This window comes from Capnocytophaga sp. G1920, assembly GCF_051417515.1.
In genome coordinates this window covers 57,672-99,159 of the sequence record NZ_JBPRKH010000012.1, presented here as the reverse complement: position 1 = coordinate 99,159, position 41,488 = coordinate 57,672, and the positions used below count along the sequence as shown (strand labels likewise).

The window sequence follows — 41,488 nt, the reverse complement described above, 5'->3', positions numbered from 1 at the left end:
TGAAGGGTGTTTAGAGGCTTTGAAGAAGGCTTTAAAAGGGAAGAAAAGGTCAGAGTCTTTAATACATCATTCGGATAGAGGAGTTCAATATTGTTGCAAAGAGTATATATTGTTATTGCAAAAAGAGCACATTCAAATTAGTATGACTCAGGAGAATCACTGTTACGAAAATGCTCACGCGGAGCGTATCAATGGGATTCTCAAGCAAGAGTTTAATTTAGGAGTTACTTTTAATACTGAACAACAAGTTCTTAGTGCGGTATGCTCGGCTATAAAGACATATAATCAAAAACGTCCTCACTATGCATTGAACTTAAAAACTCCTGATCAGGTGTACTTTCAAAAGGTAGCTTAATAAGAAAATTTGACTAATAAAACAATAATTAATTATGACAACCTTTTTTAGGACGTGACAAAACTAAGAATACCTCCGCTAGTTTACAAGGCGTAGCCTTGATTTTGTTTAAATTTTGTTTGATTTCTGAGGCACAGCCTCATTCCTCTAATACAACCTCACACCCCATTTTCTCATTTTCTAATTTCCTAATTCTCTAATTTTTAACCCTTATCGTGCTACGACTTGCTAATTTGCTAATTACGTCGTATCTTTGCACCCAATAATAAAAGAAAACATCAAGAATGAATACACCGCAAGAATTGTGGCGCAACAAGTAATTAGTAATAAACACCGTAAACTTTGCCAAAGTTGAAACCCACTAAAAAATGACAGTAAAGATAAAAAACCTATCAAATAACGAGCTCCCTTCATATCAAACTGAAGGAGCCGCAGGCGTAGACCTAAGAGCTAATTTGCCTAACAGTAACATCACCTTACAACCCTTAGAGCGCACCCTCGTGCCTACCGGCTTATTCTTAGAAATACCCGAAGGTTATGAAGCACAAGTGCGTCCGCGTAGCGGTATGGCAATCAAGCACGGCATTACAGTAATCAATAGCCCAGGTACTATCGATTGTGATTATCGTGGCGAGGTAAAAGTTCCTATCGTAAACCTATCCAATGAACCCTTTACTATTACCCACAGCGACCGTATTGCCCAAATGGTGTTTACCAAGTATGAGAAAGCCACTTTTGAAACTGTAACCGAGCTTTCACAAACTGAAAGAGGTACCGGAGGCTTCGGAAGCACCGGAGGTAATTAGCAGATTATAAATGACAAATTACGAATTGAAATATGAGTTACAAACTATCATTTGCGGAACGGGCAAAGTTAGCTATGGAGATACTATCCAAGCAGCCTCCCGTTACCTTAGAGGAAGCAAGAGAACAAGCTCGCAAAGTGAGGGAGCGAAGTACTTCAAAAACGAAGAAACAGCGCGCCTTAGCCTTAGTAAATGAATAGAAGCTAAACACCATCTCAAACTTTGCCAAAGTTCTTGCCTGTGCGGCTCGCACCTTTGGCAAAGTTGAAAATCTTATTAAAACATTATGAAAAAAATCATCTTAATCCTTACAGTCTTGCTATTGGTGAGCTGTAAAACCAAACAAGCAGTGGTAACCCCCGCTGGTAGAACAAGCGTTGATAAACAAGCCAAAGAAATTATCAACCGTCACCTAAAATCGTTTCCTACTTTTAAAACACTTAGCGCTAACCTGCAAGTAACTTATAAAGACGGTAAGAATGAGCAGAGTTTGCCTCTATCTTTCCGTATGGAGAAAGACAAAACAATATGGGTATCCGCTCCTTTGGGAGTAGCCAAAGCACTCATCACCCCTGAAAAAGCCGAATATTATAACCGTTTAGACAGTTCTTTTTTCAGCGGTGATTTTAGCTATATCAGCAAACTGTTAGGCATTGATGTAGGTTTTAACGAATTACAGAACCTATTATTAGGCAATGCGCTTTACAGTCTCAACTTTAAAAGCGAAGGTTTTATCAAGCTCCTCCCTGAGGACAACAACCGCTATAATATTGAGGTCACCGGCGAGTCGCCCGTAGAAGTGATTTACCGTTTCCTACCTGATAATTACCGTGTGGAGGTTACCGAAGTAAATCATTTGGGAGCAAACCAAAAGGCAATAGCAACTTACAGCTATCAGCAAGTGGGGGAACTCTTATTACCTCTCTCCATTAAGATAGTTGCCAGCGAGGGAGAGAATAGCACCCAAATCACTTTAGAGTTCAAAGGATTGGATTTAGATAAAAAACTGTCCTTTCCTTTTAAAATCCCATCGGGAATGAAAGAAATAACAATAAACAAGTAACAAATGTGTCGCAAACTTTGCCAAAGTTCTTGCCTGTGTGGCTCACACCTTTGGCAAAGTTAAAAATACGTTAAACTGTCCGTCGTGCTACGACCTATGAATATACTAAAAATCACACTGCTTTTGCTTTGCTTTCCGCTACTCCTTACAGCGCAAACTAAGCAAAAAGAATTAGAACAACGCAAGAAGGCTCTGCTCGAACAAATCAAGCAGATGTCCGCTTTACGCCAACAACAAAGTCAGCAACACAAAACTACCATTCAGCAGATAGAAGTTGCTAATGAGAAGATATTAGCGCGCACACGCCTAATACAAATCAATCAGCAACAGGCAAATTTACTTTCTAAAGAAATAGCTGACAATGAGGAACAACTGCGTACCCTTAAAAAAGAATTGGAATACCACAAAGGAGAATACGCTAAGATTATCAAACAGTCGTTCAAAAGTAAATCGGCACAAAACCGATTGTTATTCTTGCTTTCTTCCGAAAGTTTTTCGCAAGCCTACAAGCGATTGGCTTATATGAAACAGTATGCCAACTATCGCAAAGAACAGGTGAGCCTCATACGAGAAAAGACTGATAAAATAAAGACTATCAACAATACTTTGGTAGCCCAACGCAATACTAAAAACCAAGTATTGGAAGAGCAACGCCAAGAGCAAGCTACTTTGGAGACTGAGAAAAAGGAACTGGAAGTGTTGGCTACCAATATCCGTGCCGCAGAGCGCAACTACGAAGCACAGATACGCGAAAAACAAAAACAAGCTAACGCTATCGACCGCGAAATACAGCGCCTGATTCGTTTAGCTATTATAGAGGCAAATAAACGTGAGAAAGAGCGTTTAGCTGCTTTAAACAGAGGAAAAAATGCTCCTAAAACTACTTCTTCCCCTTCCTCAGGTTCTAATACTGAAATTATTTTTGTACTTACTCCCGAATCGCGTAAAGTAGCCGATAGCTTCGAAGCCAACAAGGGTAATCTTATTTGGCCAGTGGCAAAGGGCTACAAATCGCAAGGTTTTGGGGTGTATTACGACCCTGTATATCCTGAGTTGCAACATTACAATAATGGGGTAACCATTGCTACTGAAAAAGGTTCAGAAGCCCGTTGTGTGTTTGAAGGCGAAGTATCAGCCATACAATCGATACCAGGAAGTAACAAAGTAGTGCAAGTGCGACACGGTAACTACATCACTATTTATTACAATCTCACTGATGTGTATGTAAAGAAAGGAGATAAGGTAAAAGCCAAAGAGCCTCTTGGCAAAATCTTCACTGATAGCAATGGCAAGACTGAAATGAAGTTCTTTATATATAAAAACACTACCCGCCTCAACCCCGAATTCTGGATACATAAAATGTAATAACATAAGAAAATCCCTACAAAAGAAAGTAAACTTTTGTGGGGATTTTTATTTGAGTGCTATTGTTAGTTCCAGTAGTAAGTTAAATATTCAGTATTATGTTTTTTTTCTTCTTATCATAATTGTCTTCCTAAAAATTATTCCTTTTTATAACTCGCAATTATTTTGTATATTTGCATTGGAATTAGCTTTTATAAAAATGCTAAATCTAATGATGTTTAACAAGTAAAATTAAATTAAATGAATAAAGAAGAGAAAGAAAAAGTCCATTCTCCTAAAATAGATATGAGGGAAATGGTAAGACAAATCTATGCATTAGTGAAAAGAAGTCAAGAAAACTTTGATAGTTCTAACTATGGGGAAAATGATATTCGAAAAGATATTTTTACATATATGAAGTCTGAACTTCAGTTCCTAATGTTAGGGATTATGTTATCTAAAGAACTAACAAGCTATGAATGTTTTTGGTCTAAATGGAGAAATAGTCCCTCACAAGAGGAGAATGTGAAGAACCATCAAGGAGATTTCTTAAATTCTTTATTTAATAGTTTCTATTTTTTGTTTTTTGTTCAGGTAGAAAATTATCTTCGTTTAATAGCTAATGATATTAATAAAGAAAAATTTTCTATAATGAAAACGTTTAAGAATTTAGCAAAAGAATACTATTTAAGCAAAGAAGATGAAAATTTGTTTTCTATATTTTCTGAGTTAAGAAATCTTTCTCACAATGGAGGTTTTTATAATAAAGAAAATAAGTCTATTGAATTTAAAGGAAGAATTTTTAATTTTAAAAAGGGGAAAGGTACAATATTACCATTTTCTGTGATAGAAAACAATATATTCATAGCTGAACACATCATTGATTTAATAGAAAAGATAAACCAAAAAACAGAAAAAATTGATTATATAGAGAATAATTACGCTAAAATAGAATTTACTTATGAATAATGCTTACAAACTTGCACTAAAAAATGATTTCAAAAACTTTTAAACACCTTTCAATTGGGATTATAATCTCGTACTATAATGACCCCTCAAACATTCATTCACTTCCCCCTCCCCTAAAACAACCTCAACTGTTCCACGGGCAGTAACTGAAATGTTTTGCGGTGGTGCTCAGTAGCACCGTGCTCGGCGATAGCCTTGCGGTGTTCAGGGGTAGGATAGCCTTTGTTTTGTTCCCAATGATACTCAGGGAACTGCTGGGCAAGGTCTTCCATATAGGCATCGCGGTAGGTTTTCGCAAGTATCGAAGCCGCTGCGATGGTTTGTATTTTGCCGTCGCCTTTTACTACACAAGCGTAAGGAATTTTCTGGTAAGGCACAAACTTATTACCGTCTACCGCTATAAAATCAGGGGTTATTTTGAGCTGAGCAATAGCGCGGTGCATTGCTGTGATAGAAGCACGGAGGATATTCAGCTCGTCTATTTCGGCAGGGAGTACGTGACAAACAGCATAAGCTACTGCCTCACGCTCGATGATAGGTCGCAAGAGGTTGCGCTGCTTTTCGGTGAGTTGTTTAGAGTCGGTGAGGAGCTCATTTTTGAAGTCGGGAGGCAATATCACAGCTGCCGCTGTTACAGGACCCGCCAAACAGCCGCGCCCTGCCTCATCAGTGCCCGCTTCTAATGAAGAATGATAGAATAATTGTAGCATAGGTAAGAGATAAGACGTAAGAGATATAGGCAGTTGTAAAAAAGTGAAGAATATCTACTCCCTCCCCTTAAAAAGCAATAGAAAAACCCGATTTTATTACCTAAAATCGGGTTTTTTCTTAATTTTATTTTTGTGTAATGAATCTCGAATAGTAGCTTACATCAAATGTTTCATTTGTTCCTGAAATTCCGTTGTACGTAATTACACTAATAACAGATAGGGCTATAATCCCTGCAAAAAACAGCACTTTTCTTTCTGAAAATATAGCACAATACACCAAATATACAACAGCAGGTACGAAAAGCAAATAAGGAAGTACTACCCTTATATTGTTGAGAAATAAAGCAGCTACCATTAAAATTAATAGAAAAGGAGCGTACATAAGTAATAACCCCTTGCGTGTTTCTTCTTTACTTTTTGTTCTGAACAAAAAGTAAGAAACCGTTGCCGATAGTATCAGGAATACAATTAGCATATAAGGAAGATATCCATTAAAGATAAATCCCGCTAAAATGTAAAGCGATACGACTATCAAGTTGTTTTTAAGAGCCTGTTTCATACAATTATTTTTAGTCAAAATCCTATATAATTAGCCTCTTTTATTACATGATTGTAAAAAGAGAAAACCACAACCCCAACTTGATTCGGTACAATTTTCTGTGGGTTCCATATAAAGTTCTGAAAGACACCATCTACAATTACAACCTAGTCTAGCTGTTGCCATATTAGAATCAGAATATCCTCCTATATAATAAGAGGTCTTCAATTTAGCAATATCATCAATAAAGTTTTCTGAAACTTTATTTTTTCCAATGAAGTTACCTGAATAATTATAGTCATTTAGAGACTCAAACATTAAATAAAAGTCTTCATAGGGTATTGACTCTGCTAGCTTAATAGTTGCTTCATTGAAACGTTGATACTTGTCTTTATCACCAAAGTCTTCAATAAAATCTTTTATGATTTTGATATTTTTTTTAATATCACTATTGAAATCTTGTTTCAAAAGGTGATCCATTTTTTCTATCCAAAGTTTTTGTTTAACTTCGAAAGATGCTTCATTGAAATCATTTAGAATTTCTTCTGAACTTTTATTTTCTATAAACTCAGTTCTGAAATCCTTGACTTCATTTTTGTTGTTTTCATTGTCATTATTTTGTGTTTTACTACACGAAATAAATAGACAGAAAAATGTTACAGTTAAAAATAAAAATTTTTCTTTCATACTAAAAACGTTTAAAATTATGGAGCAAATCTATGCGATAAAAATTAAACAACCAAACAATTAACAAAGTTTAACTTTTTAACAATTGTTTTTTCTTAGTTCAGTCATATTTTTACTGTTTTCAGTGTAAAACTATTTCAGGACGTGACAATTCTTACCTCTTACCTAAAATAAGTGTCGAGCAGTTGCCTCCAAAGCCAAAAGAGTTAGAAAGCACGTGCTGTATAGGTTTGTATTTTAGTTCGGTTTGTGGGCGGATAGGCACTTCTTCCATTGGAGTGCTGAAGTTGAGGTTAGGGAATACTACCCCGTGTTGTAAGGCTAATACACTAAATACCGCTTCTACTGCCGAAGCTACTGCCAAAGTATGCCCCGTAAAGGCTTTGGTAGAACTAAAATCGGGGACGTGCTCGCCAAAAATACGCATTAAGGCACGACTTTCGGAGAGATCGTTGTTTACGGTAGCAGTGCCGTGTGCATTGATATAATCGATATCTGTAGGGGTTAATCCTGCTGTTTGTAGGGCTTTTTGCATTGCTAAAAATGCGCCTTCACCATCAGCGGAGGAGGCTGTTTGGTGATAAGCATCATTCGCATTGCTCCATCCTTTGATTTCTGCTAATATAGTAGCCCCGCGTTGTAGGGCATTTTCTTCAGTTTCTAATACCAAAAAAGCACCTGCTTCCCCTAAGTTTAATCCCTTGCGATGTTGGTCGAAAGGAGTGCAGTCGGTATCCGAGAGAATCATCAAAGTGTTAAAGCCGTTGATAGTGAATTTAGAGAGGGCATCAGCGCCACCGGCAATGAGGCAATTAGCTCTGCCAGTGCGTAGTAGGTTGATAGCCGTTATTATAGCATTTGCGGAAGAAGAGCAGGCAGTACTCACGCTGGTTACAACGCCTTTTATGCCTACATAATCGGCGATTTGGTGAGTTACCTCGCCTATGTTGTGAGTAGTGATATAGCGTCGCAGGGGTTCATCATCGCCATAGCGGAAAAAATAGTTTTCGGTCATATCCATACCCCCCACCGTGGAAGCCATAATGAGTCCGCAGTGAGTGAGGGCTGAAGAGGTAAGACCGGCATTGGCAATGGCTTCCTGCAAGGCGATAATCCCCAAGAGAGAGGTGCGTGAATAGGCGTTCACTTCGGGTAATCGCAAAGCAGTAACAAACTCAGTGTTCGTGCGTTTGATTTCGCCTACCTTGATGTGGTCGGCGTGAATGGTTGCTACATTTTCAATCCTGCTGATGCCAGCTTGGCGATGAGTAAGGGCATAAAAATGCTCTCCGACAGTGTTACCTATCGAAGAGTTGATACCCATTCCCGTAATGACTACTTTTTTCGGCATCGCTATTTGGTGCGGTGAGCGGTGATGTAATCAGCCATTGTTTTCACCGATTGGAAGATTTCTTTTCCTTTTTTAGGGTCGTCTAAGCGGATACCGTAATTCTTGTCGAGTAGTACGATAAGTTCGAGAGCATCGATAGAGTCGAGGGCTAAGCCAGTACCAAAGAGAGGTTCATTTTCATCGATATCCTCGGGGGTTACTTCTTCTAAGTTGAGTACTTCAATAATTTTGTTCTTGAGTTCTAAAATAAGTGCGTCCATTATAAATATATTAATATCAGGGGGCAAAGATAGTGAAGAATTAGCAAATTAGCAAATTTAGGAAATTAGGGAATTAGCAAATTCAAAAATTAGGGAATGAGGAAATTTGAGAAATCTCATTTATATAAGAGCTGAAATATTCAGTTTAAAGATTACAAGGGTTTTTGAGAGCTACTGCGGAAGTGCAGAATATAGATTGTATCGTTTTCCTCATCTACTTGGTAATACAAAATAAATCTACTTTTAAAGAAAACTCTTTTATAAGCATCTATAGGTTCTACATAATTAGCTAAAAAATAAGGAGATGTAGTAATTTCTTTTACTAATTTAAGCGTCTCTACATCAATCTTTTTAGAATAAGAATCCGACATATTATGAATTGTCCAATACATCAGAGTCTGTTTAAATTCAATTTTAGCTTCTTCTGTCCAAAAAACTTTCATAATATGCTCTTGCTTCATTAAAAACCTCCTCATTACTGTACACTCTCCCGTGTTTGATATCTTCGCGTGCACGCTCTATACTGCGGATATCTTCTTCCGTAATTTCAAAGGAATCTTCAGGTTCAGCAACCTCTATTCCCATATCAGCCAAAGCTTTTACTGCTAATTGGTACTGCTGAAAATCTAATTGATTTTTTAATATTATGGTATTCATTATTTTTTACTTTTAAAGTTATACAACGGCAAAGATAGTGAAGAATTAGCAAATGAGCAAATTTGAAAATTAGCAAATTGTGCAATGAAGGTTATAAAGCATTTGTAATTCTGTTCTCTATACTTTTAGCTAAAGAAACTATGGTTTCATCATAGTTTTGAGGTGTTTTTAAAATCTCGTTTAAATGATGTTTTATCTTCATTAATATTTCTGTTCCTATAGCACTATATCTTATACTATCGGATAATTGTGTTGCTATTTCAGTATGTCCTTTCTGCTTTAAAATGTTGATAAGATGGTCAGTCTCTTTGTATAAATCCATAAATTCTTTATAAACGTGATGAAAAATAACTGATTTTTGTTGTAAATAACTTAACCAAAGTTAAAATTTAGGCTAAGTTTGTGATGCTACACATTTTCTAATCTGCTAATTGGCAAATTTTACTAATCTATTAAAGTTGCTATGGCTCTATAATCGCCCTCTAAGAACTCTACCCACGCCATTAGTACACTTTGGGCTTTGCCTTGGGCTAATAGAGCTTGGCTATACTGTTGTAGGAAAGGTTCAGCTTGCTCGTAGCTATCGAATACAAAAAAACTGTTCTCGGTTTTCAGCTGGTGGCGTATGCTTATCTCACCTAAACAGATGTTGGGTAGGGTGTAAACAAACACAGCGGGACTGGGGTAATATTCGTGTGGGTTCGAGATAGTAGCTTGATGTTTAAGGTCGGTATCGAGACTGGCAGAACGATTGGCGAATACAAGGGCAACGCTATTTTTCTCCGACTGCGAAAACGGACGCAAGAGGACTTCGGCTGCTAAAAAAGCGAGCTTGCTGAGGTTATCCATTTTGAAGAACTTGGGATAATCCATTTGCAGGGCTTTGAGGGCTTTTTTGGAGAAATCGACGAAAGAAGTACTTTTATCGGAGAAAAGCACAGAGTCGTTGAGAGTTATGGTATTATTTTTTATCGTACAAGTTTTCATATTTTAAGTGATACTATACAAGGGAGCTCCTATGAGTTCAAAATCTTTCTTATTCAAGGTATAGATACTCATATCGAAGCTGTTTAAACTTTTTCCTATAATAAAATAAAAGTTCCCGAAAATTAGTAATTTTGTGTTTGAAAAAAAAGAACACCAAAATTCAGGAACTTTGGGCAAAGATACAATAAATAATTGGATTATTTCCTTTTTAAGTGTAGGAAAAAGAGGATTTAAAAGTAATTTTGATTTAACTTCAGTATTTTTATTGACAATTAGGAGATTGAAAATAAGATAGTAATGAATAAAACTTCCAATTGAAACCATTTTGAAAAAAAGAAAAATCTCTTGGCAAAATGTCTATTACTACTTTAATAAATGGAGTAAAGACGGTAGCTTTCAGCGAATATGGTTAAATCTATTAAGCAAGAAGAAAAGAAAATTAGACATATCTTGCGTTCAATTGGATGGTAGTCATACACGTTGTCGTCAAAAAGGAGAGTCTGCAGGTTATCAAGCAAGAAAAAAAGCCGTAACTACAAATAGCATTTTTGTGTGATAATAAAGGGCAAATGATAGCAATGGGAAGCCCTAAAGCAGGAAATCACAATGACTTATATGAAATAGAAGAAGCAGGAATAGAACACAAAGAACTGTTTCTCAATGCTGATGCAGGATTTGATAGCAAATCTCTTAGAGAGTTTTTAGAAAGCAAAGAAATTATAGCAAATATTAAACCTAATCCCCGAAATGGAGAGCAACCAGATGTTTATTTTGATGAAGAATTGTACAAAAATAGGTTTAAGATTGAACAAGCAAATGGTTGGCTTGACGGATATAAAGGTTTGATAATGAGATATAAATGTCTTGATGTAACTTGGATTGGAATGCTTCTATTAGGGTTTATCTCCAAGTTCCTCAAAAAAGTTTAAACACGTTTTTTGTAAAAAAAGAAAACCACCTCTTCCGAGATGGTTTAATTTACCAAATGAAATATTTTTAAAATTCTATATCGTAATAATCAATACTGTTGTAAGGATGTGGTCCATTTTCTTGTGTGATATGTATTCTATCAATTTTTCTATACAGAATTTCAGGAGCAGAACCGTTTTTCCATTCAGAAGCAAAGAATTGGATATCTTTCCCTTGGTCAAATTCACCTGATAAATTTTGCCCGTTGAAATGTAAGAAATATTCTTGCTTATGCCATTTAGAAGAACTTAGGAAATTCATATTAGGAGCACCTCCGTCCTCAAATCTAAAATAAAAAACATTTCTAAATCTATTACCTTGTTGTTCTACTTTCGTCCAAGCCTTTACTTTTGCTACGTCGAAACGGAATTCGTAAGGAAGCACAGTGATGTCTTTCTCCTTATCCTTATTACCATCAACTCTCTTATAAAAGCTAAAAGGAATTTCATAAGAACCAGCTTTCTTAGGAATGATATAGACCTTATAAGTATCTGCCTTGTAATAGGTGATTGCATAAGTAAGGATGTCTACTTTTGGAGCTTTTTGTCCTTCTCCTACATAAGCTAACATTTCATAATCTTTAACCGGGTTGTTATAATATGCAGAAGATTCTATTGTCTGAGGTTTTATATACTCAACTTCCTTACCTGTATTATCTTCTAAATCAGTAATGGTAAATTCAAGTTCAATATGTTCTCCAAGCTTTACGTTCTTTAGGTTCTTTGTCTCTGTAACTAATGGTTTAAATGTTACACTTACTTTTGGAGAATTACTGTCATCATTATCTTTTTTACAAGAAACTAATACGACCGCTACTATTAAAAATAAAAATGCCCTCTTCATATTTATAGTTTTTTATATGTAAATCGATTTTCTGTATATATCGTACGTATCGTAATAGGTCTGTTATCCTTTATAGCTGAAATTCTATAGCTTATTGGCACACACGATTTTACTAAGGTTTCAGCAGAAGGCGATTTTAAGAAATTCATAAAACTATCAAAATCAGTAACTACTTTTGAACTTTCTACATCTCCTCCCCAAAGAAGTACTTTCATCTTTGTGCTATTGAATAGTTTTTTCATCTCATTTTTACTTTCAGCACTTATTTCTACTCCAAACTTACCAAGATTAGCACCAATAGATCCTGAAATAGTCTTTCTTATTGTTTCTGAATTCTCATCTGTTTCAAGTAGCAAGTACGCTACACGTCCATAGTCTACACTACTTACATACACAGGTTCATAGCTTCCTACATTATGAATATTTCCCCAGTCATTGGCTAATTTAGGATCTACCGAAGCAGTATAAAATATTTGGCTTACCTTTACCATTACGTGATTTTTCGTGTGTTCTTTTAAGTGCTCTTCTGTATAACCAAAACTACCGCTTACAATCTTTACGAAATTAGCTTTTACGTGAACTGAAAAAGTTTTGTTAAAACTCTCTTTTGTAGTTACACTTTCTGAAGTAAAATCAGTAAGTGCAGCAGTGTTTTTATAATCAATATTTCTATACGTAAGATCATTGACTTTTTGTCGTACATCGCTTAGTATGGGAAGTGCTTTTATGGGGATAACATTATCTTTTCCCCTTAAGGTTGTTGAGATTGTAATTTCCTTAGGATTGGTAATCACTAAATTTGTATACACCCCATTCATAAATGACTCTCCATCTAATACACTACCAGGGTAGATAACGTCAATAAGACTGTTATCTATCAGTTGAGGGGGGTCTAAGGTTAATTGTTTTTGAACGGTTTCGATATATTCCCTCCCTTCTGGTTTTATGTGCCCTGTAACGGCAGTACCTTTAACAACTTCTGCTTGCTCAGGGAATTCAACCCTTCTTTGTCCTGATGAATCTTCATCTTTGCTACAAGAAGTAGCTACTATAGCCAATACACTAAGGGCTATTACATTTCTAATAACTATTTTTTTCATACGGTTTAAATTTTTAATTATTTATTTTAGTGAATAGGTATATTTTTATATCTAAATGAATGTTCTTTTCCTTTTGAATCTTTAAATTTAATTGTTATGTGTAATTCAGACTCGGGCATACCTGGACTATGTCCTTCTCTTTCTATACTATAACGGAATTCTTGTTCTTCCCCAATTTTAAAATCTTGTTCTAATCTTTTTCCATCGTATTCAGAAATAAGACGCCCTCCAGTGCCTTTGAGGAAGACATCATTCTGATCATATCCATCAATTATTTTGATCTTAAAATAACGGCGTCTTACATTTACTGTACAAGCCCATACACATCCAACTACCTCAGTATAAGACCACGCATATATTTCAATTGCATTAAAATACACAGGAGGCAAATCTATAAGTTCTACTCTTTTGCCATTTACTAGTTTCTCAAGGGTAAAAAACAGGTTGAAAGTACCAGGTTTTATAGGTTTTATAAAAAACTTATAAGTTCCTTTCTTATTAAAACTAAGTTCACTGACATTGAGGTGTCCATCACCAAAAAGTCCGAAGAAATGAGAATGCTTTTTCTTCTCCTCCTTGTTTGGCTCCACATAGAGATTGTAATCATCTCCTCTTGTTTGATGTCTACCTAAATTAACTTCTCTCTTAGGAATAATTTTATATTCTACCCCCTCTTGTTCAGGGCTACTATCTGTGATGGTTACTACAAAAGGAACCATTTGATGAACTTGAATGTTTGTTATATTATGAGGAGGATCTAATTCTTTTCCATTATCTCCAATAAACCCATCTTTGATAATGGCATTAAAGGGTTGTGCCTCTTCTTCTTCAGCTTTACTGCAAGCGGTTAACACAAGAACCATACTTGCTAAAGCTAAAATCATCTTTTTCATTGCATATTATTTTAATTACTACACTGCAAAAGTATAATAAATATTATTTACCCCTCCCCATTTAACAAACTTTAACATCTTCCTTAATACAAATTTAACATTTTAAAAGTATTAAGTTGTTGAAAAACTTATTGAAGCTGTTTAAACTTTTTTTTAGAGAAGTAAAAGTTCCCGAAAATTAGTAATTTTGTGTTTGCAAAAAAAAGAACACCAAAATTCAGGAACTTTGGGCAAAGATACAATAAATAAATGGATTATTCCCTTTTTAAGTGTAGGGAAAAGAGATTTTAAAAGTAATTTTGATTTAACTTCAGTATTTTTATTGACAGTTAGGAGATTGAAAATAAGATAGTAATGAATAAAACTTCCAATTGAAACCATTTTGAAAAAAGGAAAAATCTCTTGGCAAGATATCTATTACTACTTCAACAAATGGAGTAAAGACGGTAGCTTTCAGCGAATATGGTTAAATCTATTAAGCAAGAAGAAAAGAAAACAGGAGTAATGCATATATTTTGTATGCCTATAATTTCATCAATGGTTATCGTTATTTCTGCACTACTATTAAGAATATAACGGCTTATTACATTCGTATCGCAAATTACCTTTTTCATTTTATCGGATAGGGTCACAAAAAGCAATTAACCCTTTTTTATAAAGGTCGGCTCCCACTTTTTGGGCTTCTTTTATAAGAGTAGTTAGGTTTTCTTCTTGATGTGAGTCTTCTTTTTCTTCTTTTATAAGAGCAAAACCTATTTTTTTATTACCTACATCTAAGGTAGTTTGCTTTTTTTTCTTTTCTAAAACATCTGTTCCCATAATATTCATTATTTTCTGCAAAGATACAAATATTTTGCCAATATACTACTAACGTGATTTGTAAACATTTCTTATGATATTTTAGAAATATCTAATCATTATTCACTTTTATAACTAATGCTGTGTTGCTTCCGCCGAAACCTGAGGCGGTTTTTAGGAGGTGTTTTACTTCTGTATGTTGGGTTTGTTTTAGTACATTGATGGGCTGTGAAACGCCTATGGTTTCACAATTTAGGCTCTTTAAGAGGATTTTATGGCGAGCAAATTCGATGGTGAGTACGGTTTCGAGCAAACCTGAGGTACCTAAAGTATGACCGAAGTAACCTTTGTAGCTGTTTAAGGGAGGAGATAAGAGTCCGGCGCGCATAAAGGCGTTGCTCTCCATCTCGTCGTTATAAAGGGTGCCGGTGCCGTGAGCGTTGATGAGGTCTATCTGTTCAGGGCGTAACTTTGCCTCGTCGAGGGCGTTTAGGACGCTTAAATAGAGCCCCTCGCCTGTGCGTGAAGGTCCTGAAATATGGTTGGCATCGTTGATAGAACTGCTACCCAAAAGTTGTGCTTTAGCACCTGTTGCCTCACGGGTTACATAAGCCACCGCGGTAGCCTCGCCTAAGGTAATACCATCGCGTTGAGCATCATAAGGTCTGCAAGGTTGTGCACTCATCGCTTGAAAGGATTGAAAGCCCGAAAGCACAAATTCGCTTATTTCATCGCCTGCTAATACTATGGCATTATCGTAAGCATCGGCTTTTAGGAGTCTATCGGCTACCGAGAGAGCCATTGCTCCTGAGACACAAGCGTTGGAAACGACTATGGGAGTAGTGGTTACCCCTATGGCATTAGCCATTTTTTGAGCCAAAGTTGAAAGCAGAGGAGCGCTATCGCCATTGGCAAGCGCTGAAATATTGCCTTTGGTAGAGGAAAGGATAAGAGCGGTTCGAGGGGTGATTTTGATTTTATGGAAAATAGGTGCTATTGCCAAGAGCAGAAGCTTTTCTAAGCGTGAAAAGTCATTGCGTTCTACCACCTGCTGAAATCGGCTTTCGATAGCTCCGTCGCCAATCTTAGAAAGGCAAACATCGGTGAGCTGTCCGTACATAGGATAACGGGCAATAGCTGAGCGTTCGCGCAGTAACAAACGGGCGGTGGTAGGGAGGTCGAAGCCTAAAGGGGTTACTATATTATAATGCTGGATATACATTTTTGGTGGCAGGAGCCTTAGAAACTTTTAATATAAAGTGCAAAGATACGACGTAATTAGCAAATTAGCAAGTCGTAGCACGACAGGCATAGAAAATTAGCAAATTAGCAGATTAGAAAATTAGAAAATGGGGTGTAAGGTTGAGTTAGAGGAATGAGGCTGTGCCTCAGAAATCAAACAAAATTTAAACAAAATCAAGGCTACGCCTTGTAAACCACCGGAAGAGATTAACTTTGTCAAAGGTACGAGCTACAAGCTCGCACCAGCGGAGGCAAAGTTTGAGATGAAAAAGCGATGTGTTGAGACTGTTAGGAATATTCGGAAGGAAACGGAAAAGTTCGGAAGAGGAGAAGTAGGATTTTTGATGAAAAAAGGGTATAAGAAGGGTGGGGTTAGCTTATAGGAAGCTTATACGAATCTTGGACGATTGGTATAGGAAGGGTATATAAGTGATTGACTCATAGTATAATACAGTGATATAAAAAATGGTAAAAAGAGGGTTTCGAGGCGAAAGAAAAAGGAATCCTCACCCCGTTCACATACTCTCCTATTCGGAGACTTCTCCCAAGGAGAGGGGGTGTAGTGACGAGGAGCGAATGACGAATGACGGAGGTAATAGGGGGGAAGTATGACGGAAAAGGGGGAGAGAAATTAGAGAATTAGCAAATTTGGAAATGAGAAAATGGGGTGGTGTGGGGGGCTTAGGGAATAGGCAATAGGGAATAACATCCCCCTTTACACATACCCAGCTGTCGCTGGCTACCTTCAAAGGGGGAATTGTAGCGACGAAAGGGGGGAATGTGGTGACAGGAAAAGTGTCGAGGACTTTCTAAAATAATGGGGGTGTAGTGATGTTTTCTTCTGTTTGTCAATTATCGAAAATGAACTTTTTGCCATCTTCAGCTAAAAAGACGTTCTTAAAGACTTCTTGTGCTTCCTGCTTAAAAAGATTGACATCGGGATAGCGAGAGGAGTAGTGCCCCAGAATGAGGGCATCGGCGTGGGCATTCTTAGCTGTGAGTCCTGCTTGGTAGGCGGTGGAGTGCATTGTTTTAACGGCAAGTTCTTCGTTTATCTTTAAAAAGGTAGATTCGTGATACACGACTCTTGCACCTTGTATTTCGGCAGCCAAAGCTTCGAAATAAAGAGTATCGCTACAATAGGCATAGCTTTGCGGACGGTGAGGGTCGAAGGTGAGCTCGGTATTGGCAATAGTTTTGCCGTTTTCTAATGTTATATCTTTGCCGTTTTTGATGTTCTGATAGTCGCACGTTTGTATCTCGGGATACTCAGCTATTGCGTCGATATTTAGGCGACGTTCACCTTCTTTTTCTTGGAATAGGAAGCCATTGGTATAGACGCGGTGTTGCAACGGAATGGTACGCACGAGTACTTTGTCGTCTTCGTATAAGAGTTCGGAGGTTTTGGAAGATAGTTCGTGAAAATACAAGGGGAAAGGAGTATAAGCACCGCCGAGTTTGAGAATGAGCAAAACGGCTTCTTTGATGCCCTTAGGACCGTAGATGTGCATTTCGGCTTCGCGACCGAGGAGTTGGAAAGTAGAGATGAGTCCGAAGAGTCCGTAGAAATGGTCGCCGTGGAGGTGAGAGATGAAGATGTGCTTGATGCGGGAGAACTTAGCATTGGCATTGCGGAGGGCGATTTGGGTAGCCTCTCCACAATCGATGAGGAACAGATGACCGCGCATTTCGAGCAGTTGTGCCGAAGGGCGGGCATTGGAGCGAGGGGTCGCACTGTGACAACCTAAGATAGTTACTTCCATAAGTCGCGTTCTATTTCGTCGAGTTCAATAAGGTCGTACGCCTCTTGGAGGGTAGGAGCGATATGCAGGGTGAGTTCAAAATCTTCGAGCGCTAAGGCACGTTGTACCACCACCACTGATTTGTGATGTTGCTGATTGTGCTGTTGGGCAAAGACGACGAGTGGTTTAAGGTCTTTCTTTAACCAGTGTTCCTCTTCGGGGAGGGTAATGATGATGTGCTGTTTTTTAAGGGTTTCGTTGGTATTAAAATCGGCTACCCAAGAGGGAAGTTGCGTTTTAGTGAGGGTAATTACAGTAGTTTCTTTCATTGAGTAAAATTATTTGCGCAAAGTTATGAATAATATTTAAAATACAAAATAATCTTTTCAAATAAATACTCTAGAAGGTCGTAGCACGAGCCATAACACGACAGGTAATAAAAAACTTTGCCAAAATTTGAAACTTTGGCAAAGTTGTATAATATGTAGTTCGTACTAATTAATAATATCGAAGCCTGTGTATTTTCTGAGAACTTCGGGTACTACGATACCGTTGGGGGTTTGGTAGTTTTCTAAAATACCGGCTAATACGCGCGGGAGGGCAAGTGAACTACCGTTGAGAGTATGTGCTAAGCGGTTTTTACCGTCGGCGTCCTTGAAACGCAATTTAAGACGGTTTGCTTGGAAGGTTTCGAAGTTAGACACTGAGCTTATCTCTAACCACTTTTCTTGAGCGGTGGAATATACCTCGAAATCGTAAGTAATTGCTGAGGTAAAGCCTAAATCGCCACCACAAAGGCGCAAGATATGGTAAGGGAGTTTCAACTCATTGAGAATGCCTTTTACGTGTTCTATCATTCCTTCGAGTGCTTTATAAGAGCGGTCGGGGTGTTCAATGCGTACAATCTCTACCTTGTCGAACTGATGCAAGCGGTTGAGTCCGCGTACGTGAGCACCATAGCTACCAGCTTCACGACGGAAGCAAGGTGTATAGGCGGTACAGCAGATAGGTAAATCGCTTTCGTTTAAGAGGGTGTCACGGAAAATATTGGTCACAGGCACCTCAGCGGTAGGGATTAGGTAGAGGTTATCTACCCCTACGTGGTACATCTGTCCTTCTTTATCGGGTAACTGACCGGTGCCATAGCCTGAGGCTTCGTTTACTACGTGAGGCACTTGGTATTCGTTATAGCCTGCTTCGGTGTTTTTGTCGAGGAAGTAGGTAATGAGAGCGCGTTGCAGTTTTGCTCCTTTACCTTTGTACACAGGAAAGCCTGCACCAGTGAGCTTTACACCTAACTCGAAATCGATGAGGTCGTACTTCTTGGCGAGTTCCCAGTGAGGAAGAGCGTCTTTACCTAAATCAGGAATAGTGCCTGCCTCGAATACCACTACATTGTCGGCTTCGGAAGTACCTTCGGGCACCAACTCATTAGGGATATTAGGCACGCGGTAGAGCAAATCGTTAAGCTCCTCTACGGTAGTGTTGAGGGTATCGGTAAGGGTTTTGATATCTTCTTTAAGGGTAGCAGTTTGCTCTTTAAGGGTATTAGCTTTATCGGTTTCACCTGCTTTGAAGAGGTTGCCTATTTCCTTAGAAAGGTTATTGGATTTCGCCAGTGTTTCATCTAATGAAAGCTGAGTGCTACGGCGTTTTTCGTCTAAGGCGATAATATCGTCTATGAGAGACAACTCTTTAAAGTTGCGCTTTTTAAGACCGGTGAGCACGCGGTCTTTTTCTTCTCTAATAGTGTTTAGTTGTAACATATCTTTTCAATTAACAATTGACAATTGACAATTAACAAGGGAGTAGGAGGTTAATCTTTATCTTTATAATGTCCATAAGCTGACAAAATTTCTATGCGCTTTTTCTCTTCAAAAATCTCGTACATTAGTCTATGTTTTGCATCTATTCTACGAGACCAAACATCACTTTCTCCATAATGCCTAAGAGCTTCAGGATTTCCTACTCCACGAGTAGGATCTTGTGCTATCTCTTCTAAAAGTTCAGCAATTCTTTTAAGAATTTTTACCTGCTTTGCTTTTTTGTGTTTCTTAATATGCTTAAAATAAGTATCAGAGTAAGAAAGCTCATATAAAACTGCATCTTCTTCCATTATTCTAAAAGCATTTTACGCATTTGTTCTTTACTAACTTTTGTCTTTTTCTCAGCACGAGCCTTATCAACCATACTAAAGAACTCTTGCTCTGTCATTTCAGTATCATCTGTTACTTTTAGTATCTTAAATTTTAAACTTTTAAGTGCTAATTTAGCTTCTTCTAAGGATATTCCTTTAGGAGGTTCAATGGTTAAAGTTCCTGTTCTCATTTGTTATTATTTTTTAAGTGTTAGGATTTGACGTAAAATGTAATAAGTATTTTTCAACTTTGCCAAAGTTTCGAGCCACACGAGCAAGAAACTTTGGTAAAGTGTGTGATAACCTAATTACAAAGCAGTTGCAAAGGCAATGAGACCGAAAATGATACCTGGGGCATTGGCAAGAGCTACGGGTATATCGCGTTTGGGCTTCTTGAGCAGTCCGTAAGTGACCCACAAGGCACAGTTAATAGCAGCTACCAAGGGCTGAATAGGATTGCCTGGTTTACCGTTGAGATTATCGTGAATCTGTGGTATGTAGGATACATACATACCAATGGCAGTAGCAGTAGCGACCCAACTGAGAATAGTAAAGAATTTCCCGTTCTCCATATATAATTATTTTTTAAGTTTATATACTATAATAAATTTGTAAATAGATAATTGCTCGTGCAACTAGCATCTAATTACTCCGTAGGTGATAAGAAAGCAGTCTTATCAGCAATTTTTTGAGCAAAGGAGGCTATGGAGTTCTCGGTAAGTTCTCGCATAAAATTATCTCTGAAAGGCTGTACGGAAGCGTGTAACGGACAGGGTTTCTCTGATGAACACTCTTTGAAGCCCATCGCACAGGCAATAAACTTATCGGCTTCACCTATTTGCTCTACAACAGTCATTAAAGGAGCTTGTTTTTCCTCATCGGAGAGCCAAAAGCCTCCCCCAGGACCTTTGTTGGAGCTAATTACCTTTTTGCGGGCTAAAGTTTGCAATATTTTTGCCAAAAAGGGCGTAGGAATATGTAGCGCTTCTGCCACGTCTTTGGGCGCTATTCTATGACTTGCCGACGAGTGTATGACAAGGTATATTACTGCATTGATGGCATACTTGCTGGAATTGGATAACATATTCGTTCGTTTTTAATTATGAGTTCTTATCTATTTGTCGACTGATGACTAATTTCTGTATTTCGGTTGTTCCCTCGCCTATGGTACATAATTTGGAGTCACGGAAGAATTTTTCGACCGGAAAATCTTTCGTATAACCATAACCGCCGTGAATTTGAATGGCTTCGGTAGCTACGCGCACACATACTTCGGAGGCGTACATCTTTGCCATTGCCCCCGATAGGGTTACGCGCTGACCGTTGTTCTTTTGGAAAGCCGATTTGTGCAAGAGCAGTTCGGAAGCTTCTATTTCGGTAGCCATATCGGCGAGTTTGAAACCAACGGCTTGTAAATCGATGAGGCGTTTACCAAACTGCATACGTTCTTTGGCGTATTTGAGGGAGGCTTCGTAAGCGCCTTTGGCAATACCCAAAGAAAGAGCACCGATAGAAATACGTCCGCCGTCCAATATCTTCATTGCTTGAATAAAGCCGTCGCCTACTTCACCCAAACGATTGGCATCGGGAATACGACAATCTTGAAATATCATTTCGGCGGTTTCGCTGGCGCGCATACCGAGTTTGTTTTCTTTTTTACCACTGCTAAAACCCTTCGTACCACGTTCTACTACAAAGGCTGTAATGGCGTGTTTGTTACCTTTTTCGCCGGTACGAGCAATGACTACGGCTATCTGTCCTGTTTTACCGTGAGTAATAAAGTTTTTAGTACCGTTCAGTATCCACTCGTCGCCATCTTTAACAGCAGTAGTAGCCATACCTCCGGAATCAGAACCGGTATTGTGTTCGGTAATGCCCCAAGCACCTATCCATTCACCTGAAGCCAATTTGGGCAACCAGCGTTGTTTTTGCTGTTCGCTTCCAAAGCTAAGGATATGATTGGTACAAAGAGAGTTGTGAGCTGCTATTGAGAGCCCTATAGAAGGGTCGACTTTTGAGATTTCTTCCACAATCGCGATATAATCGTGGTAGTCGAGACCTGAGCCACCGTAGGCTTCGGGTACTAAAACGCCCATAAAGCCAAGTTCGCCTGCTTTGCGGAATACCTCCACAGGAAATTCCTGACTTTCGTCCCATTCCATCACGTGCGGACGGATATATTTTTCGGCAAACTCTTTAGCCGCATCGGCTACCATTCGTTGTGTTTCAGAATAGTTAAAATTCATTCGTTATATGCTTATTCTAATACTAAGGGGCAAAGGTACAAAATAATTACGAATTACGAATTACGAATTACGATTTTTTTAATGAGGGGGTGAAAAGAAGAATGTTAATTGTTAGGAAAGTGTTATTGAATAAAAATGGTGTATAGTGGCAATAAGATTGAAGAAAAAATGTTAAAGTTTGTTATATGGCTGCATTTTTTTCAGTATTAAACAAGGAAAATACTTTTAGGTATTTTATCCTATAAAACATATTAATCAGCTGTAAAACAAATAAATAAGTGTTTTACGTTTTCTGAAGAAGAAGCGAACCTCAACCGAAGGTAAAGCGAAGCTAAGACGAACCTAAGACGAAGGAAAGACGAAGGAAGGGCGTTAGTTAGTTGAATTTCAGTTGGTAAAAAGAGGGAGTTTACTTATTGAAAAAAAAGTGTTAAAGGAGAACGATATTCTTTTTAATCTTCTTGAAGGCTACTGTTCGATATAGAGATACAACTGCAATCGGGCGATGCGTTGTTTATCAAAACCCTCTATTTGCAAAAGGTCGTCAAAGGATTTGAGCGTACCGAGCTCGGAACGCAAGCCTACAATCTTCTTGCCTTCTCCGTATTTCACATAAGGAATTTTGCTGAGTTCGTACATATTGAGAGTATTGATGTCCTTCTTCTCTATCACGGGTGTTGTTTGTACTTCAAAGCGCTCGGCTACTCGTTCGTACACTTCCTTTTCGAGTCCGTAGACTTCTGCCACTTGGCTGATATAGGTAAAGCCGTGCAACTTGTTGCGGTATTTCAAGATGCGATTGGAAAAGCCTTCGCCTATACCGTAGATTTTCATCAGTTCTTCGGCAGTTGCGGTATTGATGTCTTGTTTTGGGTAGTGTTTTTGGGTGTATTTTTCATAGACATAAGAAGAAGTTCTGCGGTTTTTCACCCATTCGGGGAATTTGAAAGAAGGGGCTATTTTGTGCAGAAGACTGTCAGGCACACCGGTTACTTGTTGGAACTCTTCGGCAGAATTGACATACTTATTCTGTGCGCGAAAAGCTTGCAAGCGGTCGATTTGCTCTGGAGAGAGTCCGAGTTTGAAGCCTTTGTAGTCTGTAATAAAATTGGGATTGAAGGGGTAAATGGTATCTTTTTTAGGCAAGGAAACAAGAGTTCTTAACGAGTCCATCTCCCGTTGAAGTAGAGTAGTTTCAGTAGGGGCGAAAGTGCGGTTAAAGCTGAGATTACGAAAGGCGAATTGTAGTGCTATGATGAGCAATAGCAAAAAAAGGACACCTCGGGTTTGTTGGCGGTTCATCGGTTTTAGGAGATAGGGGTTGGAGAATTAGAGTCGTTGTTTGAGAGCTTCGTACAAGAAAACAGCACAAGCTACCGAAACGTTTAGCGAGCTAATATCGCCTACCATTGGCAATTTGGCTTTGCTATCTACTACTTTGAGTACTGCTGGTGATACCCCGACGTCTTCCGCCCCCATAACAATAGCGGTAGGTACCGTAAAGTCTTCGGCGTATAGCAATTGGCTAGTCTTTTCGGTCGCTGCCACTACCCTAATGCCACTGCCTTGCAGGTAATACACGGCATCTACGAGGTTTTCGACCTTGCAGATAGGTACGCGAAACACAGCTCCTGCCGAGGTTTTGACAGTATCGGCGGTGATACTCACACTGCCACGCTTAGGAATGATAATCCCCGAAACGCCTGTACACTCTGCTGTGCGGATAATCGCACCAAAGTTGCGCACATCAGAAAGGTGGTCTAACACGAGGAAAAGTGGTGTCGCTCCGCTTTCGGTAACTGAGATTACCAAATCCTCGAAGTTGTGATAATCTACGGGAGAGAGGTTCGCCACTACTCCTTGGTGGTTTTTCTTGGTAAGGCGGTTCAGCTTCTCAACGGGCACATACTGCACGGGCACTTGGGCTTCTTGTAGTAGAGGCATTAGCTCTCTAAACAAACCACCTTGTAAGCCTTTTTGCAAAAAGACTTTATCGATGGTTTTGCCTGCTTTGAGAGCTTCTATCAGGGCACGAATGCCGTATATTTGGGATTCTTGTTGTTGCATTTAAGATATTCTATTTTATTTGTTTAGCCTCAAAGCGCTCTCGTAAAATTTTTAAGAAAGTTAAATTTCTTGAATCTGCATCCTCAACCATTGCTTTAAAATCAAGTATATAAGCATTTTGTATTACACTTTGCTCTCTATTTGGATCTAAATAAATAAGTTTAGAACAAAAGTATATTTCTCCTTTTGAAAAAAGAGGGCTGAAACCACTATTTATAAGATGGGTTCTATATTCATCATCAAAGTCTACAATCCCATAGAACCACATTCTTTGAATGCGATTTTGAAAATATTTTGCTAAACGTCGTGTTCTTGTATCCAATTGGTATTGTACAATTGAGTTCTGTTCAGCACCAATTCCTAATCGTTTTAATTCAACCACTACTACATCAATTTTTCTTTTTTCATCTTCTGGATCATCTGAAAAAAATAAGGTTATATCAGGTCTACCATCATCATTATTTTTCACTTCACCCTGCGTAATTTCCTCTATTACCTTAGACATTTTAGCTTCACTTAGTACCTTGTAGTAACTCATAAACTTATCATCAAGAACCCACACATTATTTTTAAATAAATCAGTAATAAAGTTACTTTGCTCAAATTCAGATGATTTTTGAGCAATGAGATTGTGGATGTCAGCTTCTTTATTTTCTGAATTAAGCATTTTCATCTTCTTAATGACATTTTGTCTAAAAAGAATATATTCAGCTAAAGCACGAGCAGATAAATCTATAGATTTTTCAAATTGTTCTCCATCTAATTCTTTAGCTGATAATATCTCTTTTTGATCTCTAAAGAATTTATCTTGAGCCCTTTTTAACACATCGGATTGAGAAGCATAACCAATATCATTTTTTTCAAAGTAGCCTGCCAAATGAGGATAAGTATCGTTTAGATATTGTTCTTTTTTCTGATTACTTTTCTCTATTTGAGGAAACTGTTTTTTTATAACTTCAGCAATTGCATTGCGAAATATCATTTTAATGGTAGTTAATTCCTGGTCTGAAATCGATAAATTCAATCGAGCTTCATCTACTTTCCCTTGAAAAGATTCAGACATAAGCAGAAATATCATTTCATAATTAAAAGGTAAATTTTCTTCAGCTATAATGTCTATTTTATAACTGCGATCATCTACTGCTAAGGCTGTAATTACATTACTTTCTTCTTTTTTAGTTACTTCTTTAATGTTGTAGTATAGTTCTATTTTATCAAAAAGATTCATTTGATCTTCTATAGTTTTCACTTCAAAATTTGGCAATTCATCTGTATTGATAATCTCCTCACTTGCAACACCTCCTATAGTGGTTTTGATATTAACAACTATTCTTTTCCTATTAAGTTTAGCCTTATAAAATTTTGCATAGAAATTTTCCAACAAAGTTTTCTTTATATAGGATGGTTTTATGTAGTCATTTTTACCTAATTTACTACCTGTAAAAGCTGTCATTTTGAAGATAGTACCGTTTGCGCTCTTTTGAATATTTTTTACTTCACATTCTTTATTGAATGTTTCATTAAATTCAAAAATTCGTTGTTTTGAATGAGTGAAAACACTTTGAACGTACACTTTATCAAAATAACACAAGTATACGAGTCGCCCTAAACCTTTATGACTCTGTTCTTCAACATCTAATAATTTTGAGAACTTTCTAAACCTAACATCATCAAATCCTACTCCGTTATCAGAAAGTGTAACTACCAAATTAGATAATTGTTTATAATCACCTAATGATATATCAATGTTAAATTCTGTAGCATCAGCGTCTAAGGCATTTGCCAATGCTTCAAAATAAATCATTTCAAATGAAGATTTAGAGAAAAATATTTTTAATGCTTGTTTTATATTAACTTCCATATTCTTCCTATTATTATTAGGGCACAAAGATAGTAAAAAATAAAAGTATAAATAACAAAAAGAAGGAAAAAATCTTCATTGTCAACTTATGCTAACTACTAGAAATATTTAGAATATTAATCTAAAATCTAAGGAAGTGAAGAAAACCCTATTATCAATGTTATTCTCTGTTTCTTGCTAGCTTTCGTAATTGTCGTATAACAAAATCGCTCAAATTATTTAAACTTTGCCAAAGGTTGTAGCGCGACGGGCGAGTAGAAACTTTGGCAAAGTTGATACTGCAAAAGAAACTTTATTTGCGATTTTTAATTACTTCTTTGATATCTTTTCTCTTGGAATAAGCTACGGGCTTCGCATAGCCGATGCGCAAGAGGATTTGTGGATAGGCTTTTGCAATGGGTAAATCGGCTTGTAGTTGCGCACGGAGTTCGGGCACTTCACACGGCTGATTGAGGTAAGCATTGGCAATGCCTGCTTCGGTGAGGACGAGCAAAAAACGTTCTAATAAACGACCTGTATTTATCCAGGTGCGGATATCGTCTTTCTCAGAAGTGATAAGCACTATATCGGAGGAAGATTGTATCTTTTTCAAGTCGGTTTTGTTTTGCTTATCGGCTTTTAATGATGCCTTTACAATGGGCTCGGTTACCCAACGAGGGAGATTAGGAGCGCCGAGCACTGCGTAACTGAGTCCGTCGTGAGTGCTTTCAGAATGCTTTTTGTTGAAGCGTATCCACGAGAGGAGTTCGTTTTTGAAAGCGGGATCAGCCATTTGCACGGCATTGCCTTGCATTACTGCTTCGGTGAGTGTTGCAAAAAGCGGAGAACCATTGGCGAAAGTGTAGAGCTTCGCCCCTGTATCGTCCATAGCTTTGCTTACTAAACTTTCGAGCAAAGGAGCGTCGATGCGCTTGCCGTCGTATACCGAGCGGTTGGTTTGGCGTTTAGGAATGACAGCTGCTAAGGAACTGGGTGTTACATCTTCTCGTTTTTGCAAAAGCACGGTGATGACGCCTTCGCTGGTGAGTTGCACCTGAGTGTGATAGTGCAATTCGGTGGCTTTTAGGCAGAGGTTTTCCAGAGCACAGCCCAAGCTCATAAACAATTCGCGGTGTTTGCCGTCTACGGCAGGGAGCGCTTTGGTAAAATCGGGCGTAATGATGATGCGGTTGTTCTCAACAGTGAAGAACCAAGGTTGAGAATTGTGACCTGAAGGGGCTTGTGTAGCCGCAGTGACCAATGTGAGGAGGTCAGGATTTTGACCGTTGGACTTTAAGGCAGTCAACGTCATAAGAAGTGTGATACTAAACATTTTTAAGTTCATTTTTAAGTTGTTTTTGTTTTACAGTGCAAAGTAACGGTGAAAAAGCGATGAAAAAATGAACTTGGGTTAAGAAATGAGTGAATGTCAATTAGAGAATTTGGAAATTAGCAAATGAGTAGTGATAAAAATAGTTTTTTGACAGGTCTGGCTTGTCGAACAAATTGGACTGGTTAGGGATTTCGGAAGGAAACGGAAAAGAACGGAAGAGAGCTGAGAGAAGTTTTGGTGAAAAAAGGGTGTAAGATGGGTGGGGTTAGCTTATAGAGAGCTTATAGGAAGCTTATACGAATCTTGGACGATTGGTATAGAAAGGGTATATAAGTTGTTGATAGTGAATAGTTAAAAGTGAGTGGTTAGAGGGTGAAAAGTGAGAAGAAAATCGAAAGAAATCGGTATTTATATATAAAGATTATTCATAAGAAGTAAAAGGATTAAAAAAAGCTGCCTCATTTTAAGAAGCAGCTTTTTTGTTGATTGTTCATTATCAATTGTTCATAAAATTAAACCACGCCTTGGTCGAGCATTGCGTGAGCTACTTTCATAAAGCCTGCGATGTTAGCTCCTTTTACGTAGTTAATATAACCATCTTCCTGACCATATTTGAGGCAAGCGTTGTGGATAGACTCCATAATTTGGTGTAACTTAGCATCAACTTCTTCAGCTCTCCACGCGAGGTGCGCTGCATTTTGGGTCATTTCAAGACCTGAAGTAGCCACCCCTCCTGCATTCACTGCTTTACCTGGGGCAAAAGGCAGTTTAGCATCTTGGAACACTTTGATAGCCTCAGGAGTACAACCCATATTCGATACTTCGGCTACGAGTTTTACACCATTTTTGATAAGCATTTGAGCATCATTGCCGTCTAATTCGTTTTGGAATGCACAAGGCAAGGCAATATCGCAAGGGATAGTCCACGCTTTTTTACCTGCGGTAAACTTACTTTCTTTAGCAAATTTTTCGGCAAAAGGAGCTACAATATTGCGGTTAGAAGCACGAAGCTCCAATAAGTAGTTAATCATTTCGTGAGTCATACCATTAGGTACTTCTACACAACCATCAGGGCCTGAAAGTCCGATAACTTTGGCACCCAACTGGGTTGCTTTTTGTGAGGCACCCCACGCTACGTTACCAAATCCTGATACTACTACGCGTTGTCCTTTGATGTCTCTGCCGAGTTTTTTAAGCATATGGTCTACAAAGTAGAGTGCGCCATAACCTGTAGCTTCAGGACGAATGAGCGAACCTCCCCAGTTGATACCTTTACCGGTGAGTACCCCAGTATTGTACTCGTGAGCTAATTTTTTGTACATACCGTACATATAGCCTATTTCGCGTCCGCCTACACCCACGTCGCCAGCAGGCACGTCGGTATCAGGACCTATATATTTCCAAAGTTCGAGCATAAAGGCTTGGCAGAAACGCATAATTTCAGCATCGGATTTACCGGTAGGGTCGAAGTCAGAACCCCCTTTAGCACCTCCCATAGGCAGGGTAGTGAGTGCGTTTTTGAAAGTTTGTTCGAAGCCAAGGAATTTAAGCATTGAAGGGTTTACAGCTTTGTGGAAGCGGATACCACCTTTATAAGGGCCTATGGCAGCGTTGAACTGCACGCGGTAACCGAGGTTGCTTTGCACTTCGCCTTTATCGTCAACCCAATCCACGCGGAAGGTGTGAATGCGGTCGGGCTCTACGATGCGTTCTATAATTTTAGCTTTGGCAAATTCGGGGTGCTGGTTGTACACCTCTTGTACTGATTCAAGCACTTCGTGTACTGCTTGCAAGTACTCTTTTTCTCCTGGGTGTTTTGCCTCTAAGGAGGTCATTATTTTTTTTACGTCCATAATATATTTAATTAGTTATGAATTATGTGTTAATGAATTATTTAGTTACGCAAATATATTAATGAGCGACAAAAGTAGTTAATATTATTGAAACATACAAAGAAAACGAAAGAAATTTTTATTAAAAAGATTTATTTTCAAAAGAAAATGAAGTTTTACCTCACATATAAAAAGCCTTTTTGTTGTTCTTCTTTTCCGCGCTTGCTGTAACGAACAATATAGAAATAAGTGCCGTGAAGGGCTTTGTTATTGCCTATAAAACCTTTGGCATTGGCATAACCTCTAAAATAATCGCCATTTTTGCCATAATGCTCGTTTTCATATACTTTTAACCCCATTTCATCAAATATGAGAAGATGAATAGAACTATTAGTATCTGCTCCTTCTAGTGATTAGTGTTAAAGAAAAACTCCCCCTACTTGATAGTAAGAGGAGTTTTTAACATATATCATTTAAATATATAAATTACAAGGCTACACGTTTGAAAGCTGTAATCTCTACATTTTTAGATTTTACAAAATCGGATACTTTTTTGCTTTCGTCGTAGATGTACACTTGGTCGAGGAGCGCTTTCTCTTGGTCGAGGGTAGTGTTATCGGAGATGAAGCGTTGTATCTTACCAGGAAGGATTTTATCCCAAATTTGTTCTGGTTTACCTTCAGCTTTCAATTCAGCTTTAGCATCGGCTTCAGCTTTAGCTAATACTTCAGGAGTGAGTTGTGCTTGTGAAACGTATTGAGGTACGTGTTTGAGCGGTTTGCCCAAGCGGTGTAACTCTTCATTTTCTTTTTCGATGATAGCGATGCGTGCTTCAGTTTCTTTAGCGATGTACTCAGGAGAGAAATCTTTGTAAGAAAGGGTTTCAGCACCCATAGCAGCGATTTGCATCGCTAAGTTTTTACCTACTTCGGCAGCATCGGCGATAGCAGCTGATAAGCCTACGATAGCAGCGATTTTGTTGCCGTGGTGGATGTAAGAACCTACGAAAGGCGCTTCTACTTTTTCGAAAGCACCGAGTTCTATTTTCTCACCGATCACACCTGTTTGTTCGAGGAGTTTTTCGGCTACGGTAATACCTTTATAGTTCAAGGCAAGAAGTTCGTCTTTGCTATTTACAGTAAGGGCGAGATCAGCTAAATCTTTAGCGAGGGCTACGAAATCGGCGTTTTTGGCTACGAAGTCGGTCTCACAGTTGAGAGAGATGATAGCACCTACTGTGTGGTTTGCATTTACTTGAGCGATAGCAGCCCCTTCTTTAGAATCGCGGTCAGCGCGTTTAGCAGCTACTTTCTGACCTTTTTTGCGCAATACTTCTATTGCTTTATCGAAATCGCCTTCGGCTTCGATGAGGGCAGCTTTACAGTCCATCATACCTGCGCCGGTAGCTTGGCGGAGTTTATTTACGTCTGCGGCGGTAATATTTGCCATTTTTATTAATGTTTATCCTCTCCCCAGCCCTCCCCCGAGGGGAGGGAGAAGCCGGTGAAAGTGAGTTAAAAAATAATTTTAAGGCTTTGACAAAGTCCCAAACTTTGTCAAAGCTTATTTGATTTATTCAGCTGCTTCAGCTTCTTTGTTAGCTTCGGCTGTTCTACCTGAAAGACCTTCGTTTACAGCTTCGGTGATGTAAGAAAGAACTTTTTCGATAGCTTTAGAAGCGTCGTCGTTGGCAGGGATAGCAAAATCCACCTCACGAGGGTCGGAGTTTGTATCTACCATTGCGAAAATAGGAATGTTTAATTTTTGCGCTTCTCTTACAGCGATGTGTTCACGGAGTGTATCGACTACAAATAAAGCACCAGGGAGGCGAGACATATCGGCGATAGACCCTAAGTTCTTTTCGAGTTTTTCGCGCATACGTTCTACGTGTAGTTTTTCACGTTTTGAAAGGGTATCGAAAGTACCGTCTTTTTTCATTTTATCGATAGACGACATTTTCTTTACGGCCTTACGGATAGTTACAAAGTTAGTAAGCATACCACCAGGCCAACGCTCGGTGATGTAAGGCATTTTTACTGAAGTTGCTTTTTCGGCAACAACGTCTTTTGCTTGTTTTTTAGTAGCCACAAAAAGCACTTTTTTGCCAGAGGCTACGATTTTTTTGAGGGCTTCAGCAGCCTCTTCAATTTTAGCAGCGGTTTTGTACAAGTTGATTACGTGGATACCGTTGCGTTCCATATAGATGTAGGGAGCCATATTAGGATTCCATTTGCGGGTAAGGTGACCGAAATGTACGCCTGCATCTAATAAATCTTTAATTTCTATGTTATTTGCCATTTCTTTTTAAATAGTTTACGTTCCTACTATTAGCAATAGCTTGGAGAGGTTTTGTAAATTTTAAATAACCGCCTGAGCCATTTGGATGCTAAACTAAGGAGCAAATTGATATTAACGTTTAGAGAATTGGAATCTCTTACGAGCTTTTTTCTGACCGAATTTCTTGCGCTCAACCATACGAGGGTCGCGTGTTAAAAGCCCTTCGGGTTTCAATACGGCGCGGTTTTCAGCGTCGAGTTCGCAAAGTGCGCGAGCGATAGCCAAACGAACGGCTTCGGCTTGACCGGTGATACCACCACCATACACGTTTACTTTTACATCGTAAGCATCTTCAGCACCTACAAGGCTGAGGGCTTGTTTTACTTTGTATTGTAGTGTAGGGGTAGTGAAATAATTGTTGAGTTCGCGTTTGTTTACGGTGATAGTACCGTTACCTGCTTTAAGGTAGATACGCGCTACGGCGGTTTTTCGTCTACCAATGGTGTGAATTACTTCCATTATTTCAAATCGTTTAAGTTAATGGTAACAGGTTGTTGAGCTTCTTGTTTGTGCTCGGTACCTGCATACACTTTTAAATTACGTAAAACTGCTGCACCCAATCTTGTTTTTGGCAACATACCTTTTACAGCTTTTTCGATGATACGTTCTGGGTGTTTGTCGAGGAGTTGTTTTACTCCTGTGAAGCGTTGTCCTCCTGGGTAACCAGTGTGGCGAAGATAGCTTTTATCTTCCCATTTGTTCCCTGTAAGGTTGATTTTCTCGGCGTTGATAACAATTACGTTATCGCCACAATCAACGTGAGGGGTAAATTCGGGTTTGTACTTACCGCGAAGTAGTTTGGCTACTTTAGAGGCAAGGCGACCCAAAGTCTGTCCATCAGCATCTACCAAGACCCACTTTTTGTTTGCAGTGGCTTTGTTGGCAGAGATGGTTTTGTAGCTTAATGTGTCCACTCTTTGTGATTTTTATTAAAAATTAAACATTCCTTGATAGTGTCATCAAACGACACTTTTATTTTTAGGGCGCAAAAGTACGACAATTTTTTGAATTGACCAAAAAAGTTAAGGTAAAAGGTAAAAGGTAAAAGGTAAAAGTGTGAAAATTAGCAAATTATGGAATTAATAGGATTTTCTCGGAGTATTTAAAAGCAGGGGCGACTGAAAAGGTTTGTTTTCAAAGAGTTTTTTCAAACTACCCCTACAATGTAACGTAAAAGCGATTCTAATATTGTAATATACAATAAACAATATGTTATTTTTTTTCTACTCTTGATTCACTTTATTCGTGTAGAGCATATTTACTTATTGAGCTATAATAACTTTTCAATGATTTTGGGAAAATGTTCATATTCCAATAAGTGAATCTTTTCGGCTAAGGTGTCGGGAGTATCGGTGGGGAGTACGGTTGTTTTGGCTTGGAAGATGATATTACCTTCGTCGTAATGTTCGTTTACATAGTGAATGGTGATGCCACTTTCTTTTTCAGCATTGGCAATGACGGCTTCGTGCACGTGTGAGCCATACATTCCTTTGCCACCGTATTTGGGCAAAAGCGAAGGGTGTATGTTGATGATTTTATGAGGATAAGCCTCAGTGAGATAAGCAGGTACTTTCCACAAGAAACCTGCCAGCACAATAAGGTCGGGGTGCTGGGATTTAAGGATATTGAGGACGATATCCGACTCATAGAACGCTTGTCGGTTGAAGACTAAAGAGGGAATGGCTAAGCGTTTGGCACGCGTGAGCACGCCTGCCTGAGGGTTATTGCAGAGTATAAGGCTTACCTGAGCAGTGCCTTTTTGATGAAAATAGGTAACGATACGTTCGGCATTGGAGCCTGAACCTGAGGCAAAAATGATAATTTTTTTCATAGGGGGTAATTTAAACATCTGCCTAACCCCTCTTCAAAAAGGGGAGGTGGAGCGCAAAAACGATGAGTTATTCTTGTGTGAGTTGATGAGAAAAATCTTCTATGAGTTGGGTTACGGATTTGTAAATGGTGGCGTAATCGGTGAGTTCTTTCCCTATATAGAGAAAGGCAAGGGCATACTTTTCGGTTTTTAGGGGCAATAGGTGTTTTTGGAGTCGGTAGCTTTCGCGCAGGCGTCGTTTTAGCAAATTGCGATGTACTGCGCGCTTGAAAGTGCGTTTGGGCACACTGATAAGCAGTTGGTAAGGTGCTTCTAAACTGCTAACAGGGGCGTACAACAACCTAAGCGGATAGCAGGTAAGTGCCTCGGCTTGGGCAAAGAGTTGCTGAATGGCTTCACGCTTGCAGAGTTTTTCGGTTTTGGGAAAAGTAGGCAAAATAAAACACATTAAATTCGACGGCAAAGGTAAGAAAGAATTAACAAATGGACAAATGAAAAGAGTGGTCTTAGCTTATAGAAAGCTTATAGGAAGCTTATACGAATCTTGGACGATTGGTATAGAAAAGGCGTTAATTCACTGAATATCACGTGTTAAATAAATGTTAATAAGAAAAAGGAATGATTAAGGAAAGAGCTAAGAAACGAAAGGGTGGCAGATAGCTGAGAAATCTTTTTATTGCTATTTGCTATTTAATTTGTACATTTGCACCTTAATTACAGAATTGAGATATTTAAGCATATGAATTTAACACCAGCAATCAGAAAACAATACACTGCTGAACAAAAAACGGCTTTGGAAGCTCAGCGCTTGGCTCAAGAGATTGCTTTTGCGCCTGTGGTGTTCCAAATATCACATCTAATGGTAAAACTCGGCGTGTTCGAGGCTTTGTGCAATGCCCCTGAAGGATTGACAATGCAGGAGGTGGCTACTAAAACACAGCTGAGTGACTATGCTGTGAAAATACTTTTGGAGTCGTCGCTTTCCATAGGTACGGTACTCTTGAAAGAGGGCGACCGCTTTGCAATATCGAAAGCAGGTTGGTTTTTGCTTCGCGACAAGAGCACCCGTGTGAATATGGAATTCATTCAAGAGGTGTGCTACGAAGGGTTATTTCACCTTGAAGAAGCGCTTAAAGAAGGGAAACCTGCGGGACTTAAAGTGTTTGGGTCTTGGCCTACGATTTATGAGGGGCTCTCACAATTGCCTCCAAAGGCGCAAGAAAAGTGGTTTGCTTTTGACCATTACTATTCTGATTATTCTTTTGAAGATGCTTTAAATATCATTTTTAAACGCCCTGTAAAGACGCTCTTAGACGTGGGAGGGAATACAGGACGCTTTGCGTTAAAGACCGTGAGCTTTAACCCCGATGTGCAGGTAACCATTATGGACTTGCCTCAGCAACTGGGTTTGATGAAAAACAATATCGCAGGCAAACAAGGAGCTGAGCGTATTGGAGGCTATCCGGCTAATCTGTTGGACGCCTCTGTGCCTTTCCCGAAAGGTTTTGACGTGATATGGATGAGTCAGTTTTTGGATTGCTTCTCAGAGGAGGAAGTAACGAGTATTCTCAGTAGGGCAGCTACTGCAATGGACCCTCATACCGAGTTGTATATTCTGGAAGCCTACTGGGACAGACAACAACACGAAACGGGTGCGTATTGCCTTACTCAAATCAGTGTGTATTTTACGGCAATGGCAAACGGCAATAGCAAGATGTACTATTCGGGTGATATGATAAAATGCGTGGAACGCGCTGGACTAAAGGTAGTAGATATCTATGACAACTTAGGCAGTGGCAATAGCCATACGCTGTTTAAGGTAGTGATTAATAGTTAATGGTTAGTGGTTAATGGTTAATAAGTGTTGTGCGACAGGCAGGTGGAAGCCACACGGGTAACTTTTGGGAGAAAATAGATGTATAGAAATATTATAAAACCGGTATTAGACTTTCTTACAGCACTGATTGCCTTTATTGTGCTGAGTCCTATCTTTGTGGTGGTGATGGTAGGGTTGTGGTTTGCTAATAACGGGAAGCCGTTTTTCTATCAGTTACGACCTGGGAAAGGAGAACGCATTTTTAAGATTATCAAGTTCAAAACAATGAACGACCGTTGTGATGCTAACGGACAGCTTTTGCCTGATGCTGAGCGACTCACGAAAATAGGGACTTTTGTACGGAAGACATCGCTGGATGAGATTCCGCAACTACTGAATGTACTCAAAGGAGATATGTCACTTATAGGACCGAGACCATTATTAGTAAAATATTTGCCTTATTATAGCAAACGTGAACAACTTCGGCATACTGTTAGACCAGGTATTACGGGGCTTGCCCAAGTAAATGGTAGAAATAAACTAAATTGGGATGACAGATTGGAGTTAGACGCTCAATATGTAGAGAATTTATCTTTTTTGTTAGACATTAAGATATTATTTAGGACTATAATTAATGTTCTGCTTCGAAAAGATATTGCTGTAGGTTATATAGATTTAGATGATTATAGAAAAAATAGAAATGAATAATATAAATATGCTTTTTACCTGCGCAGGACGCAGGAACTATCTTATTAACTATTTTAAAGAAGCTCTTAACGGACAAGGGAAAGTTTTTGCAGCAGATATGCAAATTTCAGCTCCAGCGATGGCAGATGCCGACATTGCTTTTGTAGTGCCTAATATATTTGATAAAAATTATATTTCTGTTTTGGAAAAAATAGTAAAAGAGAATGATATTAAAGCTATTATTTCTTTAAATGATTTGGAACTGCCAATTTTATCTGCACACAAACAGGTATTAGAACAATATGGGGCAAAAGTAATTGTTGCAGAAGAGGAGATTATAGAAACTTGTTTTGATAAATTAAAAACAGTAGGATTCTTACAACAAAATCAAATAAATACACCTAAAACATATACAGATTTAGTCAAAGCTAAAGAAGCCGTTGCTATAGGAGAGCTTCATTTTCCATTAGTATTGAAACCTCGTTGGGGAAGTGCCTCTATCGGTATATATTTTCCTGAAACATTAGATGAGTTAGAAATTACTTATCAATTACAAAAAATACAACTACAACGTACAATTCTTGCTGAAGCTAGCAAAAAAGATATTAATAATGCTATTCTAATTCAAGAAAAATTAGAGGGACAAGAGTATGGAGTTGACATATTAAATGATTTTAAAGGTAATTATGTAGGTACTTTTGTACGTAAAAAATTAGCTATGCGTGCAGGAGAAACAGATAAAGCAATTACTTTAATTGACAACCGTTTTGAGCAATTGGGGCGTACTATAAGTAAAAATTTAAAGCATATAGGTAATTTAGATTGCGATGTATTTGAATTTAACAATGAGTTATATGTTCTTGAATTAAATCCTAGGTTTGGTGGAGGGTATCCTTTTTCTCATCAAGCTGGGATTAATATTCCTGCCATCTATATAGAATGGTTAAAAGGCAATAAAGATATAGATAAATATACCACATATCGCCCTAATGTTATGTCTTCAAAATGTGACAGACTAATTACAATACCAACGTATTAATAACATCATACTATGAAAGAAAAAATATGGTTATCTTCCCCTCATATGGGAGGAAACGAACTTAAATATATTCATCAAGCCTTTGAGGAGAATTGGGTAGCGCCCTTAGGCCCTAACGTAAATGGCTTTGAAGAAGATTTACAACACTTTTTGGGCAATGGAGTGAAAGTCTCGGCGCTTTCGGCAGGTACGGCAGCCTTGCACTTAGCTCTTATAGAGTGTGGGGTGCAAGCAGGTGATGAGGTGCTCTGTCAATCGATGACTTTTTCAGCTTCTGCTAACCCTATCGTATACCAAGGTGCTACGCCCGTGTTTGTAGATTCGGAAGAAGAAACGTGGAATATATCGCCTATTTTCTTGGAAGAAGCTATTAAAGACCGCATCAAGAAAGGCAAGAAGCCTAAAGCGGTAATCGCTGTATCGCTCTACGGAATGCCTTTCAAAATAGAGGAGGTGCTCTCTCTATGTAAAAAGTATGATATCCCATTGGTGGAAGATGCCGCCGAAGCCTTAGGAAGCACTTACAAAGGAAAACCTTGTGGTACTTTTGGTAGGTTTGGGGTACTGTCGTTCAACGGCAATAAGATTATCACTACCTCAGGAGGAGGGGCTTTGGTATGTCACACTCAAGAAGAGAAAGATAAAGCAGTTTTTTTGAGCACCCAAGCGCGCGACAACGCTCCTCACTACCAGCATTCGCACATAGGGTATAACTACCGTATGAGCAATATTACGGCAGGCATAGGTCGTGGACAAATGGAGGTATTGCCACAGCGCATTGAAGCCCGCCGAAAGATGCACGCTTTTTATGCCGATTTGTTCAAAGGAATTGAAGGGATAAAATTACTTACAGAGCCCAATGAAGATTACTTTTGTAATTATTGGCTTTCGGCTATTACCATTGATAAAACTAAAACAGGATTTGATAGAGAAGACTTGCGATTAGCCTTTTTGGAAGAAAATATTGAAACGCGCCCCTTATGGAAACCTATGCACTTGCAACCTGTGTTTGCCACAGCTCCTTACTACGGTGAAAAGACCTGCGAACGACTGTTTGACAATGGGTTATGTTTGCCTTCAGGTTCTAATCTTACTGATGCAGACCGAGAGAGAATAAAAGGCGTTTTTAAGAAATTATAAAGTGTCTCTATAAAATTAAAAAGAATTTTGTACCTTTGTGCAAATTTTTCCATTTATATTTAAAACAATGCCCCAAACACATACATATAGCGATAATACTTTGGTAAGCTTAGCTACTGCCCGTTACACCCCACGTTGGATAGTGGTGTGTATGGAGGTGCTTTTGCTATTTATAGCTTTATTCTTTTCCTTTTTTGTAGTAGAACGCTTGGGGGTATATATTCCCGACAGTATTCCTCTTTACAAACGCTATTTATTAGTTATCGGGGTGAACATCTTTTTTATGTTCATCTTCCGTACTTATTCAGGGATTATACGGTATTCTACTTTTAGAGATTTGTTTCGCATTCTGCTTTCAAGTGGGTGCACGGTAATAGCAATGTTTATTGCCAACAAAATAAGTCTGCACGTTATAGGTGAAAAAGTGTTGTTGAACCCTATTCTACTGATATATTTTACAGTGTCGTTCATCATACTATTCGTTTTTAGGTTATCGGTAAAAGAGTTTTTTTATTTAGTAAAAGAAATTAATAGGCGTACTTCTAAGAGGCGTATTCTTATCTTGGGGATAGATGATGAAGCAGTTGCTTTTGCCAATGGGATTATAGGCAATGCTGCCATTCCTTATTCGGTAGTAGGTTTTCTTACAGGGCGTACGAATCCTAAACAGGCTACTCTATTGGGTAGACCTATTATCTCAAAAGATAAATTTATAGATACTCCTTGTGAAGAATTAGAGGCTGATGGGGTGCTCATAAACAAGAACCATCTTTCAAAAGAAGAGATGACTTTTTGGGTGAATGTGTGTTTAGAAAAAGGTTTGCAAATACTCAAAACTCCTGCACTACAAAAATTACGTCCAGAAAAAGAAGGATTTAACCTTCATAAAATACAAATAGAAGACCTCTTAGGACGGAGACAGATAGTATTAGATAACGAAGAAGTACGCGAAAAACACTATCACAAAAGTATATTGGTGACAGGAGGAGCTGGGTCTATTGGTAGTGAGTTGATACGACAGATTGCTACCTTCACTCCCGCCTTAGTAGTTGTGCTCGACCAAGCAGAAACGCCTCTATACGACATAGAGTTAGAACTTAAAGAGAGTTTCCCGGACATCGCTTTTGAGTTTGTTTTAGCCGATATTACTAATTATGAACGTTTAGAAAGTGTGTTTAAAGCACATAAGTTTTCAGTAGTGTATCACGCGGCTGCCTATAAGCACGTACCGATGATAGAAGAGAATCCGCACGAGGCTGCGTTAGTAAACATACAAGGGACTAAAAATGTAGCACTTTTGGCTAACAAGTATGAAGTACCTCACTTTGTTATGATATCCACTGATAAAGCAGTGAACCCCACCAATGTAATGGGAGCTTCAAAGAGGGTGGCAGAGCTCTTTGTACAAGCCTTACAAAACAAAGAAGGTAACAAAACAACTTTTATCACCACTCGTTTTGGCAATGTATTAGGTTCTAATGGATCCGTAATTCCCCATTTTAGGAAACAGATAGAGAAAGGAGGTCCTGTAACCATTACCCACCCTGATATAGTACGTTACTTTATGACGATAACCGAAGCGTGCGAGTTGGTACTCCAAGCAGGGACTATGGGCAAAGGAGGTGAGATTTTTGTTTTTGATATGGGTGAACCCGTGAAGATTCTCAACCTCGCTACTCGTATGATTAAACTATCAGGCTTTGAACCTAATGTAGATATCAAGCTCGTGTACACAGGTTTGCGCCCTGGTGAGAAACTCTATGAAGAACTACTAAGTGACAGTACTAAAACAATGCCTACGCACCACAAGAAAATAATGATTAGCAAAGACCCTTCAATGTCGTTTACCGAGATAGAGGCACTCACTGCCCAAATGTATGAGGTAGCTACGCAAGGGGATAAGACAGAAGTAGTGCGTTTATTAAAACAAATAGTAAAGGAGTTTAAAAGTAATAACTCCGAATATGAAACCTTAGATAAGAAAATAGAATGAGAATAGCAGTCATAGGCACTGGGTATGTCGGGTTAGTATCAGGGACTTGTTTCGCTGAGATGGGCAACAAGGTAACCTGCGTAGATGTAAACACTGAGAAAATAGCGAAACTCAAACAAGGAGTGATTCCTATTTATGAGCCAGGATTGGAAGAAATGGTACAGAGCAATTTAGCTAAAACACTATTTTTCACTACTGACCTCGCGGAGGCAATCAAAGATGCTGAGATTGCTTTTATAGCTGTAGGTACTCCTATGGGTGATGATGGGTCGGCAGACTTGCAATATGTGCTTTCGGTAGCCCAAGCCATAGGCGAAACAATGCAAGGAGAGTTAATAGTTGTAGACAAATCGACCGTGCCCGTAGGCACTGCCGATAAGGTACGCACTACCGTGCAAGCTGCCTTGGATAAACGCGGAGTGAGTTACAAATTTCACGTAGTGTCCAACCCTGAGTTTTTAAAAGAAGGCAAAGCAATTGAAGACTTTATGAAACCTGACCGTGTAGTGATAGGGGCAGATAGTGAGTTCGCTTTCAAGAAGATGAAAGAGCTCTACAGTCCGTTCTATATGCAAAACGACCGTATGATTACAATGGATATTCGTTCGGCAGAGATGACCAAATACGCTGCCAATACGATGCTTGCTACTAAGATTTCGTTTATGAACGAGATTGCTAATATCTGTGAGCGTGTAGGTGCTGATGTGAACAAAGTGCGTATAGGGATAGGCTCTGATAGCAGGATAGGCTATAGCTTTATTTACCCAGGATGTGGCTATGGAGGTTCTTGTTTCCCGAAAGACGTATTGGCACTTAAAAAATTAGCAGAAGAGGTAGATTACAAAGCAGAATTGATTGAATCAGTAGACAATGTGAACAACCGTCAGAAGATAGTGATCGCACAGAAAGTAGTTAACAAATATGGGGAAGACCTCAGTGGTAGAACTTTTGCGGTATGGGGACTTTCATTCAAACCTGAAACCGATGATATGCGGGAAGCTCCTGCGATTTACATCATCAAGGAGCTCATAAAACGCGGTGCCAAAGTACAAGCGTATGACCCCAAAGCGGTACACGAGGCAAAGGTATGTTACCTAAAAGATATACCCGTAACCTACGTAGATAGTAAATACGAAGCCCTAAAAAGTGCGGACGCTTTGTTGTTGCTCACCGAGTGGAAAGAGTTCCGCGTGCCCGATTTCGACGAGATAGCTAAAATGCTAAAAGAAAAAGTAATCTTTGATGGCAGGAATCAGTATAATGCCTTTGAGTTACCAAGCAAGGGGTGGGAGTATGTACAGATAGGAGTATAAATAAACTCACTTTAAAAAATAAACACAAAGAAATTATTTAATGCTAAATATAGAACATTTTATATCGAAATATGTTACCAAGCGCCCTGAGAGTATGTTTCAGGCAGATTTGTACACTCATCAATCATCATTAACTAAGGCTATTGAAGGCAAAAGTGTATTGGTAATAGGAGGAGCAGGTTCTATTGGAAGCTCGTATATCAAAGCCTTACTACCTTTCAAACCTAGAACTTTGGTAGTAGTAGATATTAGTGAAAACGGACTTACTGAACTCACTCGCGAGTTGCGCAGTACTTCCGCCTTCACTGTGCCTACCGACTATGTAACGTACCCTATGAACTATGCTGATGATACTTTTGTAAAAATGTTCAAAGCGCGTGGTGGGTTTGATATAGTAGCTAACTTTTCAGCTCACAAGCACGTACGTTCAGAAAAAGATAAATATTCAGTAGAAGCCTTACTCAAAAACAATGTAGTAAACGCTAAAAAATTCTTAGATTTATTGTGTGACTATCCGCCTAAACATTTTTTGTGTGTATCGACCGACAAGGCAGCAAACCCTG

Annotated in this window: 48 protein-coding genes and 1 pseudogene (1 of these 49 running past the window's edge); 15 read left to right on the top strand and 34 right to left on the bottom strand. The window is 38.7% G+C overall.

Annotated elements, in window-relative coordinates:
* The 6 genes from ACSQ7D_RS08405 to ACSQ7D_RS08380 form a co-directional block, all read left to right on the top strand.
* Positions 1–355, top strand: a 355-nt coding sequence (locus tag ACSQ7D_RS08405; protein ID WP_437135929.1) for a transposase, incomplete at its 5' end; no start/stop codon positions are given.
* 368 nt (positions 356–723) lie between these two features.
* Positions 724–1,161: a dUTP diphosphatase gene (dut, locus tag ACSQ7D_RS08400; RefSeq protein WP_437135928.1), complete on the top strand. Its 438-nt coding sequence runs from the start codon at positions 724–726 to the stop codon at positions 1,159–1,161.
* A 32-nt stretch (positions 1,162–1,193) separates the two neighbouring features.
* A complete protein-coding gene (locus ACSQ7D_RS08395; RefSeq protein ID WP_198006255.1) occupies positions 1,194–1,361 on the top strand; it encodes a hypothetical protein in 168 nt (55 codons plus the stop codon).
* An 86-nt stretch (positions 1,362–1,447) separates the two neighbouring features.
* The gene (locus ACSQ7D_RS08390) at positions 1,448–2,224 is read left to right on the top strand and encodes a DUF4292 domain-containing protein (RefSeq protein ID WP_437135927.1); all 777 of its coding nucleotides are present in this window, start codon (positions 1,448–1,450) and stop codon (positions 2,222–2,224) included.
* 96 nt (positions 2,225–2,320) lie between these two features.
* Positions 2,321–3,589, top strand: a complete 1,269-nt coding sequence (locus tag ACSQ7D_RS08385) for a murein hydrolase activator EnvC family protein (protein WP_009409901.1) — start codon at positions 2,321–2,323, stop codon at positions 3,587–3,589.
* 240 nt (positions 3,590–3,829) lie between these two features.
* Positions 3,830–4,537: a hypothetical protein gene (locus ACSQ7D_RS08380; protein ID WP_437135926.1), complete on the top strand. Its 708-nt coding sequence runs from the start codon at positions 3,830–3,832 to the stop codon at positions 4,535–4,537.
* A gap of 113 nt (positions 4,538–4,650) precedes the next feature.
* Here the strand turns inward: ACSQ7D_RS08380 and ACSQ7D_RS08375 are convergent, their stop codons facing one another.
* The 9 genes from ACSQ7D_RS08375 to ACSQ7D_RS08335 form a co-directional block, all read right to left on the bottom strand.
* The gene (locus tag ACSQ7D_RS08375) at positions 4,651–5,247 is read right to left on the bottom strand and encodes a ribonuclease HII (protein ID WP_437135925.1); all 597 of its coding nucleotides are present in this window, start codon (positions 5,245–5,247) and stop codon (positions 4,651–4,653) included.
* Between the two features lie 124 nt (positions 5,248–5,371).
* The gene (locus tag ACSQ7D_RS08370; RefSeq protein WP_437135924.1) at positions 5,372–5,806 is read right to left on the bottom strand and encodes a hypothetical protein; all 435 of its coding nucleotides are present in this window, start codon (positions 5,804–5,806) and stop codon (positions 5,372–5,374) included.
* A 30-nt stretch (positions 5,807–5,836) separates the two neighbouring features.
* The gene (locus ACSQ7D_RS08365; RefSeq protein WP_437135923.1) at positions 5,837–6,472 is read right to left on the bottom strand and encodes a bacteriocin fulvocin C-related protein; all 636 of its coding nucleotides are present in this window, start codon (positions 6,470–6,472) and stop codon (positions 5,837–5,839) included.
* 154 nt (positions 6,473–6,626) lie between these two features.
* Positions 6,627–7,823: a beta-ketoacyl-[acyl-carrier-protein] synthase family protein gene (locus ACSQ7D_RS08360; RefSeq protein WP_437135922.1), complete on the bottom strand. Its 1,197-nt coding sequence runs from the start codon at positions 7,821–7,823 to the stop codon at positions 6,627–6,629.
* 2 nt (positions 7,824–7,825) lie between these two features.
* Complete coding sequence (locus ACSQ7D_RS08355; RefSeq protein ID WP_002674344.1) at positions 7,826–8,083, bottom strand: phosphopantetheine-binding protein; 258 nt, start codon at positions 8,081–8,083, stop codon at positions 7,826–7,828.
* A 152-nt stretch (positions 8,084–8,235) separates the two neighbouring features.
* Positions 8,236–8,526 carry a type II toxin-antitoxin system RelE/ParE family toxin gene (locus tag ACSQ7D_RS08350; RefSeq protein ID WP_034553730.1) on the bottom strand — a complete coding sequence of 97 codons (291 nt, stop codon included), beginning with the start codon at positions 8,524–8,526 and terminating at the stop codon, positions 8,236–8,238.
* Positions 8,498–8,740 carry a toxin-antitoxin system, antitoxin component gene (locus tag ACSQ7D_RS08345; protein ID WP_181831321.1) on the bottom strand — a complete coding sequence of 81 codons (243 nt, stop codon included), beginning with the start codon at positions 8,738–8,740 and terminating at the stop codon, positions 8,498–8,500. The genes ACSQ7D_RS08350 and ACSQ7D_RS08345 overlap by 29 nt, the downstream gene beginning before the upstream one ends.
* Before the next feature lie 91 nt (positions 8,741–8,831).
* The gene (locus ACSQ7D_RS08340) at positions 8,832–9,062 is read right to left on the bottom strand and encodes a hypothetical protein (RefSeq protein ID WP_034567789.1); all 231 of its coding nucleotides are present in this window, start codon (positions 9,060–9,062) and stop codon (positions 8,832–8,834) included.
* A gap of 122 nt (positions 9,063–9,184) precedes the next feature.
* Complete coding sequence (locus ACSQ7D_RS08335; RefSeq protein ID WP_437135921.1) at positions 9,185–9,727, bottom strand: 3-oxoacyl-ACP synthase; 543 nt, start codon at positions 9,725–9,727, stop codon at positions 9,185–9,187.
* Positions 9,728–10,296: 569 nt separating this feature from the next.
* On the opposite strand from ACSQ7D_RS08335, the gene ACSQ7D_RS08330 reads away from it, so the two are divergent.
* The gene (locus tag ACSQ7D_RS08330; RefSeq protein ID WP_437135920.1) at positions 10,297–10,656 is read left to right on the top strand and encodes a transposase; all 360 of its coding nucleotides are present in this window, start codon (positions 10,297–10,299) and stop codon (positions 10,654–10,656) included.
* Between the two features lie 67 nt (positions 10,657–10,723).
* Here ACSQ7D_RS08330 and ACSQ7D_RS08325 read toward each other — a convergent pair whose 3' ends face one another.
* The 5 genes from ACSQ7D_RS08325 to ACSQ7D_RS08305 all read right to left on the bottom strand — a co-directional run bounded on the left by ACSQ7D_RS08325 (position 10,724) and on the right by ACSQ7D_RS08305 (position 15,552).
* Positions 10,724–11,539, bottom strand: coding sequence for a hypothetical protein (locus tag ACSQ7D_RS08325; protein WP_437135919.1), 816 nt, complete (start codon positions 11,537–11,539; stop codon positions 10,724–10,726).
* Positions 11,540–11,541: 2 nt separating this feature from the next.
* Positions 11,542–12,639: a thiol-activated cytolysin family protein gene (locus tag ACSQ7D_RS08320; protein ID WP_437135918.1), complete on the bottom strand. Its 1,098-nt coding sequence runs from the start codon at positions 12,637–12,639 to the stop codon at positions 11,542–11,544.
* Positions 12,640–12,665: 26 nt separating this feature from the next.
* Positions 12,666–13,532: a hypothetical protein gene (locus ACSQ7D_RS08315; protein WP_437135917.1), complete on the bottom strand. Its 867-nt coding sequence runs from the start codon at positions 13,530–13,532 to the stop codon at positions 12,666–12,668.
* Between the two features lie 615 nt (positions 13,533–14,147).
* Positions 14,148–14,351, bottom strand: a complete 204-nt coding sequence (locus tag ACSQ7D_RS08310) for a 3-phosphoshikimate 1-carboxyvinyltransferase (RefSeq protein WP_437135916.1) — start codon at positions 14,349–14,351, stop codon at positions 14,148–14,150.
* 91 nt (positions 14,352–14,442) lie between these two features.
* Positions 14,443–15,552, bottom strand: a complete 1,110-nt coding sequence (locus ACSQ7D_RS08305; RefSeq protein WP_437135915.1) for a beta-ketoacyl synthase N-terminal-like domain-containing protein — start codon at positions 15,550–15,552, stop codon at positions 14,443–14,445.
* Positions 15,553–15,835: 283 nt separating this feature from the next.
* On the opposite strand from ACSQ7D_RS08305, the gene ACSQ7D_RS08300 reads away from it, so the two are divergent.
* Positions 15,836–15,955, top strand: a complete 120-nt coding sequence (locus ACSQ7D_RS08300; protein WP_437135914.1) for a glycosyltransferase — start codon at positions 15,836–15,838, stop codon at positions 15,953–15,955.
* A gap of 465 nt (positions 15,956–16,420) precedes the next feature.
* Here ACSQ7D_RS08300 and ACSQ7D_RS08295 read toward each other — a convergent pair whose 3' ends face one another.
* The 20 genes and pseudogenes from ACSQ7D_RS08295 to ACSQ7D_RS08200 form a co-directional block, all read right to left on the bottom strand.
* The gene (locus tag ACSQ7D_RS08295; RefSeq protein WP_437135913.1) at positions 16,421–17,335 is read right to left on the bottom strand and encodes a ribonuclease Z; all 915 of its coding nucleotides are present in this window, start codon (positions 17,333–17,335) and stop codon (positions 16,421–16,423) included.
* Positions 17,326–17,643, bottom strand: coding sequence for a hypothetical protein (locus ACSQ7D_RS08290; protein WP_111972128.1), 318 nt, complete (start codon positions 17,641–17,643; stop codon positions 17,326–17,328). The genes ACSQ7D_RS08295 and ACSQ7D_RS08290 overlap by 10 nt, the downstream gene beginning before the upstream one ends.
* A gap of 165 nt (positions 17,644–17,808) precedes the next feature.
* Entirely contained in the window at positions 17,809–19,080 is a 1,272-nt protein-coding gene (gene serS, locus ACSQ7D_RS08285) for a serine--tRNA ligase (protein WP_002674327.1), read from the bottom strand.
* Between the two features lie 50 nt (positions 19,081–19,130).
* Positions 19,131–19,430, bottom strand: coding sequence for a Txe/YoeB family addiction module toxin (locus tag ACSQ7D_RS08280; RefSeq protein ID WP_009422408.1), 300 nt, complete (start codon positions 19,428–19,430; stop codon positions 19,131–19,133).
* The gene (locus tag ACSQ7D_RS08275) at positions 19,430–19,642 is read right to left on the bottom strand and encodes a hypothetical protein (protein WP_009422414.1); all 213 of its coding nucleotides are present in this window, start codon (positions 19,640–19,642) and stop codon (positions 19,430–19,432) included. The genes ACSQ7D_RS08280 and ACSQ7D_RS08275 overlap by 1 nt, the downstream gene beginning before the upstream one ends.
* Before the next feature lie 117 nt (positions 19,643–19,759).
* Positions 19,760–20,023 carry a SemiSWEET family transporter gene (locus tag ACSQ7D_RS08270; protein ID WP_002674323.1) on the bottom strand — a complete coding sequence of 88 codons (264 nt, stop codon included), beginning with the start codon at positions 20,021–20,023 and terminating at the stop codon, positions 19,760–19,762.
* A gap of 74 nt (positions 20,024–20,097) precedes the next feature.
* Complete coding sequence (locus tag ACSQ7D_RS08265) at positions 20,098–20,535, bottom strand: RrF2 family transcriptional regulator (protein ID WP_437135912.1); 438 nt, start codon at positions 20,533–20,535, stop codon at positions 20,098–20,100.
* A gap of 16 nt (positions 20,536–20,551) precedes the next feature.
* A complete protein-coding gene (locus ACSQ7D_RS08260; protein WP_015781992.1) occupies positions 20,552–21,697 on the bottom strand; it encodes an acyl-CoA dehydrogenase family protein in 1,146 nt (381 codons plus the stop codon).
* 468 nt (positions 21,698–22,165) lie between these two features.
* Positions 22,166–22,999: a helix-hairpin-helix domain-containing protein gene (locus ACSQ7D_RS08255; protein WP_437135911.1), complete on the bottom strand. Its 834-nt coding sequence runs from the start codon at positions 22,997–22,999 to the stop codon at positions 22,166–22,168.
* Between the two features lie 27 nt (positions 23,000–23,026).
* Positions 23,027–23,764, bottom strand: coding sequence for a 23S rRNA (guanosine(2251)-2'-O)-methyltransferase RlmB (gene rlmB, locus ACSQ7D_RS08250; RefSeq protein ID WP_437135910.1), 738 nt, complete (start codon positions 23,762–23,764; stop codon positions 23,027–23,029).
* Positions 23,765–23,774: 10 nt separating this feature from the next.
* Positions 23,775–25,625, bottom strand: a complete 1,851-nt coding sequence (locus ACSQ7D_RS08245; RefSeq protein WP_437135909.1) for a hypothetical protein — start codon at positions 25,623–25,625, stop codon at positions 23,775–23,777.
* 292 nt (positions 25,626–25,917) lie between these two features.
* Positions 25,918–26,949, bottom strand: a complete 1,032-nt coding sequence (locus ACSQ7D_RS08240) for an Acg family FMN-binding oxidoreductase (RefSeq protein ID WP_437135908.1) — start codon at positions 26,947–26,949, stop codon at positions 25,918–25,920.
* Positions 26,950–27,449: 500 nt separating this feature from the next.
* Positions 27,450–28,790, bottom strand: a complete 1,341-nt coding sequence (gdhA, locus tag ACSQ7D_RS08235; RefSeq protein ID WP_015781988.1) for an NADP-specific glutamate dehydrogenase — start codon at positions 28,788–28,790, stop codon at positions 27,450–27,452.
* A 155-nt stretch (positions 28,791–28,945) separates the two neighbouring features.
* Positions 28,946–29,182 (bottom strand): annotated as a pseudogene (locus ACSQ7D_RS08230) (gliding motility-associated C-terminal domain-containing protein); the annotation flags it as partial.
* Between the two features lie 73 nt (positions 29,183–29,255).
* Positions 29,256–30,218 (bottom strand): translation elongation factor Ts, encoded by a 963-nt coding sequence (gene tsf, locus ACSQ7D_RS08225; RefSeq protein WP_009413948.1) that lies wholly within the window; start codon positions 30,216–30,218, stop codon positions 29,256–29,258.
* A 123-nt stretch (positions 30,219–30,341) separates the two neighbouring features.
* Positions 30,342–31,067: a 30S ribosomal protein S2 gene (rpsB, locus tag ACSQ7D_RS08220; RefSeq protein ID WP_009417221.1), complete on the bottom strand. Its 726-nt coding sequence runs from the start codon at positions 31,065–31,067 to the stop codon at positions 30,342–30,344.
* Between the two features lie 111 nt (positions 31,068–31,178).
* Positions 31,179–31,565 (bottom strand): 30S ribosomal protein S9, encoded by a 387-nt coding sequence (gene rpsI, locus ACSQ7D_RS08215; RefSeq protein WP_002674299.1) that lies wholly within the window; start codon positions 31,563–31,565, stop codon positions 31,179–31,181.
* Positions 31,565–32,020 (bottom strand): 50S ribosomal protein L13, encoded by a 456-nt coding sequence (gene rplM / locus ACSQ7D_RS08210; protein ID WP_111972137.1) that lies wholly within the window; start codon positions 32,018–32,020, stop codon positions 31,565–31,567. Before rplM ends, rpsI begins: the two co-directional genes overlap by 1 nt.
* A gap of 356 nt (positions 32,021–32,376) precedes the next feature.
* The gene (gene purN / locus ACSQ7D_RS08205; protein ID WP_437135907.1) at positions 32,377–32,937 is read right to left on the bottom strand and encodes a phosphoribosylglycinamide formyltransferase; all 561 of its coding nucleotides are present in this window, start codon (positions 32,935–32,937) and stop codon (positions 32,377–32,379) included.
* Positions 32,938–33,004: 67 nt separating this feature from the next.
* Positions 33,005–33,385, bottom strand: a complete 381-nt coding sequence (locus ACSQ7D_RS08200) for a ribonuclease P protein component (protein ID WP_437135906.1) — start codon at positions 33,383–33,385, stop codon at positions 33,005–33,007.
* 291 nt (positions 33,386–33,676) lie between these two features.
* Here ACSQ7D_RS08200 and ACSQ7D_RS08195 point away from each other — a divergent pair, with 291 nt between their 5' ends.
* From ACSQ7D_RS08195 to ACSQ7D_RS08165, 7 genes are all read left to right on the top strand, one after another.
* Positions 33,677–34,774, top strand: coding sequence for a methyltransferase (locus ACSQ7D_RS08195; RefSeq protein ID WP_437135905.1), 1,098 nt, complete (start codon positions 33,677–33,679; stop codon positions 34,772–34,774).
* A 78-nt stretch (positions 34,775–34,852) separates the two neighbouring features.
* Positions 34,853–35,461 carry a sugar transferase gene (locus tag ACSQ7D_RS08190; RefSeq protein ID WP_437135904.1) on the top strand — a complete coding sequence of 203 codons (609 nt, stop codon included), beginning with the start codon at positions 34,853–34,855 and terminating at the stop codon, positions 35,459–35,461.
* A complete protein-coding gene (locus tag ACSQ7D_RS08185) occupies positions 35,433–36,479 on the top strand; it encodes an ATP-grasp domain-containing protein (RefSeq protein WP_225879516.1) in 1,047 nt (348 codons plus the stop codon). The genes ACSQ7D_RS08190 and ACSQ7D_RS08185 overlap by 29 nt, the downstream gene beginning before the upstream one ends.
* Before the next feature lie 12 nt (positions 36,480–36,491).
* On the top strand, positions 36,492–37,619 hold the full coding sequence (locus ACSQ7D_RS08180; protein WP_437135903.1) for a DegT/DnrJ/EryC1/StrS family aminotransferase: 1,128 nt from the start codon (positions 36,492–36,494) through the stop codon (positions 37,617–37,619).
* A gap of 67 nt (positions 37,620–37,686) precedes the next feature.
* A complete protein-coding gene (locus tag ACSQ7D_RS08175) occupies positions 37,687–39,612 on the top strand; it encodes a nucleoside-diphosphate sugar epimerase/dehydratase (RefSeq protein ID WP_437135902.1) in 1,926 nt (641 codons plus the stop codon).
* A complete protein-coding gene (locus ACSQ7D_RS08170) occupies positions 39,609–40,925 on the top strand; it encodes a UDP-glucose dehydrogenase family protein (protein ID WP_437135901.1) in 1,317 nt (438 codons plus the stop codon). The genes ACSQ7D_RS08175 and ACSQ7D_RS08170 overlap by 4 nt, the downstream gene beginning before the upstream one ends.
* 40 nt (positions 40,926–40,965) lie before the next feature.
* Positions 40,966–41,488, top strand: partial view of a UDP-N-acetylglucosamine 4,6-dehydratase gene (locus ACSQ7D_RS08165; RefSeq protein WP_437135900.1) — the 5' end (the start) only. Its footprint extends 686 nt past the window's final position; only the first 523 of its 1,209 coding nucleotides appear in the window; the start codon lies at positions 40,966–40,968; its stop codon lies beyond the right edge, outside the window.

Excerpts from the sequence above, each read along its gene's own strand:
- ACSQ7D_RS08280 (WP_009422408.1), bottom strand. The coding sequence starts at position 19,430 with ATGGAAGAAGATGCAGTTTTATATGAGCTTTCTTACTCTGATACTTAT.
- ACSQ7D_RS08335 (WP_437135921.1), bottom strand. The coding sequence starts at position 9,727 with ATGAAAACTTGTACGATAAAAAATAATACCATAACTCTCAACGACTCT.
- ACSQ7D_RS08360 (WP_437135922.1), bottom strand. The coding sequence starts at position 7,823 with ATGCCGAAAAAAGTAGTCATTACGGGAATGGGTATCAACTCTTCGATA.
- ACSQ7D_RS08340 (WP_034567789.1), bottom strand. The coding sequence starts at position 9,062 with ATGGATTTATACAAAGAGACTGACCATCTTATCAACATTTTAAAGCAG.
- ACSQ7D_RS08300 (WP_437135914.1), top strand. The coding sequence starts at position 15,836 with ATGAAAAAGCGATGTGTTGAGACTGTTAGGAATATTCGGAAGGAAACG.
- ACSQ7D_RS08240 (WP_437135908.1), bottom strand. The coding sequence starts at position 26,949 with ATGAACTTAAAAATGTTTAGTATCACACTTCTTATGACGTTGACTGCC.
- ACSQ7D_RS08270 (WP_002674323.1), bottom strand. The coding sequence starts at position 20,023 with ATGGAGAACGGGAAATTCTTTACTATTCTCAGTTGGGTCGCTACTGCT.
- ACSQ7D_RS08180 (WP_437135903.1), top strand. The coding sequence starts at position 36,492 with ATGAAAGAAAAAATATGGTTATCTTCCCCTCATATGGGAGGAAACGAA.
- dut (WP_437135928.1), top strand. The coding sequence starts at position 724 with ATGACAGTAAAGATAAAAAACCTATCAAATAACGAGCTCCCTTCATAT.
- serS (WP_002674327.1), bottom strand. The coding sequence starts at position 19,080 with ATGTTACAACTAAACACTATTAGAGAAGAAAAAGACCGCGTGCTCACC.
- ACSQ7D_RS08320 (WP_437135918.1), bottom strand. The coding sequence starts at position 12,639 with ATGAAAAAAATAGTTATTAGAAATGTAATAGCCCTTAGTGTATTGGCT.
- ACSQ7D_RS08310 (WP_437135916.1), bottom strand. The coding sequence starts at position 14,351 with ATGGGAACAGATGTTTTAGAAAAGAAAAAAAAGCAAACTACCTTAGAT.
- ACSQ7D_RS08365 (WP_437135923.1), bottom strand. The coding sequence starts at position 6,472 with ATGAAAGAAAAATTTTTATTTTTAACTGTAACATTTTTCTGTCTATTT.
- ACSQ7D_RS08195 (WP_437135905.1), top strand. The coding sequence starts at position 33,677 with ATGAATTTAACACCAGCAATCAGAAAACAATACACTGCTGAACAAAAA.
- ACSQ7D_RS08185 (WP_225879516.1), top strand. The coding sequence starts at position 35,433 with ATGATTATAGAAAAAATAGAAATGAATAATATAAATATGCTTTTTACC.
- ACSQ7D_RS08350 (WP_034553730.1), bottom strand. The coding sequence starts at position 8,526 with ATGAAAGTTTTTTGGACAGAAGAAGCTAAAATTGAATTTAAACAGACT.
- purN (WP_437135907.1), bottom strand. The coding sequence starts at position 32,937 with ATGAAAAAAATTATCATTTTTGCCTCAGGTTCAGGCTCCAATGCCGAA.
- ACSQ7D_RS08345 (WP_181831321.1), bottom strand. The coding sequence starts at position 8,740 with ATGAATACCATAATATTAAAAAATCAATTAGATTTTCAGCAGTACCAA.
- ACSQ7D_RS08315 (WP_437135917.1), bottom strand. The coding sequence starts at position 13,532 with ATGAAAAAGATGATTTTAGCTTTAGCAAGTATGGTTCTTGTGTTAACC.
- ACSQ7D_RS08380 (WP_437135926.1), top strand. The coding sequence starts at position 3,830 with ATGAATAAAGAAGAGAAAGAAAAAGTCCATTCTCCTAAAATAGATATG.
- rpsB (WP_009417221.1), bottom strand. The coding sequence starts at position 31,067 with ATGGCAAATAACATAGAAATTAAAGATTTATTAGATGCAGGCGTACAT.
- ACSQ7D_RS08330 (WP_437135920.1), top strand. The coding sequence starts at position 10,297 with ATGATAGCAATGGGAAGCCCTAAAGCAGGAAATCACAATGACTTATAT.
- rpsI (WP_002674299.1), bottom strand. The coding sequence starts at position 31,565 with ATGGAAGTAATTCACACCATTGGTAGACGAAAAACCGCCGTAGCGCGT.
- ACSQ7D_RS08325 (WP_437135919.1), bottom strand. The coding sequence starts at position 11,539 with ATGAAGAGGGCATTTTTATTTTTAATAGTAGCGGTCGTATTAGTTTCT.
- ACSQ7D_RS08255 (WP_437135911.1), bottom strand. The coding sequence starts at position 22,999 with ATGAACCGCCAACAAACCCGAGGTGTCCTTTTTTTGCTATTGCTCATC.
- ACSQ7D_RS08170 (WP_437135901.1), top strand. The coding sequence starts at position 39,609 with ATGAGAATAGCAGTCATAGGCACTGGGTATGTCGGGTTAGTATCAGGG.
- ACSQ7D_RS08390 (WP_437135927.1), top strand. The coding sequence starts at position 1,448 with ATGAAAAAAATCATCTTAATCCTTACAGTCTTGCTATTGGTGAGCTGT.
- ACSQ7D_RS08370 (WP_437135924.1), bottom strand. The coding sequence starts at position 5,806 with ATGAAACAGGCTCTTAAAAACAACTTGATAGTCGTATCGCTTTACATT.
- ACSQ7D_RS08190 (WP_437135904.1), top strand. The coding sequence starts at position 34,853 with ATGTATAGAAATATTATAAAACCGGTATTAGACTTTCTTACAGCACTG.
- ACSQ7D_RS08355 (WP_002674344.1), bottom strand. The coding sequence starts at position 8,083 with ATGGACGCACTTATTTTAGAACTCAAGAACAAAATTATTGAAGTACTC.
- ACSQ7D_RS08275 (WP_009422414.1), bottom strand. The coding sequence starts at position 19,642 with ATGAGAACAGGAACTTTAACCATTGAACCTCCTAAAGGAATATCCTTA.
- ACSQ7D_RS08245 (WP_437135909.1), bottom strand. The coding sequence starts at position 25,625 with ATGGAAGTTAATATAAAACAAGCATTAAAAATATTTTTCTCTAAATCT.
- ACSQ7D_RS08175 (WP_437135902.1), top strand. The coding sequence starts at position 37,687 with ATGCCCCAAACACATACATATAGCGATAATACTTTGGTAAGCTTAGCT.
- rlmB (WP_437135910.1), bottom strand. The coding sequence starts at position 23,764 with ATGCAACAACAAGAATCCCAAATATACGGCATTCGTGCCCTGATAGAA.
- gdhA (WP_015781988.1), bottom strand. The coding sequence starts at position 28,790 with ATGGACGTAAAAAAAATAATGACCTCCTTAGAGGCAAAACACCCAGGA.
- ACSQ7D_RS08295 (WP_437135913.1), bottom strand. The coding sequence starts at position 17,335 with ATGGAAGTAACTATCTTAGGTTGTCACAGTGCGACCCCTCGCTCCAAT.
- ACSQ7D_RS08200 (WP_437135906.1), bottom strand. The coding sequence starts at position 33,385 with ATGTGTTTTATTTTGCCTACTTTTCCCAAAACCGAAAAACTCTGCAAG.
- ACSQ7D_RS08375 (WP_437135925.1), bottom strand. The coding sequence starts at position 5,247 with ATGCTACAATTATTCTATCATTCTTCATTAGAAGCGGGCACTGATGAG.
- ACSQ7D_RS08385 (WP_009409901.1), top strand. The coding sequence starts at position 2,321 with ATGAATATACTAAAAATCACACTGCTTTTGCTTTGCTTTCCGCTACTC.
- ACSQ7D_RS08265 (WP_437135912.1), bottom strand. The coding sequence starts at position 20,535 with ATGTTATCCAATTCCAGCAAGTATGCCATCAATGCAGTAATATACCTT.
- ACSQ7D_RS08305 (WP_437135915.1), bottom strand. The coding sequence starts at position 15,552 with ATGTATATCCAGCATTATAATATAGTAACCCCTTTAGGCTTCGACCTC.
- ACSQ7D_RS08290 (WP_111972128.1), bottom strand. The coding sequence starts at position 17,643 with ATGAAAGAAACTACTGTAATTACCCTCACTAAAACGCAACTTCCCTCT.
- tsf (WP_009413948.1), bottom strand. The coding sequence starts at position 30,218 with ATGGCAAATATTACCGCCGCAGACGTAAATAAACTCCGCCAAGCTACC.
- ACSQ7D_RS08395 (WP_198006255.1), top strand. The coding sequence starts at position 1,194 with ATGAGTTACAAACTATCATTTGCGGAACGGGCAAAGTTAGCTATGGAG.
- ACSQ7D_RS08260 (WP_015781992.1), bottom strand. The coding sequence starts at position 21,697 with ATGAATTTTAACTATTCTGAAACACAACGAATGGTAGCCGATGCGGCT.